This window comes from Barnesiella sp. An22, from assembly GCF_963931395.1.
Taxonomy (GTDB): domain Bacteria; phylum Bacteroidota; class Bacteroidia; order Bacteroidales; family Barnesiellaceae; genus Barnesiella; species Barnesiella merdigallinarum.
Genome location: NZ_OZ007014.1, coordinates 2955001 through 3012671, shown reverse-complemented (window position 1 = coordinate 3012671; position 57671 = coordinate 2955001). Strand labels below are relative to the sequence as shown.

Annotated in this window: 47 protein-coding genes and 1 rRNA gene (2 of these 48 only partly in view); 17 read left to right on the top strand and 31 right to left on the bottom strand. The window is 54.4% G+C overall.

What is annotated here, in order from left to right; all coding sequences use genetic code 11:
* The 3 genes in view from ABGT88_RS12480 to ABGT88_RS12470 are tightly spaced (at most 27 nt apart) and all read right to left on the bottom strand, a layout consistent with a single transcriptional unit that may run on beyond the window.
* Window positions 1-192: the beginning of a FecR domain-containing protein gene (locus ABGT88_RS12480; protein WP_346702434.1), read on the bottom strand. It extends 774 nt beyond the left edge of the window; only the first 192 of its 966 coding nucleotides appear in the window; it begins with the start codon at window positions 190-192; its stop codon lies off the left edge, out of view.
* Window position 193: 1 nt separating this feature from the next.
* Window positions 194-760 (bottom strand): RNA polymerase sigma-70 factor, encoded by a 567-nt coding sequence (locus ABGT88_RS12475; protein ID WP_346702432.1) that lies wholly within the window; start codon window positions 758-760, stop codon window positions 194-196.
* A 27-nt stretch (window positions 761-787) separates the two neighbouring features.
* Complete coding sequence (locus ABGT88_RS12470; RefSeq protein ID WP_346702430.1) at window positions 788-1414, bottom strand: hypothetical protein; 627 nt, start codon at window positions 1412-1414, stop codon at window positions 788-790.
* Window positions 1415-1862: 448 nt separating this feature from the next.
* On the opposite strand from ABGT88_RS12470, the gene ABGT88_RS12465 reads away from it, so the two are divergent.
* Window positions 1863-2819, top strand: a complete 957-nt coding sequence (locus ABGT88_RS12465; RefSeq protein WP_087409590.1) for an HAD family phosphatase — start codon at window positions 1863-1865, stop codon at window positions 2817-2819.
* 35 nt (window positions 2820-2854) lie between these two features.
* Window positions 2855-3625, top strand: a complete 771-nt coding sequence (locus ABGT88_RS12460) for a glycerophosphodiester phosphodiesterase family protein (RefSeq protein WP_298663158.1) — start codon at window positions 2855-2857, stop codon at window positions 3623-3625.
* An 81-nt stretch (window positions 3626-3706) separates the two neighbouring features.
* On the opposite strand, the gene ABGT88_RS12455 is transcribed toward ABGT88_RS12460, so the two are convergent.
* The 3 genes from ABGT88_RS12455 to ABGT88_RS12445 form a co-directional block, all read right to left on the bottom strand.
* Complete coding sequence (locus ABGT88_RS12455) at window positions 3707-4345, bottom strand: recombinase family protein (RefSeq protein ID WP_300131185.1); 639 nt, start codon at window positions 4343-4345, stop codon at window positions 3707-3709.
* A 255-nt stretch (window positions 4346-4600) separates the two neighbouring features.
* Window positions 4601-6184 carry an IS1182 family transposase gene (locus ABGT88_RS12450; protein WP_258328254.1) on the bottom strand — a complete coding sequence of 528 codons (1584 nt, stop codon included), beginning with the start codon at window positions 6182-6184 and terminating at the stop codon, window positions 4601-4603.
* 244 nt (window positions 6185-6428) lie between these two features.
* Complete coding sequence (locus ABGT88_RS12445) at window positions 6429-8564, bottom strand: Ig-like domain-containing protein (RefSeq protein WP_346702427.1); 2136 nt, start codon at window positions 8562-8564, stop codon at window positions 6429-6431.
* Window positions 8565-8815: 251 nt separating this feature from the next.
* Here ABGT88_RS12445 and ABGT88_RS12440 point away from each other — a divergent pair, with 251 nt between their 5' ends.
* Window positions 8816-9307, top strand: coding sequence for a low molecular weight protein-tyrosine-phosphatase (locus ABGT88_RS12440; RefSeq protein ID WP_346702425.1), 492 nt, complete (start codon window positions 8816-8818; stop codon window positions 9305-9307).
* A 66-nt stretch (window positions 9308-9373) separates the two neighbouring features.
* Here the strand turns inward: ABGT88_RS12440 and ABGT88_RS12435 are convergent, their stop codons facing one another.
* The 14 genes from ABGT88_RS12435 to porU (ABGT88_RS12370) form a co-directional block, all read right to left on the bottom strand.
* The gene (locus ABGT88_RS12435; RefSeq protein WP_346702423.1) at window positions 9374-10609 is read right to left on the bottom strand and encodes a glycosyltransferase N-terminal domain-containing protein; all 1236 of its coding nucleotides are present in this window, start codon (window positions 10607-10609) and stop codon (window positions 9374-9376) included.
* A gap of 27 nt (window positions 10610-10636) precedes the next feature.
* Window positions 10637-11716 carry a hypothetical protein gene (locus ABGT88_RS12430; protein WP_346702421.1) on the bottom strand — a complete coding sequence of 360 codons (1080 nt, stop codon included), beginning with the start codon at window positions 11714-11716 and terminating at the stop codon, window positions 10637-10639.
* Window positions 11716-13233 (bottom strand): glutamate--tRNA ligase, encoded by a 1518-nt coding sequence (gltX, locus tag ABGT88_RS12425; protein WP_346702419.1) that lies wholly within the window; start codon window positions 13231-13233, stop codon window positions 11716-11718. The genes ABGT88_RS12430 and gltX overlap by 1 nt, the downstream gene beginning before the upstream one ends.
* Before the next feature lie 107 nt (window positions 13234-13340).
* Entirely contained in the window at window positions 13341-13544 is a 204-nt protein-coding gene (xseB, locus tag ABGT88_RS12420; protein WP_087409573.1) for an exodeoxyribonuclease VII small subunit, read from the bottom strand.
* An 8-nt stretch (window positions 13545-13552) separates the two neighbouring features.
* The gene (xseA, locus tag ABGT88_RS12415) at window positions 13553-14818 is read right to left on the bottom strand and encodes an exodeoxyribonuclease VII large subunit (protein ID WP_346702417.1); all 1266 of its coding nucleotides are present in this window, start codon (window positions 14816-14818) and stop codon (window positions 13553-13555) included.
* Window positions 14815-16413 carry a S8 family serine peptidase gene (locus tag ABGT88_RS12410; RefSeq protein WP_346702415.1) on the bottom strand — a complete coding sequence of 533 codons (1599 nt, stop codon included), beginning with the start codon at window positions 16411-16413 and terminating at the stop codon, window positions 14815-14817. Before ABGT88_RS12410 ends, xseA begins: the two co-directional genes overlap by 4 nt.
* Window positions 16410-17519 (bottom strand): tRNA 2-thiouridine(34) synthase MnmA, encoded by a 1110-nt coding sequence (gene mnmA, locus ABGT88_RS12405; protein WP_346702413.1) that lies wholly within the window; start codon window positions 17517-17519, stop codon window positions 16410-16412. Before mnmA ends, ABGT88_RS12410 begins: the two co-directional genes overlap by 4 nt.
* Before the next feature lie 538 nt (window positions 17520-18057).
* A complete protein-coding gene (gene ispF, locus ABGT88_RS12400; RefSeq protein ID WP_087409569.1) occupies window positions 18058-18534 on the bottom strand; it encodes a 2-C-methyl-D-erythritol 2,4-cyclodiphosphate synthase in 477 nt (158 codons plus the stop codon).
* Entirely contained in the window at window positions 18531-19739 is a 1209-nt protein-coding gene (gene porV, locus ABGT88_RS12395; protein ID WP_346702410.1) for a type IX secretion system outer membrane channel protein PorV, read from the bottom strand. The genes ispF and porV overlap by 4 nt, the downstream gene beginning before the upstream one ends.
* A 52-nt stretch (window positions 19740-19791) precedes the next feature.
* Entirely contained in the window at window positions 19792-23184 is a 3393-nt protein-coding gene (gene porU, locus ABGT88_RS12390; RefSeq protein WP_346702408.1) for a type IX secretion system sortase PorU, read from the bottom strand.
* Window positions 23185-23200: 16 nt separating this feature from the next.
* Entirely contained in the window at window positions 23201-23818 is a 618-nt protein-coding gene (locus ABGT88_RS12385) for a fumarylacetoacetate hydrolase family protein (protein WP_346702406.1), read from the bottom strand.
* Window positions 23819-23824: 6 nt separating this feature from the next.
* Window positions 23825-24472: a redox-sensing transcriptional repressor Rex gene (locus ABGT88_RS12380; protein ID WP_346702404.1), complete on the bottom strand. Its 648-nt coding sequence runs from the start codon at window positions 24470-24472 to the stop codon at window positions 23825-23827.
* A 234-nt stretch (window positions 24473-24706) separates the two neighbouring features.
* Window positions 24707-25324, bottom strand: coding sequence for an NYN domain-containing protein (locus tag ABGT88_RS12375; protein WP_087409564.1), 618 nt, complete (start codon window positions 25322-25324; stop codon window positions 24707-24709).
* A gap of 40 nt (window positions 25325-25364) precedes the next feature.
* Entirely contained in the window at window positions 25365-28793 is a 3429-nt protein-coding gene (porU, locus tag ABGT88_RS12370) for a type IX secretion system sortase PorU (RefSeq protein WP_346702401.1), read from the bottom strand.
* A gap of 328 nt (window positions 28794-29121) precedes the next feature.
* Here porU (ABGT88_RS12370) and ABGT88_RS12365 point away from each other — a divergent pair, with 328 nt between their 5' ends.
* The 4 genes from ABGT88_RS12365 to ABGT88_RS12350 all read left to right on the top strand — a co-directional run bounded on the left by ABGT88_RS12365 (window position 29122) and on the right by ABGT88_RS12350 (window position 36311).
* Complete coding sequence (locus tag ABGT88_RS12365) at window positions 29122-30759, top strand: T9SS type A sorting domain-containing protein (RefSeq protein WP_346702399.1); 1638 nt, start codon at window positions 29122-29124, stop codon at window positions 30757-30759.
* Window positions 30760-31297: 538 nt separating this feature from the next.
* Window positions 31298-31642: a translation initiation factor gene (locus ABGT88_RS12360; RefSeq protein ID WP_258327999.1), complete on the top strand. Its 345-nt coding sequence runs from the start codon at window positions 31298-31300 to the stop codon at window positions 31640-31642.
* Between the two features lie 13 nt (window positions 31643-31655).
* Window positions 31656-34913 (top strand): UvrD-helicase domain-containing protein, encoded by a 3258-nt coding sequence (locus tag ABGT88_RS12355; RefSeq protein WP_346702397.1) that lies wholly within the window; start codon window positions 31656-31658, stop codon window positions 34911-34913.
* A gap of 96 nt (window positions 34914-35009) precedes the next feature.
* Window positions 35010-36311, top strand: a complete 1302-nt coding sequence (locus tag ABGT88_RS12350) for a phosphatase PAP2 family protein (RefSeq protein ID WP_258328001.1) — start codon at window positions 35010-35012, stop codon at window positions 36309-36311.
* Window positions 36312-36397: 86 nt separating this feature from the next.
* On the opposite strand, the gene rpmH is transcribed toward ABGT88_RS12350, so the two are convergent.
* A complete protein-coding gene (gene rpmH / locus ABGT88_RS12345) occupies window positions 36398-36553 on the bottom strand; it encodes a 50S ribosomal protein L34 (RefSeq protein ID WP_008862477.1) in 156 nt (51 codons plus the stop codon).
* A gap of 187 nt (window positions 36554-36740) precedes the next feature.
* Between rpmH and efp the strand changes: the two genes are divergently transcribed.
* The 3 genes from efp to radC all read left to right on the top strand — a co-directional run bounded on the left by efp (window position 36741) and on the right by radC (window position 39237).
* A complete protein-coding gene (gene efp, locus ABGT88_RS12340) occupies window positions 36741-37304 on the top strand; it encodes an elongation factor P (RefSeq protein WP_008862476.1) in 564 nt (187 codons plus the stop codon).
* Window positions 37305-37537: 233 nt separating this feature from the next.
* Window positions 37538-38533: a glycosyltransferase gene (locus ABGT88_RS12335; RefSeq protein WP_298663503.1), complete on the top strand. Its 996-nt coding sequence runs from the start codon at window positions 37538-37540 to the stop codon at window positions 38531-38533.
* Between the two features lie 2 nt (window positions 38534-38535).
* The gene (gene radC, locus ABGT88_RS12330; RefSeq protein WP_346702394.1) at window positions 38536-39237 is read left to right on the top strand and encodes a DNA repair protein RadC; all 702 of its coding nucleotides are present in this window, start codon (window positions 38536-38538) and stop codon (window positions 39235-39237) included.
* A gap of 53 nt (window positions 39238-39290) precedes the next feature.
* Here radC and ABGT88_RS12325 read toward each other — a convergent pair whose 3' ends face one another.
* The 3 genes from ABGT88_RS12325 to ABGT88_RS12315 form a co-directional block, all read right to left on the bottom strand.
* Complete coding sequence (locus tag ABGT88_RS12325) at window positions 39291-40151, bottom strand: SGNH/GDSL hydrolase family protein (protein ID WP_346702392.1); 861 nt, start codon at window positions 40149-40151, stop codon at window positions 39291-39293.
* Between the two features lie 91 nt (window positions 40152-40242).
* A complete protein-coding gene (locus ABGT88_RS12320) occupies window positions 40243-40842 on the bottom strand; it encodes an OmpH family outer membrane protein (RefSeq protein ID WP_346702390.1) in 600 nt (199 codons plus the stop codon).
* A gap of 28 nt (window positions 40843-40870) precedes the next feature.
* The gene (locus tag ABGT88_RS12315) at window positions 40871-41062 is read right to left on the bottom strand and encodes a hypothetical protein (protein ID WP_346702879.1); all 192 of its coding nucleotides are present in this window, start codon (window positions 41060-41062) and stop codon (window positions 40871-40873) included.
* A gap of 317 nt (window positions 41063-41379) precedes the next feature.
* Here ABGT88_RS12315 and ABGT88_RS12310 point away from each other — a divergent pair, with 317 nt between their 5' ends.
* Together ABGT88_RS12310 and ABGT88_RS12305 are read left to right on the top strand one after the other, a co-directional pair.
* A complete protein-coding gene (locus ABGT88_RS12310) occupies window positions 41380-42840 on the top strand; it encodes an aminoacyl-histidine dipeptidase (protein ID WP_087409555.1) in 1461 nt (486 codons plus the stop codon).
* A 286-nt stretch (window positions 42841-43126) separates the two neighbouring features.
* Entirely contained in the window at window positions 43127-44710 is a 1584-nt protein-coding gene (locus ABGT88_RS12305; protein ID WP_258328254.1) for an IS1182 family transposase, read from the top strand.
* Between the two features lie 164 nt (window positions 44711-44874).
* On the opposite strand, the gene ABGT88_RS12300 is transcribed toward ABGT88_RS12305, so the two are convergent.
* The 7 genes from ABGT88_RS12300 to rsfS all read right to left on the bottom strand — a co-directional run bounded on the left by ABGT88_RS12300 (window position 44875) and on the right by rsfS (window position 52564).
* Window positions 44875-45426 (bottom strand): DUF3332 domain-containing protein, encoded by a 552-nt coding sequence (locus tag ABGT88_RS12300; RefSeq protein WP_087409677.1) that lies wholly within the window; start codon window positions 45424-45426, stop codon window positions 44875-44877.
* 292 nt (window positions 45427-45718) lie between these two features.
* Window positions 45719-47113 (bottom strand): transglycosylase SLT domain-containing protein, encoded by a 1395-nt coding sequence (locus ABGT88_RS12295; protein ID WP_346702387.1) that lies wholly within the window; start codon window positions 47111-47113, stop codon window positions 45719-45721.
* A gap of 4 nt (window positions 47114-47117) precedes the next feature.
* Window positions 47118-47729: a uridine kinase gene (gene udk / locus ABGT88_RS12290; RefSeq protein ID WP_087409675.1), complete on the bottom strand. Its 612-nt coding sequence runs from the start codon at window positions 47727-47729 to the stop codon at window positions 47118-47120.
* Between the two features lie 33 nt (window positions 47730-47762).
* Window positions 47763-48932, bottom strand: a complete 1170-nt coding sequence (locus tag ABGT88_RS12285; RefSeq protein ID WP_258328009.1) for an AIR synthase related protein — start codon at window positions 48930-48932, stop codon at window positions 47763-47765.
* 62 nt (window positions 48933-48994) lie between these two features.
* A complete protein-coding gene (locus tag ABGT88_RS12280; RefSeq protein ID WP_258328010.1) occupies window positions 48995-49840 on the bottom strand; it encodes a phosphatidate cytidylyltransferase in 846 nt (281 codons plus the stop codon).
* 236 nt (window positions 49841-50076) lie between these two features.
* Complete coding sequence (ftsH, locus tag ABGT88_RS12275) at window positions 50077-52167, bottom strand: ATP-dependent zinc metalloprotease FtsH (RefSeq protein WP_346702384.1); 2091 nt, start codon at window positions 52165-52167, stop codon at window positions 50077-50079.
* Between the two features lie 40 nt (window positions 52168-52207).
* On the bottom strand, window positions 52208-52564 hold the full coding sequence (rsfS, locus tag ABGT88_RS12270) for a ribosome silencing factor (RefSeq protein WP_087409671.1): 357 nt from the start codon (window positions 52562-52564) through the stop codon (window positions 52208-52210).
* A gap of 819 nt (window positions 52565-53383) precedes the next feature.
* Between rsfS and ABGT88_RS12265 the strand changes: the two genes are divergently transcribed.
* From ABGT88_RS12265 to ABGT88_RS12245, 5 genes are all read left to right on the top strand, one after another.
* The gene (locus ABGT88_RS12265; protein ID WP_258328012.1) at window positions 53384-53767 is read left to right on the top strand and encodes a DUF3127 domain-containing protein; all 384 of its coding nucleotides are present in this window, start codon (window positions 53384-53386) and stop codon (window positions 53765-53767) included.
* Between the two features lie 205 nt (window positions 53768-53972).
* Window positions 53973-54248, top strand: a complete 276-nt coding sequence (locus ABGT88_RS12260; RefSeq protein ID WP_346702381.1) for a putative quinol monooxygenase — start codon at window positions 53973-53975, stop codon at window positions 54246-54248.
* A gap of 32 nt (window positions 54249-54280) precedes the next feature.
* Window positions 54281-55177: a phosphodiester glycosidase family protein gene (locus ABGT88_RS12255; protein WP_346702379.1), complete on the top strand. Its 897-nt coding sequence runs from the start codon at window positions 54281-54283 to the stop codon at window positions 55175-55177.
* Window positions 55178-55329: 152 nt separating this feature from the next.
* Window positions 55330-56430 carry an alanine dehydrogenase gene (gene ald / locus ABGT88_RS12250; RefSeq protein ID WP_346702377.1) on the top strand — a complete coding sequence of 367 codons (1101 nt, stop codon included), beginning with the start codon at window positions 55330-55332 and terminating at the stop codon, window positions 56428-56430.
* A gap of 351 nt (window positions 56431-56781) precedes the next feature.
* A 16S ribosomal RNA gene (locus ABGT88_RS12245) occupies window positions 56782-57671 on the top strand (it continues 642 nt past the right edge of the window).

Sequence of the window (57671 nt, the reverse complement as noted above, 5' to 3'; positions counted from 1 at the left end):
CCAGGCTTTTTCGGTGTCGACCTTGAACGAGGTGTCGCTGAAGATAGGCATCTCGATAAGCCGTTGCAATCGTTGGCTCTCTTCGGGATATGCAGCTTTCCATTGATCCAGTTTGGCCTGCTGGGCGGCGGTGAGCCGTTCGTGAGCGAAGTGTTTGGCCAACAGTTCGTCTATGTCGTCGTGATTTCCCATTTTACATGCAGTTTAAGAAGATTGATAAAACGATTGAGATAAGGGCCATGCGCAAGGCGTTGTTTTCGGCCACATAGGTGCGCAGGAGTCGGATAGCCCGGGTCATCTGATTCTCTATGGTTTTCTCCGAAAGGTTCAGTTTCTCGGCAATCTCGCGGTATTTCATACCTTTGAGTTTGGCCAGTAAAAAGACCTCTTTGCATTTAGGAGGTAACGATGCGAGTGCTACTTGCAGGAGATTGTCGGGCGATTTCGCTTCGTCGGCGTCATCATAGATTTCATCAGGCGTGTCGATGGCGGCAGTGGGATAGTCGTCGATCGAAACGAAGGCGCCCTGTTTCTTGCGCAGGAAAGAGATGCAGTTGTTTCGAATAGCAGTGGTCATGTAGGCGGCAAACTCTTTCTCGGGCAAGGTATCTTTCCCTTTGTCCCAGACATTGATGAAGAGTTCTTGCACAATGTCTTCCGAGTCGTCTCGGTCCAGCACATATCCATAGGCTATATGGCATAGCCGAGGATAGTGTTTCTGGAACAGGGACTTGAAGGTTTCTTTTCTGGTCTCTCGCATGGGTAGCACTCGCAGGTTATGGGGTGATTAGAATCTCAAGCTTACGCCGGCGGTCACAAAGCCTTTGTATCCGAGGCCGGCTTCGAGGAATCCACCGATGCGTTGGTTGCCAACTCGCAGGGCGATGGGGTTTACCTGGTAGGCAAAGGTGGTAGAGAGGTCGCTCTTCTTGGCGTTGCTGGTAGCCGTCTGGTTCAGGCTCTTTTCGGTATGGTTCACCAGATTTACACCGGCGGCAGCACCACCGTAGAGTTCAACGACACCGCGTTTGAAGTATACAAATTCGACCGTGGGCAACAGCATGAAGTTCAGGTCTTTCTCTTTCAGTGAGGGAGCCGTTTCGCCAATCAGGGTCAGCTTGCTGGTCGATTGAACGAATCCCAGGTCGGCACCTACTCTGAATTGGGCAATCGAGTATCTGTAACCCAGACTGTATACCAGGCTCGATTTTTCGTCGCTGCGCTTGCTGCCTGTTACGGCGTCGCTCAAGCCCATGCCAAAGACGTTTGCAAGTCCGAGTGTGAGTCCGTCGCTGGCCGAGAGGCGTATTTCGTGGCGGTTCATAGACTGGGTGTTATGGGTGGTTTCTTGTCCTTTTGCTACGTTGCTGCTTACGGCTGCGCACAAAAGTAATGCAATAAATTTGAGTTTCATAATTTGTTAATTTTTTTCGTTGTGTAAATAGTGAGCCGTTTTTTCTCTCCGCGTTCATGCGTGGTGAGAAGCCGGCTGCTTTGCTTTCCCTTGTGGGTCACTTAGCTATGTGATTTTGACCTTATAACGCCGGAGTTTGAAAATCCCCCTACCTGTGCTGAAAAAAATTTTCATAATTTTTCGTATCTATCTTATTATCAGCAAAATAAAATTTTCGGAATTATCGTTCCGGTTTTATCGCCTTTCGTAATATTCGAGGCGATTGTCCGGGGCATTGGGTTGCTTTGTCTGTTGACAGGGAGATTACAGAGATATTAAATTTTCGTTTCCTTTCGATTTCTGATTTTTTAATTTGCTTTTTGTTTCGAAATTTTTCCCTTTGAAAACCGTGGAGAAGAATAAAATTTGTATATTTGTCGATGTTGTAAACCATACCGATGATAATTATATGAAGAGGATAGATTTTCCCCGATTGAGTCGGCTGCGTGAAACCTGGGTAATACTCGCCGTGAGTGTAGTCTCAGTGTTGTCGGCTCAAACCTATCGGCCCATTTCGACCTGGCCCGCCGAGACGAATGAACGCATAGAGGAGTTTCTGCAAACGACTCTCTCGATTACCGACCGCAAGGTTGCCGTCTTCGATTGCGATGGTACCGTATTCGGGCAAGCCCCCTACTATCTGGCCGACGAGGCTCTCTATGCCTATGCCCAGACGCATTACCGGGAGCGCACCGACCGGTTGGCCCGGCAGAAGATGGCGATTATCGACCGCATGGTGAAGGATGGCAACAACGTGGGCAAACCCTATGTCGAGGATCGGGTCCATTTCTTCGCCGGCATGACTCCCGAGGAGATTGCGACAATCGGTTACGACTGCTACATGCGCTCTTATAAGGGGAAAATGTATCCCGAGATGAAGGCCTTGATTGCCAATCTGAAGGAGTTTGGCTTTGAAGTATGGATTCTTACCGCCTCGCCCGAGTTCCTCTATCAGCGCTTTGTGGCCGACGAGTTGGGTATCCCCGTGACGCATGTACTGGGCGTGAAGGGGGTGGTGAAGAACGGTGTGATGAGCGACGAGATTATCATGCCCATACCTCAGGACGACGGTAAGGCACAGGTGATACCTACCTACATCAAGGCGGTGCCCCTCATTGTGGGGGGGAACAGTCGGGGCGATATGGACATGCTCAACGAATCGCGGGGATTGAAGATTGTCGTCAACCCCGACGATGTAACCGTGCGGGGCGAAGCCGACGGTCCCATGAACGGCCACACCGTGAAGTCGTATTGGGAGAAGGAGGGGGCCCTTATCGTCCGTTGCAACGATGTGCGCGATACGCAGGTCGATTTCAAGACGGCTCTCTTCGAGATAAGGACCAATGCCGAGAATATGAAACCTTGAACAAGTTATAAACCCAATAAAAACGTGAGATAACTATGAAATCGAAACTCTTTATGGCGGCTGCCCTGTTGCTGGCAATATCGCAGAGTGTCTGTGCCCAATACACCACCCATGCCGTAGCGCATCGGGGGTACTGGAAATGCGAAGGCTCGGCCGAAAATTCGCTCACCTCGTTGCAAAAATCTCATGAGGCCGGTTGCTGGGGGTCGGAGCTGGATATTTGGCTCACGGCCGACGGCAGGCTGGTGGTCAATCACGATGCCCATACACTCGACGGGCTGGAGATCGAGAAGAGCAATTTCGACCGGCTCACCCGGTCGAAACTGAAAAACGGCGAGAATCTGCCTTCGCTCGAGGCTTACCTCGATGCCGGCAAGAAACTGGCTCCCATGATTCTGGTGCTGGAGCTGAAAACCCAGTCGACTCCCGAGCGCAATATCGAACTGGCCCGGAAGGTGGTCGATATGGTGAAGGCCAAGAAGATGGAGGCGCAGGTGGAGTATATTGCCTTCAGTAATCTGGTGGGGACCGAACTGATAAAGCTGGCGCCCGAGGCCAAGGTGGCCTATCTCAACGGCGACAAGACCCCGGCCGAACTCAAGGAGTTGGGCTATACCGGCCTCGACTATGCCTATAAGGTTTTGAAAGCCAATCCGCAATGGATCGACGAGGCACACCTCCTGGGCCTCACCGTGAATGTGTGGACGGTCAACAAGGCCGAAGACCTGCAATACTTCATCGACCACAAGGCCGACTATATCACCACCAACGAGCCGGTGCTGCTGTTGGAGATGCTGAAGAAATAAGATACGACTGAACTTTAAATAGGCGATTAGACTATTTCTCACAAGGGGCTGTATCCGTGACATCCGGGTACAGCCCCCGGTTTATTCGGGGGCCGGTAGCCGTTTGTAGCGGAAGGCACACTCTACCCGGGGCGACAGCTTGCGCAACTTGAGAAAGGTGTCGGTCGATACACCGTATCCCCGGCATATCGAGCGAATCGACTCGCCTCGGGCCAGCCGCTCGATAATATCGGGCTCGTGGTCGATGAGGAGACGCAATTTGGTGATGCTCCCCTTGCGGCGGCCCAAGATTACCCCTTCGGCCTTGCGCAGGGCCAGCGCCTCTTTGGTTCGCATAGAGATGAGGTTACGTTCGATTTCGGCCACAAGGCCAAAGGCAAAGCAGAGCACCTTGCTGTTGATGGTGTTGTCGAAGGCATAGCCGTCTTTGGTCGAGTAGATGGTGATTTGCTTCTCGAGGCATCGGCCCATGATGGCCATGATTTCGGTGAGGGTACGGCTCAATCGCGAGATTTCGGTTACGATAAGGGTGTCGCCCGGTTTCAACTGTCTGATTACCCTTCCGAGTTTTCGCTCTCGTTGGTCTTTCTTTCCACTTACAATCTCGGTTACCCACCGGTCGATGTTCATGTCGCGAGAGCGGGCAAAACGTCTGATTTCGTCGGCCTGGTTGTCGAGGTGCTGTCTGCTGGTGCTGATTCTTAAATATGCAATTACCATACTGTATTGTTTTTTGTCGGAGGATAAAGGTATGGTATTTCCGCGAGGGTGAGAAAATGAGACTGCCCCGAAGATGGCGGGCTCGATGAGGTCGGCGGGTGGGTATAAAAAAGAGGCCGACCCAAAAGAGATTTTGGGCGGTCTCTTTGTTTTATTATAGAAAAAGATGACCACATTACTTTTTACCGGAGCAGGAAGTCTCCGGGAAGGGCTGGTTTACTAATACCTCTGATTTTCGTCTTTCATGTTTTTGGGCTATGCCATTCCCAATGACGGAGAGTTGTCAGACACACCCAAGAGTCCGTCGCGGACATGCGCCGCATATTTTCTGAGGTTATGGGCGAGGGCGACAAGGCCGAACTCGACATTGACCTTTCCGGCTGACTTGAGACGGAACCTCTTGAAGCCGTGATTGAACTTGATGTCACCGAATACGGCTTCCGGCTCGATCGGACGTCTGCTCCTGTGCATCAGGCCTCTCTCTCCGGTCAGCAGTTCCCGTGCCTTCCTTTTGAATGCGTTCGCAGTGTGGTTCACTTCAATGGTACGCCTGCCGGACTTCCCCTTGTAGCACATTCCACGCAGCGGACAGCCGGCGCAGTTCTTTGCCCGGTATACTGCCACGGATGACCTGTATCCCAGGTCGGAGACAGTGCTCCATGTCCCGGCCCGCTCCAGACGCTGCCCCATCGGGCACACATAGAAGTCTTTCTCCTCATTGTAGTACATGTTCTGTACCAAGAAGGCGTTGTCCCGGTATTTCCGCTTCATCTCCGCATGGAACATGGTGTATTTCACATACGCGTCAATCCCCTCTCCATCCATGTACGCGTAGTTCTGCTCGTTGCCATAGCCCGAGTCCGCGACTATCTCTTCGCTCTGCCGGCCGTATCTTTCCCTGAACGACTTCAGGAACGGTATCATAGTGCCCCAGTCCGTCGGCCTCCGGTAGATTCCGTAGTTCGTGATGAACTGGTTCTCCGTCGCTATCTGGACATTGTATCCCGGCTTGGTCTGACCGTTGCGCATCGCGTCCTCCTTCATACGCATGAACGTCGCGTCCTTGTCCGTCTTGCTGTAGCTGTTCCTTTCCCCCAAGGTCTCCAGATGATGCTTGTAGGATTCTAGCTTCGGAAGGGACTCGTCCTTCACCTTCTCTACGGACTTCCTCAGCTTTCTGTCGCTGATACCCTGCTCGTCCATCCTGCGCAGTATCCTTTCCGTACGCTCGGCCAGATCCGTCACACCGGACTCCTCCGAAGCACATTCCCTGTTCTCTTCGGAGAGGACCGACTCCGCCGTCTTGAGTACGGCATCCACTTTCGCCTCCAGTTTCTCCTTGTTCTTCTCGACACTCCTTTTCCATACGAAAGTGTACCTGTTCGCCACAGACTCTATCTTCGTCCCGTCGATGTACTGCACTTTCAGCGACACGAGCCCCTCTGCATTCAGAAGCAGGACAACCTGCCTGAACAGCCCGTCAAACCGCCCGTCCGCCAGACGCCCGCTCCTGAACCGGTTGATTGTTCTGAAGTCCGGCCGCGACATCCCTGAAAGCCACATGTAGTTCACGTTCTCCTGCAGAAGACGCTCCATACGGCGGCCGGAATAAACATTGCACAGGTAGGAGTAGACTATCACTTTCAGAAGCATGCGGGGATGGAAACTGCTCGTCCCTCCGCCCTTGTAGGTCGATTCTACAGAAGATATGTCCAGCCTGTCTATCACTGCGTTCACGATCCGCACCGGATGGTTCTTTGGGACGAGTTCTCCCAATGTCGGCGGAAAAAGCAGACTTTCGTTCTGATTGTAATCTTTATACACTATCTTTGCGCTCATGGTAAATGCTTGACTTTATTTTTAATTCTCACTTTAAATATAGCAATTATTTACCATAAAAACAACGGTTATTTCTTTGAAAACAAAGAGATAACCGTTAATTTTTTCTCCCCTCCACACTCACTCTCACGCATTCATTCTCTCATTGTGACCATCTGGCGTAATCCAAACAAAAAAGGATGACCCTTTAAAGTCTTTGACTTTTGGGTCACCCTCGTGTATGATGATCGATTGCTGTATTCGATTAGAATACCACTACTTTCTGGTGACCGATTACGTAGATGCCGGCAGGCAGTTCTACGACGTTGGTACCTTCGACGAGTTCGATTTGACGAACTTGCGCGCCGGTGAGGGCATAGATGGCAACGTGGGCAGCCTCGGCCGTTTCGATGGTTACCTGACCCTTACCGTTGATGATCTTCATGCCGTTGGCTTCTACCGTTTCGATACCCGAAGCTACACCCTCTTTGATGCTGAGGTCGGTGATGGTCCAGCGGGCAGCACCTTCGGCCTCGGAGCAGGTGTATTTGAAAGCGAAGCGGATAGGAGCGGTGAGGTTCTTCAGCTCGATGTCGCCCGAGGGGGTAGTCTCTTGCGACGAAGCCCAAGTGGCCATGTCGGTAATTTCGGTCCAGGTAGCCTCGGCGGGTTGCGTCATGGTGCTGGGGTCGAAATTGCTTGAGTAGAAGAGTTGGGCGGCAGGACCCGTGAAAGACACTTCGCTACCGAAGGAGAGCACGATGCTGGAAGCACTTACGGCCGGAGAAACGAGGTAAGTCTCGCCGTCGCCCTTGTTAAAGCCGTTGGCTTGTGCACCGTAAGAGGTCGAACCCCATTCGGTCGTACCGTAGGTAACATAGGTGAGCCATTCGCCCAGACCCGATTTGAAGTCTGTCGAGTAGGGCAGCGAAACCGATGCAGCCCGTACCGTCAAGGTGTATTGAGCGGCACCCTCTTCGTAGGTGTCATTGCCCTCGGTGGTAGCTTTGATAATCGTGGTACCCGGGCCAACTACCGTTACGATACCTTCGGTGCTGATGGTGGCCACCTCCTGGTTGCTGCTGCTGTAGGTGATGGGGCGCTCGGGAGTAGCCGTGGCGGCACTGTTGTAGGTAAAGCTCTCGGTGAAGAATACCTCTTTGTCGCCGCTAACTTCGTTGAAGGCTACCGTTACGGCTTGTTTGCCGCTGTCGAGTTTGTAGAGGGTGAGGTTTTTCTGGCTGCCGGTGTAGCAGGCAAAACGGGGAGAATTGGTATTGTATTGGAGCAGACGGTTCGTTACGGAACCGTTTGCGCAAGTGAAGAGGCCATCGGCAAACGTGAATGTCCAATCGCAGTTCTCTTCGGTGTATGCTTCGTAGATGTATGCGTTGTTGCCGCTACCTCTGTAACCTACGAAAATATTGTCGCCATTGCTGATCGACATGCTACCGTTGGCTTGTGTGGTGATGTCCCAGATAATCGATTGGTCGTCGGTTACGATTTTACCGTCGGTAAGGTCAACGTCGGTATACATGAAGTAGCTCTTCTCGTTGGTGGTGTTCATGGCTTTTACCGAGGTAGCATCGTCACTATCCTGGTATACGATGATGTACTTGCCATCGGTTACGGCACCGCTGGTCACTTTGGCAAAGGTCTTGATCATAGCCGGGTCAACAACAGTCAAGGTATATTCTACGAAAGAGGCTTCGTAGGTAGCCGTTTCGGCTACTTCGGCCTTGATGGTAGTCGTACCGCCGGCCACCAGTGTAACGAGACCGTTTTGAGCAATCGTGGCCACTTCCTGGTTGCTGCTGCTATACACGATGGTAGCGTCGGAAGCCGTAGTGGCCACACTGCTGTAGCTGCCTTCGGAGAGTTGTTTGGTTACATCGCCCGTGATGCCGGAAAAGGCCAGGTTGGGATTCGATTTACCCGATTCTTCCAGCTTGTAGAGAGTCAAATCGGGCATGGTGTTCTTGTAGCAAGCAAAATATTTGTTCGAGGAATTATATTCCAATGAACGATCGGATCGTTCAACATTGGTTGCCCGGAACAAATCATCAACTATGCTGAAGGTAAATTCGCATTTTCCGGCTGTAAAGCTATCATTTAACGAGGCTGCATTTGAGTTTCCTCCATTTCCGACATAGAGGTCTCCGTTGCTGATGCTCTTCCCGTTTTCGGTTGTCTTTATTTCCCAAACAATCGAGGCATCGGGATTGAGAATGCTGTTGTCGGTAACTGTAATTTCAGTAGCGGCAATACGAGTTCCGGACATGGCATTCTTCATGGCAAATGTTGTACCATAGGCAATCACATACTTGCCATCGGTCAGTTCGTCGAGCGTGGAGATTTGGGTATAGGTGTCGGCCCAACCTGCATTAACTCCACACAACATAGCTATTAACAAGATAGCTGTGCGTAAAAAGTAGTTTTTCTTCATAGATATAATATTTAGAGTTCTTGTATTCTATATGTTTTGTTTTAGAGCTTTTTATTAAGGGCTAAACAAAAATATAAAATTGCTCTCGAAAGAAAAAGGTTTTTTGTGAGAAACTTTCCTTTTTTAATGAAAATGTCATATTGCCCTTCGGGTTCGCCCGCTTTTTATTTATTTTGCAGCATCTATTGACTCCAATACATAGCATAATGAAAAAAGAGACGATAAAGAAACCGGTGAAGATTTTGTTTGTATGTCTGGGGAATATCTGCCGGTCGCCGGCGGCCGAGGGGGTGTTTCTGCACCTGGCGCGCGAGCGTGGGGTGACCGATTGTTTCGAGGTCGATTCGGCCGGGACTTACGGTGGTCATGCGGGCGATTTGCCCGACCCTCGCATGCGGGCACATGCCGCCCGTCGCGGGTATCTGCTGGAGCATCGCAGCCGTCCGGTGCAGCCCGACGATTTCGACCGCTTCGACCTGATTCTGGGCATGGACGACTACAACATCGACACCCTCCGCTCGATGGCCGATACACCCGAGCAGACGGCCAAGGTGCAGCGCATGACCGACTATTGCCGACACTATCCGGTAGACTGTATCCCCGACCCCTATTACGGTGGGGCCGATGGCTTTGAAAATGTGCTGAATATCCTCGAGGATGCCTGCGAGGGGCTTATCGATTCGCTCACCGAGGCGTAACGAGTCGGGCATGGTCTGTGCATCCTCTCCTCTTGGCAGGCGGGGCGATGGCTTTTGCCGGTAGCGTCAGGCTTCGATACCGAAAAGGTCTTTCAGGATGAGACGGGTAGCGCCCGTGTGCGACGAGATGTAGTGGCCGGCGTTGTGGCTGGCTGTGGCCAGGGCTTCGGGGTTGTCGAGCAGACGGTCGGCCGTGGTGTCGAACTCCTCGCTCGAGGCGATGGCGAATCCGCCACCGCAGGCTATCAGTTCGTGAGCCTCCTTGAACCGCTGGTGATTGGGCCCGAAGATGACGGGCAGGTCGTAGACGGCCGCCTCGGCAATGTTGTGGATGCCGGCACCGAACCCGCCGCCCACGTAGGCCAGCGTGCCGTAGCGGTAGATCGACGAGAGCAGCCCGAAGCAGTCGACAATGAGGCAGTCGCACGCGGTCACCTCGGCCTCGGTTGCCCGCGTGTAGCGCAGGGCGGGGCGTTTCAGCAGGCTCTCGATAAAGAGCAGGTGCGACTCGTGAATCTCGTGCGGAGCCAGTATGAGCTTGATGTCGTCGCGACGGTTGAAGTAGTCGATGAGGAACTCCTCGTCCTTGGGCCACGAACTGCCGGCGATGAGTACCTTTTTGCCCTGGGCGAAGCGCTCGATGAGGGGCAGCTCCTTGGCCGAGCGCCGTATGTCGCTCACGCGGTCGAAGCGGGTATCGCCCACGACCGATACGTTGGTGATGCCGATGCCGGCGAGCAGTTGGCGCGACTGTTCATTCTGGATATAGAGGTGGGTAAAGTTGCGCAGGATACGGCGGAAGTAGCCGCCGTAGAAGCGGAAGAATATCTGGTTGGGGCGGAAGATGGCCGAGATGATGTAGGTGGGAATCTCCCGACGTTTGAGTTCGTTGAGGTAGTTGGCCCAAAATTCGTATTTGATGAATATGGCTTCGGTGGGGCGGGTGAGGTCGAGAAAACGCTTCACGTTGCCCGGCAGGTCGAAGGGGAGGTAGCACACCAGGTCGGCCCCCTCGTAGTTCTTGCGCACCTCGTATCCCGAGGGGGAGAAGAAGGTGAGCAGGATGCGGGTCTCGGGGCGCGCCTTGCGGATGGCCTCGATGAGCGGGCGGCCTTGCTCAAACTCGCCCAGCGACGAGGCGTGTATCCACAGGTATCCGCCCTGCGGGTCGGCCTTGCGGGAGAGGTAGTCGAAGATACCCTTCTGCCCCTGCGTCAGTTTGCGGGCCTTGGCGTTGCGCATGCCGGCCAGAGCGACCAGTTGTTTGTAGCAATATATTCCAAAATTATAGATACATTTCATAGCCAACCAAAAATTCTCTTGTCGGGTTTACAAGATGTTTTTCAGATATTCTCGTTTCTTTGTCTGCCCCCGGTCTTTCCAGGCCTGGTCGTCGAGATAGAACCGCACGATGAGCTGTTGTTGCAGGTCGCAGTGCCCCGGTGTGTAGTGTACGTTGATCGAGGCCATGCAGTTGAGGTAGCTCTTGCGGAAGATATAGGTATATACGTCGGTGCGGTTGTAGGTCGGTGACTGGTAGAAGGGGTCGCCCTGGTTGAGCTGTGCGCCCAACTGGGGATAGAACGGCATTTGCGCGCCCCCCTTGTAGAAGGTGTTGCGCAGCCCCAGGAACCGCCACTCGGCCAACAGGTCGATGAGGATGCCTTGCGGGTGGTGCCAGGTGCCCACGTTGCGCAGCCGCTCGAGGCTGACGTGGTAGCCCACCTTGAGGGTGAGCGTGTCGAGCGGGGTGCAGGGGGTGAGGTCCAGACCCACGTAGGGGCTGGCGATGAGGTCGTCGGTCACGGTGTAGCGGTCGTCCGAGTTTCGGGGGCGTGCCAGGTGGTTCATCACCAGATGCCCGCCTGCGAAGAGGTAGGGCAGGGGTTGCCACCGTCCGTTGAAGACCACCATGAAGGCCTCGCGTTTCACCTCGGTCTGTACCTGCCGCCAGTCGGCATAGAGCTCGGCAAAGCCCTTGGGGTGCACATACTGGAACAGGGCACCCGCGATGTTGGGGCGGAAGTAGGTGAGTGAATCGTATTGCAGGATGGCCGGTACGTTCTCGAGCAGTTGGGTGCGGGGAAACATACCCATCGACATGCGGAACCTCGACGACTGGTACCGGTAGTAGGCCGTGGGGTGTATGCGGGCATGGTCGGTAGAGCCGTCGATGGGCTGTACCCACGAGGCGCCGGCCATGATGGAGCTGTTGCCCATACGCAAGCCTATCTCGGGCGAGAGCCGCGTGCCGAAGAAGGTTTGCGACTCGACCTTGGAGTAGCTGTACTCCCGGTTGTCGAAGAAGGCGGTCATGTCGACACTCCACGCCACCTCCTGCGCCCGGGCGGGGAGCAGGGCGGCCACGAGGGCGACGAGCAGTAGCGTATGTGTGCAGCGACGATTCATCAACCCAGGTATTCGATGGCTCTCTCGATGCGTTTGATAGTCTCTTCCTTGCCCATGATTTCGGTGATGTCGAACATGTGGGGGCCTTTGCATTCACCTACTACGGCCAACCGGAAGGCGTTCATCACGTTGCCCAGGTGGTAGCCGTTGCGCTCGATCCAGTCGAGGACCACTTTCTCGGCATGAGCCGACGAGAGGTCGTCGAGGTTGCGCAGTATCTCGATGAGCTCGCGCATGATGGCGGGAGTATCCTCTTTCCAGCGTTTCTTCACCGATTTCTCTTCGTAGCTGGTGGGAGCGACAAAGAAGAAGGCGGCCTGGTCCCACAGCTCCTTGACGAAACTTACACGGCCCTTGACCAGTCCGATGATGCGGGCCACGGTAGCGGGGTCGGCTTCGATGCCTTTCTCTTTGAGGATGGGCATGAAGAGGGTCGTGAGCTCTTCGTTGCTCTTCTCCTGGATGTATTTGTGGTTGAACCATTTGCCTTTTTCGTAGTCGAATTTGGCGCCGCTCTTGCTGCACTTCTCGAGCGAGAAGAGTTGGATGAGCTCGTCCATCGACAGGATTTCCTGGTCGTTGCCGGGGTTCCAGCCCAGCAGGGCGAGGAAGTTTACGACAGCCTCGGGCAGGTATCCGGCCTCGCGGTAGCCCGACGAAACCTCGCCCGTCTTGGGATCGTGCCACTCGAGCGGGAATACGGGGAATCCCAGGCGGTCGCCGTCGCGTTTGCTCAGTTTGCCCTTCCCGTCGGGTTTCAGCAACAGCGGCAGGTGGGCAAAGCGGGGCATGGTATCTTCCCAGCCGAAGGCGCGGTAGAGCAGTACATGCAGCGGGGCCGAGGGCAACCACTCTTCGCCGCGGATGACGTGCGAGACGAGCATCAGGTGGTCGTCGACGATGTTGGCCAGGTGGTAGGTGGGCAGGTTGTCGGCCGACTTGTAGAGCACCTTGTCGTCGAGAATCGACGAGTTGATGGTCACCTTGCCGCGGATGAGGTCATCGACTACCACGTCTTCGCCCGGTTCAATCTTGAACCGCACCACGTACTGGGTGCCTTCGGCAATGAGCCGGTCGACCTCCTCTTTGCTCATCGTGAGCGAGTTGCGCATCTGCATGCGGGTCGAGGCGTCGTATTGGAAGTTGGGTATTTCGTGACGTTTGGCATCGAGCTCGGCCGGAGTGTCGAAAGCGATGTAGGCTTTGCCGGCTTCGAGCAGCTGGTCTACGTATTTGCGATAGATCTCTTTGCGTTCCGATTGGCGATAAGGGCCGTAGTTGCCGCCGTAGCTCACCCCTTCGTCGAAGTGGATGCCCAGCCATTCGAGGGCTTCGATGATGTAGGCCTCGGCTCCCGGTACGAACCGTTGGGAGTCGGTATCTTCGATGCGGAAAATCATGTCGCCGTGGTGTTGCTTGGCAAACAGATAGTTATAGAGAGCGGTACGGACTCCGCCAATGTGCAGGGGGCCCGTGGGACTTGGTGCGAAACGCACCCGTACTTTTCTTTCGGTCATATTCATATCGTTGAAAAACGCGACAAAATTAAACATTTTTTTTGATTTAGCCTATATCCCCGCATATATTCTATGTGGGGCGCTGGGCCGGGCGGCCGACGGGTCGGCTACTCGTTCAGCTCGTTCAGGATTTTCTGCAGGGCCTCGTCGGTCTCGAAGAGTTTCGACTTGCAGAACTTGAGCAGTTCGAGCGACCGGGCGGTGCACTTTTGCAGCTCGTCGATTTCGTATTCGTTGTTTTGCAGTTTGGTGACGATTTTCTCCAGCTCGGCTATCGCCTGGGCATAGGAGAGTTCGGTATTCTGGGCCATATCGGTATCTATTTTGTTTTCGAAGGTTGGATGTTTTCGACCCGGCTGGTGACGGAGCCGTCGGCCAGCAAGGTTTCGAGGGTTGCGCCCGGGGCGACGTCGGCAATGCTCTTGACTACCCGGCCGTGGTGCAGGGTGAGGCTGTAGCCCCGTTGCAGCAGCGATTGGGGCGATACCAGCGTGACGGTGGTCTCCATCGTGTCGAGGCGGTTGCGCTCGGCGTCGAGGCGGGAGCGCAGGGCGTGGCGTATCTGCTCGAGCCACATTGCCGTCTTGTGCCGTTCGCCCGCGATGCGTCGCTCGATGAGCAGGGGCAGCGACGAGGTGGTGCGTTGCAGGGTCTGCTTCTCGCGCAGGATGCGGTTGTGCACTTCGTCGCTCACGGCCAGGGAGAGGCCGGCCACGTGCAGGTCGGCTTCGTGCAGGCGGGCTATAATCCACTCGGCCGCGGCGGTTGGGGTCTTGACCCGTGTATTGGCTACCAGGTCGATGACGGTATCGTCGCGCTCGTGGCCGATGCCGGTGATGACGGGCAGGGGGAACTGGGCGATGTTGGCGGCCAGCGGGTAGCTGTCGAAGCTGTTGAGGTCGGAGGTGGCACCGCCGCCCCGGATGATGACCACCCCGTCGAAGAGCTCTTCGTGGCAGGCAATGCGGTCGAGGGCTTCGATGATGGAGCTCTCGGTCTGCTCGCCCTGCATCGAAGCGGGGAAGAGCGCCGTGTATACTTTATACCCGTAGGGGTTGTTCTGAATCTGGTTCATAAAGTCGCCATACCCGGCGGCCGATGGCGAGGAGATGATGGCAAAGCGCTGCGGCAGTGCCGGCCAGACGAGCTCCTTGTTCATGTCGGCCACCCCCTCGTCGCGCAGTTGCTGCAGGATGGCGGCCCGCCGGCGGGCTGCATCGCCCAGCGTGTAGGCCGGGTCTATGTCGTGGATGGTGAGGCTGTAGCCGTAGAGCTCGTGAAAGATGGGGCTCACCGAGATGAGTATCTTGATGCCCGCCGTGAAGATTTGCCCGGTCGATTGCTCGAACCAGGGGCGCAGCAGGCGGAAGGTCGAGGCCCATATCGTGGCCCGGGCCTTGGCGATGGTTCGTCCCGTGGCCTCCTCTTTCTCGATAAGCTCGAGGTAACAGTGGCCCGAGGGGTGTACGCGGGCTTCGCTCACCTCGGCCCGCACCCAGTAGCGTTCGGGCAACGCCTCTTGCAGGGCGTCGCGCACACGGGCATTCAGCTCGAACAGCGATAACTCTTTTCGTGCTTCGGTCATAACCGTTGTATCTTTTGTGTCCAACTGTGTTGCCGACCGCGGGCCGACAGCAGGTATATTCCCTTCTTCAAATCGTGCAGGTCCAGTTCGGCCCCTTCGGGCAGGCGGTATTCCTGCAGCAACGCCCCCTCCAGATCGTAGATGCCGAGGGCGATTTCGCTCTCGTCGGGCGGCAGCGGGCCAATGGTGACGACGGGGCTGCCTTCCCGGTAGGTGAGTTGCAGCGGAGTCTGGCCGGTGCGGATGGTCTCGGTGCCCGAGCCTTGGCGGTAGGCGGCTTGGAAGTCGGGGATACCGTATCCCAGCAGGCTGTCGGGGGTGAGGTATTGCGAACTGTTTTGCCGGATGAGATCGATAATCTCCCGGGCCGAGAGGTGGGGCAACGCTTGCCGCAGGCAGGCGGTGAGCCCTGCGATGATGGGGGTCGAGAACGAGGTGCCGTCTTTCTGCAGCAGGTTCCCGTCGGGGTCGATGGTAGCGGCTCCGGCACCCAATGCCGCGACGTCGGGCTTGATGCGTCCGTCGGCGGTGGGGCCCACACTCGAGAAGTAGGCGCGTTGCCGCTCCCGGGTGACGGCCCCCACGGTGAGGAGCCCGTCGACATCGCCGGGCACGGTCAGTCTCTTCCAGTCGCCACCCCCTTCGTTTCCGGCACTCACGACGATGAGCAGTCCTTTCCGTACCCCCCGGGCGGCAGCCTGTGAGATGTAGGCGGTGCGGCCGTCAAGTTGCTCCCAAGTGTGGCTGAAGCGCGGGTCGTCGAAACCGGTGTAGCCCAGCGACGAGGTGACGACATCGACGCCCAGGCTGTCGGCATATTCGAGTGCCGTGGCCCAGTAGTCCTCTTCGGTGGGGTATTCGGTGTCGGTGTCTTCCGACCGCAGCAGCCAGTACGAGGCTTGCGGAGCGGTGCCGACGAAGTAGTTGCTGTCGTTGGTGAGCAGGGTCGAGAGTACCGACGAGCCGTGGGCGTTGCCGTTGCGGAAGTCCATTTCGTCGTCGATGAAGTCGTGGTAGCCGACGATGCGGTCGGGGTCGAAGCGCGGGTTTCGGTCGGCATTGAGGAAACCGCCGTCGATGACGGCGATGGTCATCCCCTCGCCCCGGAATCCGTCCCGGTGCAGCCGGTCGCCGCTGTGCAGGGCGATTTGCCAGGCGGCATCGCCGTAGGTGGTGTCGTCCGTCTCTTCTACCTGCTTTTGTCGGGGCCTCACGGTATTGCTGCTCTGCACGGGCGAACCCAGGTAGTCGTACCGGGCGACGAACGGCAGCCGCTCGATGTTGCCGAACAGGGCGGTATCGGTCAGGGCTATGGTGGCGGTGTTGAGCCATTTCGACACGGCCAGGATGCGACCGCCCAGTTGCGACAGCTGTTGCAGCCGGGTGGCCGGTATGGGCAGATCGGTCGAGTCGATGGCGATGCCCCACCTCTCGCGTTGGGCTACAGTCCGGGCCGACAGAAACTCATCGGGCCTGTCGAGCGAGTAGCCCGACTCTCCCTTGTCGCTGAACCACAGACGGTAATGCCACTCCTGAGCCTCGCTGCCGAGGAGCGTGGCCAGCACGACGAGCAGGGTGAGTAGACGTAGTTTCATTCCTTATATTTTTTCAACAATCGTTGGTCGGCAATGATGCCGCCGCCGATGACGGTGTTGTCGCTGTAAATGACGGCCGACTGTCCCGGCGTGACGGCCGAGGCGTCGCTCTCGAAGCAGACGAGCCATTCGCCCGGAGTGTCGCCCTTTTGCAGGGTGGCCGGTATGGCACTGCTGCGGTAGCGTATCTGCACGTCGACGGGGCCGGCCGATTCGAGTATGCCGGGTGTTGCCTCGAGTACATCGGTGATGACCATGCGGCGGGTGAGCAGCTCGTCGCGGTCGCCCAGCCGGATGGTATTCTTGATCGGGTTGATGCGGGTGACGAACATGGGTTTGCCCAGAGCAATCTCGAGCCCTTTGCGCTGCCCGATGGTATAGAAGGGGAAGCCCTTGTGCTGTCCCAGCTTGCGGCCGGTCGAGTCGACAAAGTATCCGCCTCCCACCTGTTGGGCCAGATCGGGCAACTGCTCCCGCAGGAAGTCGCGGTAGTCGCCCGGGATGAAGCAGACCTCCATGCTCTCCTTTTTCTCGACTTTTTCGTGGAATCCTTTGCCCTCGACATAGCGCTTGATCTCCTCTTTGGTGACTCCACCCAGCGGGAAGATGGTGCGCGAGAGCTCCTCCTGCCCCAGCCGCCACAAGAAGTACGACTGGTCTTTCTTCGGGTCTACGCCCCGGGCCAGCACCCGGTAGCCGTCGCGGTCGAGTATGCGGGCGTAGTGGCCGGTCGCCACCCACGAGCAGCCCAGCCGGTCGGCCTCCTGCAACAGGTAGTGCCACTTGAACAGGCGGTTGCACATGACGCACGGGTTGGGGGTGTTGCCCTTGAGGTATTCGTCGATAAAGCCTTTGACGATGGAGCTCTTGAACTCGTCGCGCACATCGAGGATGTGGTGCTCGATGCCGATTTTCTCGGCCAGCTCCCGGGCCTCGAGGGCAAACTGCGGGATGGTCTGTCCTTCGCGGGGAAAGTGGCGGGGCAGGTCCCACATGCGCATCGTGAGCCCTACGACCTCGTAGCCCTGTTCCTGTAAAATCATGCAGGCCGCAGAGCTGTCTATGCCTCCGCTCATGCCTATCAATACTCGTTTGTTCGATTCCATACGTTTCATAAGGGTACAAAAATAGCTAACTTTTATGAGGCGGGGAGCAATTATATTCTAAAAAACATATAAACCTGAAATGTTAAAGTGTGGGGAGCTCTTGGACTATTTAACAGAAAAAGAATATCTTTGACGAAAATATTGAAAATATAAGCGTTTAGAAAATTACCTCTATTCGGAATCAGCAAAATTCTCTTAGGTGGGGTAATTGACAACTAAATGCCTGCGCTTGTTACATAAAGCAAGCGTGGGCCGGTTGTTTTATCCACCTACGGTTTTTGCTGGACCTCGAATAGGATAAACCATCGGGCTCACGCTTTTTATTTTTTATCTGGCTCTGTATTTCATGAGTCGCGACGAGATGGGACTATAACAAAGAAGGGGAATTTTCGGTTTACTTTTTTCTGCAAAAGGCCATAAACGAATACGGTATATGAACTACTTATTGGGTCATAGCTCGTATGCCGGTAAAATTGTTTGGTTAGGCTTTACGCAGAATGTCGAAGAGAGAGCTGTTGGGTGACAGCTTTCTCTTCGTTTATTTTTCGAGGAGTACGACGGCATAGGCCGAGATTCCCTCTTCACGGCCCGTGAAGCCCAGGCGTTCGGTGGTAGTGGCCTTGATCGAGATGTCGTCGGGGTCGACGCCCATGCAGGCGGCCAGTGTCTGTTGCATGGCCGGGATGTGAGGGTTGAGTTTGGGGCGTTCGGCGCAGACAGTGATGTCGGCATTGCCGATGGAATAGCCTTTGCCGTGGATGAGTTCCACGGTTTTTTTCAAGAGTATCTTGCTGTCGATACCGGCATATTCGCCAGCCGTATCGGGGAAGTGATAACCAATGTCGCGCATGTTGGCGGCCCCCAGCAGGGCATCGCACAGCGCGTGGATGAGCACGTCGGCATCGGAGTGGCCCAGCAATCCCAACGAGTGGTCTATGCGGATACCGCCCAACCACAGCTCCCGGCCTTCGACCAGCCGGTGCACATCGAAACCAAAACCTACACGTGTCTTCATCGGCGATGTCCTACCAGTTCTTTAAGTCCGTCCATATCGAACGAGAGGGTGAAACGAAGCGTCTGGTCCAGCGGGCTCGTCTGTGCGGTAGCCACCATGTAGGCGGCATCGATTTTCAGCACGTTGAGCGAGAAGCCGGCACCGAAGGAGAAGTATTTGCGGTTACCCTTGTATTTGTTTTCGTTGAAGTATCCGGCCCGCAGGAAGAACTGCTGGTTGTAGGAGTATTCGGCACCAATCGAAAAGTTGATTTCGCGCAACTCCTCCTTGAATCCGCCGGGGGCATCGCTGAACGACTGGAAGATACCCGAGATGGGCGAGGTGTTTTGCCACTTCTCTTTGGCCTCTTCATACTCGGCATCGGTCTCGTAGTTGGCTACCTGAGGTGTCGAGGGTACCAGCAGTTTGTTGAAGTCGAGGTTGAGCGAGAGCGTGTTGTAGTCAGCCAGCGGGAAGAGGAACGAGGTTCCTATCTTCAGGTTGGTGGGCAGGAAGGCACTTTCGTTACCCCCGTCATACGATACTTTGGTACCGATGTTCGAGATGTTGAAACCCAGTGACCACTGGCACTCGTTGCGGCCGATGATGGGGTAGGTGGTGTAGTAACCCGATATGTCGGCGGCAAAGGCCGAAGCACCCGAGGCGTCGGATACGCTCGACTCGTCGTAGTGGAAACCCAGGTCGGAGTAGATGTAGCGGAATACGACACCCATCGAGAACTTCTCGGAGAGCTTGCGCGAGTAACCTACATCGAAGGCCATTTCGTAGGGGGTGATGCTGTTCTGGGCATTACCCTGGTTGTCGGTGAGTGTGATTTCGCCCAGCGAGAAGTAGCGCAGCGAGGCGCTTATGGCCTGCAGGTCGCTGCTGCCCAGCTTCCAGTAGCCGGCCAGATAGGCCAGGTAGATGTCGTTGACCAACTTGCGCAACCACGGGGTGTACGAGAGCGACACACCGGCCTGGCTGTAGGCAAAGGCATATTTCGAGGGGTTCCAGAATTGCGAGTTGACATCGGGGTCGGTAGCCGCACCCAGGTCGCCCAACGAGGCACCGCGCGAGTCGGGCGTGATGCTCAACGAGGTGACACCGGTGTTGATGGGGTTGAATTCGTTTTTGGTCGTATTACCGCCGGCGGCAAGGGCACCCGTAGGGAAGACGAGCGACACGAGCGTAAGGACTATGATATGCAAAAAGCCTCTTTTCATTGTACAGGGTATTACAAATTACATGTATATAATAAACAGAGATTCCCCCCGATTATTGCGTGATGACCACGATTTTTTTGGACGGCGTGGCGAGGGTTCCGGATTCGGTTTCGAGGTAGGCCCGGCATTCGTATCGGCCGGCCGGTACTCGTTGACCGTTGAGGTCGAGCAGGTTCCAGGTAATCGGGAAGGGGTTGCTGCCGGTTGTCTCGCGATACCACACCTCTTCGCCCAGGCTGTTGACGATGGCGATGCGAGCCTGTTTCACCTCTCCGATTTCACGGCCCTCTGTGTCGAGGCACGACAGGGTAGCCAGTTCGGTGACCGGGTTCTCGTCGAGCGAGAGGATATAGGAAGAGGTTTCGGGGGTAATCTCGAAGGTGGTGTTGACCTCCGACGAGTTGCCTGCGTTGTCGAATACCCGGAGGGTAATCGTGTAGTTACCGCTCTGCAGGGTGGGCAAGGGGAATGCGAGTTCGCCGGTCGAGCCGTCGGTCGAGGGGCGGAAGTAACGCACAGGGTTGTCGTCGAGGGTCGAACCGTTGAGCAACAGCATCATTTGCCGGCCCAGCGTGTTGCCGGTGTAGATACCCGAGGGGTCGGACATCTGGCAATAGAAGGTGGCCGGGGTGGCTACCGAGGCGCCATCGGCATAGGAGCGGGTATTGACTCCGGCATACTGGATGGCAGGGCCTTGACTGTCGAGGGTTGAATTGCCGGCAATGCTGTCGACAAACAGCTCCTCGGTATATCCGTTGGCCTCTTGTCCCGACGTGGGGTCGCAGGCATAGAGGATGAGCAGGGCCGATTTGCCCGAATGGGAGTTCTCGACCGGCAGGGTGATATCGACGTGGAACCGGCCGTTCTCTACCGAGCCTTTTCCCGTGGAAAGGAGGTCGGGCCGATAGTTGTAGGTATAGGTCTTTTTATCCTGATGCGCCAGGGTGGTGAAGCTTTTCTTCTCGTCGTAGAGCGAGTAGTATACCTCGCCGTTGAAGTCGTCGAGGAGTTGGCCTCCGTAGTCGTATACCTCGCCTTCGACCGTGTAGCTTTTGCCGGGTTTCATGTAGACGGCCAACCGTTCGCCCGTGCTGCCGGCTCGGGTGATTTTCAGCTTGTTCTGCGGGTAGAACAGTCGCAAGGCCGGGTCGCCCAGAAGCACGAAATTGAGTTTGTTTTTATCGATTTCGGTATTGAAGTCGCGTTTGGCCAGTTTCAAAACGTCGCCTATGCGCAGGGAGTTGCCGTTCTCGTCGCGCGACAGCAGCCGGTTCATCAATCGCCGGTTTATCTTGTCGTTGCCGTCGGTATAGACCACGCGGGTGGTGGTGATGAGGGCGATGGCTCCGGCCGTGGGGTTGAGCAGCACGTTCTCTCCCGCTGTCTGGTCCTCTTCGTCGAACCGGGTATAGCTGCAGGTGATGGTGATGAAGAGGGGCCAGCGGCTGTTGGTGAGGTTGTCCATCTCGTATCGCGAGAAGAGGCCTTCGCCCGTGAACCCTACTTCGGCATCGTTATGGCCGATGTAGTTGAACACGAGTACCCCTTCGTCGAGATTCTTCATCAACTCCCGGTTGGCATCGGGGCATTTTTTCGAAACGGGGTCCAGGTAGTAAGAGTCGACATACACCTTGTTGACGCGGAACTCCAGCCGGGGGGTATCGGTGTTTTCGAGTAGCAGGGTGTCGCATCCCTGGTCGGCCTGTTTGGTGTGTACGGCTTCGTCACCGTCGTCGGCTGCTATGCAGAAGGTATTCTTCCACGGGCCGAGGTCGGTGTTCTGTGCATACTGGTAGAGTTTGTCTACGGCCAGTCTGGCGGTCTGGAGCGAGGTTACGGGGTAGCGGCCTATGCCCAGACACACGCGGTCGGTCTTGATTTCCGTGCCCGAACCGTCCTCGAGAAATCCGAAATAGTCTTCTACCACGAACGATTCCCGCTCGTCGATGCTGGTCTTCGACTGGTAGGTGAGCAGACTGTTGCATTGCGGGGTATGCAGCGAGGTCATGGCCTGGCGGTTGTTGTAGGAGCCGTCGCCGAAGAGCAGCAGGTAACGGGGGCGTTCGCTCTCGTTGGCAGCCCGGTCGTAAAACATCTTCATCAATCGGCGATAGGCTGTGGCGTCGGGGGTTCCCGACGAAAATTCGTTGAAAATCTGCTCCTGGTCCACGACCAGAGTCGTCAGTCCTTCGGCTTGATGCAGGCGGGCTACTCGCTCGGCTTCGCTTCGCAAGACGGTGGGGGTGATGATGGTGAGGTCGGGTATGGGTGATGCGTGCAGATTCTGGTTCTCGACCTGCTTGACGAAGGTCGGTGAAGGGAACGTGTAGCCGGGGTCGAAGGCGATGAACTCGCGCAGTTGGATGTCGCCCGGGACGAAGCGGGTAGTTTGCCCGTCAAAGGCGGTCGCGACTTGTTGCGGTGCATGAGGCGTGGTGATGTCCCACACCTGCGTCGAGTCGGTGGTGTTGCCTATCTGATAGCAATCGTTGTCCCGGCGGTTGATGAAGCGGAAGGCAACCTGTCCGTCGTAGAGTTGCAGAGCCCTCCGGTAGTTGAGGCGAATGTAGTCGAGGTAGGCATACTCCGATGGACCGCTGTGTTCGTAACGCAGCCCGATGGTCGACTCTTCGGTAGCCTGGCCTACGGTGTGCAGCGGAGTGGCCTGCCGCAGAAATTCGTGTGAGTCGTAGTATTTCGAGATGCGGTTGGCGGTGCCTGCCGGCAGTTCGGTGCCGTTGTATGATATGTGTATATAGCCCTCGCCGCTGCTGATTTTGGCTCCGAAGTTCACCCGTATCTTCAGGGTGGCCGATTGGGCCCCCGTCAGGTGAAAGGTGAAATCCTGCTCGGCGGTCTGCGTGAAGCTCTCGCCGAAGAAGTTCTGCCCGGTTTTCCCTACCGAAACGAGCTCCTGCTCGTGTACCGTGTAGGCGTCGTAAGTCGAGACGGCGCTCTCGTTGCCGGTGGGTATGCCGTTGCGGAGGGGCATCTCAGCAGCCGGTACCTCCCGGTCGGTGAGGAAGTAGTAGGCGTGGGTCGAATAGGGGTGCAGCCGGTGGGCAAACTCGAGGTTGACGTTGTCGAGCGTCCAGCGGGTAGTCCCGGTGGAGTAGAAATAGAGTTTGCCGTTGTGCCGCCAGAGGGGAATCTGAGGCAGGTCGTCGATGTAGTTGTCGTCGTTGGCAAAGAGCTCGTCGATGACGAGACCCCCGTAGCCGAAGAGCTTGACCTTCGACGGGTCGGAGAATCCCCACGCTGCGAGCTGCTCGTCGGTAATCTGGTAGATGCCGGCCTCGTCGGTCGATATTTTCACCCAGCTCCCTTCGGCCAATACCGAGGTTGCCGCATAGTCGCTGCCGGGCCGGCCGAAGGCCTCCGGGGCCAAGAGCAGGCAGAGTGCGGTAAGTATCGGTACGATGATGTTTCGGGCAAAAGGACGCATGGGTGTGACGGACGGGCTATTTGACAAAGAAATCGAGCACTCGGGTATCGCCGATGAACCCCTCGATGTGGTCGCCTATCTTCACCGGGCCTACTCCGGCGGGAGTGCCCGTAAAGATGATGTCGCCGATTTTGAGGGTATAGAACTGGCTCACGTAGGCGATGATGCGGTCGATCGAGAAAATCATGTTGCGGCTGTTGCCCTGTTGCGCCGGGACGCCGTTCAATCGCATGGAAAACTCTATGTTGTCGGCCTTGGGCGGCATCTCGGGCAGCGGCACGAACCGGCCGATGGGAGCCGAGTAGTCGAACCCCTTGGAGATGTCCCACGGGTTGCCCGTGCGCCGGGCCTCGGCCTGTATGTCGCGGGCCGTGAAGTCGATGCCTACGGTCACGGAGTCGTAGTAGCGGTAGGCAAACTTGGGGGCGATGTTTTTCCCCAGGCGGGAGATGTGGAACACCAGTTCGGTTTCGTATTCGATGCGGTTGGAAAACTGGGGCAGGAAGAAGGGTTTCCCGTCTTTGAGCAGCGAGGTCTCGGGCATGGTAAATACGACGGGTGCCTGCGGCAACTCCTGTTGTGCCATTTCGGCATTGTGCGATTGATAGTTCCAGCCAACGGCAATAATTTTCATAGGCAGTTACTTGATGTTGTTCAGCCGGTTGAACATGACGGCCAAATGGGCATAAATCGATGTATTCTGGATGACGATGTGCTTGGGCACGCGTATACGATAGGGGGTGAAGTTCCATATCGCCTTGATGCCTCCGGCAATCATCTCTTCGGTAGCACTTTGGGCTTTGTCGATAGGGACGGTGAGGATGCCGATCTGCACGCCCATCTCCTTTTGCTTCTGGGCAAACTGGGAGAGGTGATAGATGGGTATGTGGTTGACAAAGGTGCCGGCCAGCTCGGGCTTGATGTCGAAGCCGGCTACCACCTCGAGCCCGTATTGCGACAGACCCGAGTCTTGCATGAGGGCGGCGCCCAGGCTGCCCACCCCGAAAATGAAGGCCTTGTGCATGGAGGTGAATCCGAGAAACTCTTCCAGCACGGCGACCAGCGAATTGATTTCGTATCCCACCCGGGTCTTCCCCGAGATGTTGATAAATGAGAGATCCTTGGCTATTTTCGACGAATCTACGCCAATCTCTTTTGCTATCTGTGTGGAGGAGACATACTCCTCGCCTTTGGTTTGCAGCAATTTGATGTAAGCCAAATACCAGGGGAGCCGGCGAAGCGAGGGCTCCGGTAACTTAACGGCAGATTTCGAATCAGAACTGTACATCTTCTTTCATCTGTTTTATCCCTACAACGAAACGACGAACCGCCGGCAGAAACGGGTGCACGCCCGATTATGCCGGAGAGGGTCTGTTTCATTTGATTTACAAAGGTATAATAAAATACCGAATTTTGGGACAAATAAGATTTTTTAGCCATTCTTTTTTGTCGCGGAGCGGGTGCCGCCCGGCTCGTGCGAGGCGGTTCTGCTGTTTGTGGCCCGGTGGGTCGGGCTCCGGGGCTATCCGTTCTGGCAGAGACGTTTGAGCAGATTGCGGTCTTCGGCCAGCAGCTTGCTTATCTCGAGGTGTATGCAGGCCTCGTCCTTGAGCAGGCCCGAGGTGCTCGAGTTCTCCTCGACATCCCAAGTGAGCAGGATGGTCTCTATCTTAAGCGCCTTGAGTTTCTTGATGAGCATCTCGTGGTCGGCATCGCCCGTAATCAGCACCACATAGTCGAACTTGCGGAAGAGGGCCAGCTCGTAGGCCTCGAGGGCAAACCACACGTCGATGCCCTTCTCGATGACGGTTGTCTCGCCCTCTTTGCGAATCTCGCGCAGGTGTTTGTAGTGGAAGATGACGTCGTTTTCGATGAGCGTGTCCTCAAACTTGCGTTCGCTGTACAGCAGCCGTTTGTCGTGGGCGTTGTTCACCCGATAGCGGCCGCGGAAGTAGTGGCTCTCGGTGATGTGGCACGAGGCGGGCGCCACCCCGCTCATCCGGGCTATCTGTTCCCGGATGAGTGTCATCAGGGCGCGCAGGTTTATGTTCAGGTCGAAGTGGTCGCTCAAGGCTTCGTTCACCTTGGCGTAGTAACCTCCGTCGATAAAGAGTCCAATCGATTGATAGGTGTTGTTCATGGTGCGTAATGGTTAAGTTCGAATCTTTTTTCAGACCGTGCTATTGCCCGGTGACGCAGAGCTTCTTCGAGCGGGTGGTCTCGTGCTCGTTGTCGGTCGAGATGACGGCCTTGTAGAGGTAGATACCGCCGGGTACCCGTCGGCCGCTGCTGTCGGTCAAGTCCCAGTTGACGGGGTATGAGCGGTACATGTCGGAGAGTCCCTTGCCGGTGTATCGCCATACCTCCACGCCCATGAGGTTGTAGACCGAGATGGTCACGTTGATGAGGGCGTCGGGGCGGTTGTGCCGCAGGTAGAAGTTGGTCGACGTGCTGGCCGGGTTCTGGTCGGCATAGAGGTCGTAGATGACGGGCTTCAGACCGGCCTGTACGGTAAAGGCGATTTCGATTTCCGACGAGTTGTTCTCGGTATCCCATACCTTCAGCCGCAGGGTGTGGTTGCCCTCGCTCAGGTCGCTCAGCGGGTAGTTGATGTAGCCGCGGCCGAAGTCGCCGATGGCGGGGTCGAAGTACGATGCCACGTCGGTATAGATGGTGTGGTTGTCGAGCGTGACGGTCATCTGGTGGCCTATGCCTGCATCGGAGATGTTGATACCCGAGGGGTCATACACCTCAGCTACCAGCAGGGGCGACTCGTTCACGACATCGCCATTCTGGAAGTCCTGCGAGTTGAGGAAGGCGTAGTAAATCTCGGGCCCGTCGAAGTCTTCGTTCGAGTCGTCGTTGAAGCCGCCCACGACGAAGTTCGATTCGTTGCCGCTCCCCTCCTGGCCGGCGTCGTTGTAGCTGTAGAGGTTTATCAGCCCCTTGTCGTCGGCAAAGTTGATTTCGCGCGGCACCTTGAAGGCGATTTCAAACTCGCCCCCCACAATCGAGTCTTTGCCCACATAGAGGCGGTTGCTGCGCTCCGAGAACTCGAAGGCTTTGCCCTCCTCTCCATACCCGTGGGTCACCACCGATACCTCCGAGTCGTAGACCGTGGGGCAGATGATGCCGTTGTAGTCGGTGGCCTTTTGCCCTTGCGGGGTGTAGATTTCGCCCTTGATGAATACCGAGTCGCGGGCCTGGATGGTGGGCGTCGTCTGGGTGATGTCGTAGCCGTTGATTTCGGTTACCTTGATTTGATAGTCGGGATAGAGCAGCCGCAGGGCCGGGTCGCCCAACAGGGTATAGTTCAGTTTGTTGCTGTCGGTCTGTTGTATGCTGCACTTGGCCTCGCGCAGGATGTCGCCCAGGCGGGGATACTCGTGGTTTTCGTTTCGCGTGAATATCTGGTTGGCCACCCCCGTGTTGAGGTAGTGGTTGTCGCTGATGTATACCACGCGGGTGGTGGTGATGAGGGCGATGCCTCCGCCGCTGGGGTTGAGGCAGAGAATCTCGCCGCCCGAGGTATCCTCGTGGTCGTAGCGGCCGAAGTCGCAGGTGGCGGTGATGAAGAGGGGCAACCGCTTCAGATACATCGACTGTATGTCGGTGATGTTGAGCAGGTCTTCGTGGGTCCAGGCCACGGTGCTGCCGTGGCCGATGTAGTCGACTACGAGCACTCCGTCGTCGAGTACCTGGAAGAGTTTCTTCTTGGCCGAGGGATAGGTGCGGCCGGTCGAGGTGATTTCGGCCGTATAGGCATCGGTGTAGATTTTGTTGATGAAGCAGTGGGCGTCGCTGTTCTCGAAGATGGAGCAGATGTCTTCGGCCTGTTGCATGTGGATGGCGTAGTTCTCGTCGTCGGCTACGACACACACCTGGTTTTTCCATGACCCTTTGTCGGTGTTGGCCACGTAGGCGGTCAGCTTGTTTACCATATCTTGAGCCTCCTGTTCGCTTTTCACGGGCAGACGGCCCACGCTCACACGCAGCTTGTCGGCAGCGATGCGGGTACCCGAGTCGTCGTCGAGAAAGCCGAAGTAGTCGTCGGTCGTGTAGGAGGCCCGCTCGTCGTTACCGCTCCCGTGCTGGTAGGTGAGCAGGGTGGGGTATTTGATGTACTTGCCGGTCTCGCCTATCTTGCGGTTGTCGTAGAGTCCCTTGCCGAACAGCAGCAGGTAGAGCTGTTTGCCGTTGACGCCTCCCTCACGGTCGAAAAACATCTTCATCAGCCGGCGGTAGGCCGTGGCGTCGGGGGTACCCGACGAAAATTCGTTGAACACCTTCTCGTGGTCGATGACGGCCACCTCCATGCCGTCGAGCTGGCTATGCAGCTGGGCGATGCTTTGGGCGTAGGAGAGGTACTCCTTGGGGGTGAGTATCACCATGTCGGGGGTGGCCATGCCGTGCAGGTCCTGGTTGGCAACGGCCTCGACAAACGACACCGAGCCTACGGTGGCCTGGGTATCGAAGGCCACATACTCTTCGTGAGCCTGCAAGGGCACGAACCGGGCATTGCTGCCGCTCACCGCGGGGGTGACGGCGACCGGGCGCTGCGGGTCGGTGATGTCCCAGATTTGCGTGGTCGAGGTGTAGCCCTGCAGGTTGTAGCAGCTGTTTTGCGGCACCTGTTTCAGACGGAACTGGATGCTGCCGTTATAGAGCTGCAGCTTGCGTTTGTAGTTGAAGCGGAAGTAGTTGAGCCGGGCCAGGGAGAGGCTTCCCCCGTTCTGGCGGAACAGAAGCGAGAAGGCCAGCTCTTCGCTGTCGAGGTTAATCTCCTTGAGGGTCGAGGTGGCTTTGAAAAATTCGTAAGAGCTCTCCGAGCCCGAGGCGAGGTTGTCGGTCGAGCTTTCGGGCAGAGTCTGCCCCTGATAGGTGAAGACCAGTTTGCCGGTGCCGCCTATAATTTTGGCGGCAAACGAGGTGCGCAGTTTCACCGCCTCCGAGTTGTCGACACCGGGAAGTTCGAAGGTGAAGTTGCGCGAAGTCGTGTAGCGGAAGTCTTCGCCCAGGAATACACGGCCCGTAGCGCCGGGCGAATAGCTCTCTTGTTCGTAGACGGCATGCTCGTCGAACGAGGTGATGTCGGTCATGCCCGTCGTGGCTCCGCCGTCGCGTTGGCCCAGGGTGGCGGTGGCGCTTTTGCTGTCGGTCAGGAAGTAGTACCCGGCCGTAGAGTAGGTGTTGGTCTCGTGGTCATACTCCTGAGTCTTGGCGTTGTAGCTCCAGGTCACGGGCCCTTGTGCATAGAAAAGAATCTTGGAGCCTGTATTCAGAGAGGGTATCTGTTCGAGGTCGTCGGGGTCGTCGTCCGAGAAGGTTTCGGGCAATATGGCGCCGCCATACCCGTATATGGTCACGGCCGCCGGGTTGGAGAATCCCCATCGGCTCAACTCCCGGTAGGTGATTTGGTGGATACCCGATTCGGAAACGGCAATCTTCACCCACCGTCCGTCGGCCAGCTGCGACCGCGAGGCGTAGCGGCTGGCATTCAGTGCCTGCAACGGGCCGGTTGCCAGTACGATAAGGCTCAGGCACAGCCATAGCTGTAGCCGGGTGAGCAGGTGAGGTATATATAGTGTGTGTCGTATAATTGCTTTCATCGTATCTTATACAACGGAGAAGTCGTGCGATTATTGCAGTCGCGTGAAAATATAGTCGATTGATTTGGAATATTCAGATGTAGTTTAAATATTTGGTTTACAGATTGATATGGTGATTTTTGACAGCGGGCTCGATCGTTGTTGCCCGGGTAGATTGTTGGTTCAATTGATAAAAAATGTTTTTTGAGCGATTATCGGGCTGATAATTTTGTTATAAATTTGAGGAATTACATAAAAAATGTTACATTTGCTTGTCATTAAAAATACACATTTCTAAAAAAATAGACTTATGAAAAAAATTACTTTTGATTATCTTAAAAGATTGGTAATGACAGTTGTAGTCTTTATGGGCTGCGTGTCGTTATCGTATGCACAAGGGGATTGGACTTTGGTAAGTGAAGAAGATTTGACCTCTGAAGTTGAAAAAAAGACGAGCGAATTGCTGTCGTCGCTGCCCGAAAATTATTATGCCAATATCCCGGGAAGCGGTTCTTATGGTGAGTTGAAATACAATGCCAATTATAAGGAAAACGGCGTTTATCCGCTCTATCTTATTAGTAATGGAAGCCGTGGCGACTTTTTCTGCATAAAGAGTACACTCGAGCCGGGTGAGTATCGGTTTACGTTCCGGGCAAAATATCCCAGCTCGAAGAATGTGGGAAACCTGGGCTTCTTCTATTCCAAGGGCGATCCTGCCAGTGCCGAGAAGGTATTTGTGGGTGAGAACGTGGAATTAACAAACAGTTATGCCGATTATACCTATGTGTTTACGGCCGACGAGAGTGCCAACTACAACATGGGGTTTGCCGCCAATGTCCCCGTTTCGGGTTGGGCTTACTATGCTTTCACTTCGTTTAAGTTGGAGAAAAACAATGCGGTTGTAGAACCGGAACCGGTTGTAGAGGCCAGCTACGATGACTTTGGCAAGCCCACAGCCGGTACTACCGGTAACAAGCGGGCCCAAACTAAAGGCGAAGTGCTGAACGGTGTAGGCCTGTTGGCCGATTCTCCGCTGACTTTCACTCCCACCGGAACGAATGCTAATCAGGCTTGGGATAACAGCGACACTCCTATCCTGGCCAATCCCGGTGCCACTTTCGATTTGAAGGTTACTTATTCCGATGCCTGGGGTAGTTTGACGGTATTCCTGTTGAGAAGCGATGTAACACCGAGTGCTGCCGACAAGATTTTCGGTACTTACGAAGGTAGCTGGTACGAAGGTGTTCCGGGTACGGGCGAACTCTATACCAATATAAATAACGACTCGCAATCGGGTGCTACGGCTTCGGCCACCGACAAGACGGCAACCTTCCCCATTACCATCCCGTCCGATCTTTCGGTAGGTGAGATGGTGGTTGTCCGTTTCATTGTCTGCAAAACGGCCGAGGGCGCTACCTATGACGGAGACCCCTGTTCTACGACGGCTACCGAGTTGAACTACTGCGACTATGTAGTCAAGATTGCCGAAGAGGGCGCTGCCACGCAATATGGTGCTGTGACGGTAGATGTTCCGGCCGACAAGGGCTCGGTTGAAATCCAGGCTCTCAACGAGGCCGACAACACGTGGAGCGAAGTAGCCGATCTTACTCAGGTTGCATACGGTACTCAGTTGCGTGCCGTTGTTACGGCTGCCGAAGGTTATGCCGTAAGCACCGTAACGAAAAACGGTGAGGCTCTCACGGCCAACGAAGACGACAGCTATTACTACTTTACGGTCGAAGAGGAGAGCGTAGCGATTGCCGTTACCTTCCAGGTTGTATCGGGTATCGACGAGGTTGAAGCCACGGCTGTTTACTATGCTGCCGGCGTACTCTATGCCGAAGGCGCACACAGCGTGAAGGTTTACGACCTGAGCGGCCGTGTAGTGATGAGCGCTGCCGATGTCGATGCCGTTTCGGTATCGTCTTTGGCTGGTGGTGTTTACATCGCCGTAGTAGACGGAAAGGTTGTTAAATTCGTGAAATAATCGATTTTAGTCACACCATACCGAGGGAGCTCCTGCATACGGGGGCTCCCTCTTTTTGTATTATCACAAACCTTTCGCTATCTTTGTAGAAGATAGGATGCGTCTCGGCATAACCAAATTGAGAACAGGTTCTCATTTGTCTCTGCACTCGACTTTCCGTATCTTTGTAGAAGATAGGATGCGCCTCTGCATAAAGTTCAAGCAAGCTTGACTTTCTGCCATCGGCTTTCGCTATCTTTGTTACACGAAGACAGATAGCGGTTCGGCAAAGTCAAATGTTGAAACTTTTGTTTCCCATTTGTCTCGGCTCTCTCCTTTCGCTATCTTTGTTACACGAAGATAGGATGCGGTTCGGCATAGCCAAACTTGAAAAACAAGTTTTCCCGTTTGTCTCTGCTCTCTCCTTTCGCTATCTTTGTTACACGAAGATAGGATGCGGTTCGGCATAGCCAAACTTGAAAAACAAGTTTTCCCGTTTGTCTCTGCTCTCTCCTTTCGCTATCTTTGTTCAAGAGTATGAATCCAAGAAACAACAGCAATGAAAAAGAATAACGACTGGAAAGATAGATTGAATGTGGTCTATTCGACCAATCCCGATTTTAAGTTCGAAACCGACGAAGAGGTTGAACCCGATACGCTGGAACCGGCCCGGCAGAAGTTGCGCATCTCGCTCGACAAGCGCAACCGCAACGGTAAGTCGGTCACCCTCGTGACGGGTTTCGTGGGTACGGCCGACGACCTGCACACGCTGGCCAAGAAGCTGAAAACCAAGTGCGGCGTGGGCGGCTCGGACAAGGACGGCGAGATTTTGATACAGGGCGATTTCCGCCAGAAGGTACTGGAACTGTTGCTGGCCGATGGGTATCGGGCCCGCATAATCTGAGAGGAGTATCGCTATGCTGCACATCTACAAGGCATCGGCCGGGTCGGGAAAGACCTATACCCTCACGCTCGAATACATAAAACTGCTGTTGGGCTATCGCGACGAAGAGGGGCACTACCGCATCTACCGCAAGAGCGATTCGGCGCATCGGCGCATCCTGGCGGTGACTTTCACCAACAAGGCGACCGAGGAGATGAAGCACCGCATCGTGGCACAGCTCGACCTGCTGGCTCACCACACCGAGCGGTCGCCCTACCTGGGTGAACTGACGCGGCTGTTTGGCTGCGGCCCCGAGCAGGTGCAGGCGACGGCGGCCGATACGCTGTATGTGCTGCTGCACGACTTTTCCTACTTCAACATCAGTACCATCGACCGCTTCTTCCAGCAGGTGTTGCGCAACTTTACCCGCGAGGTGGGGTTGCAGGGGAGTTTCGAGGTGGAGATGGACAACGACTTCGTCACCGCTTCGGCTATCGACCGCATGTATTCCGACCTCTCCGACGACGACCAGAAGGGGCTGCTCAACTGGTTGGTGCACTATGCCGAGGAGCGTATCGAGTCGGGCAACTGGTGGAGCCTGGGCAACCGGGCCGACCGCAAAGACGACCTGCGCGAATTGGCCGGTGAGTTGTCGAAGGAGAATTACAAACTTTTCCGCGAGTCGATTCTCGCCCAGATCAAGGACAAAACGGTGCTCGACCGCTATTTGCGCGAGATGCGCCGGGTGAAGAGCGAGTATGAGTCGCTCTTGCGCGAGTTGGGCGAGACGGGCCGCGAGGTGCTCGACCGGCACGGTGTGGCAGCCGAGAGTTTCAAGGGTAAGAGTAATTCGTGGGCTTTCTATTTCGACAAGTTGGCCGGCGGAAAATTCGACCCGCCTACCGCAACTTTCAGGGGAAATGTCGACAACGGCGACAACTGGTTCGTCAAAAGCAGCCGGCCCGGGTGCTTCGATGCCCTGTATGCCGAGCTCAACGCGGTGATGCAGACGATTGTCGATGCCTTCGGCGAGCCCTATGTGCGCTACAATACGGCGGTACAGAGCTCGAAATATATCTATGCCCTGGGCATTCTGGTCGATATAGACCGCCGCATCGAGGAGTATGAACGGGAGCACAACGTGCTGCTGCTCTCCGATACGGCCGGTATTCTCAACGAGGTAATCAACGAGAACGATGCCCCCTTTATCTACGAAAAGATAGGGACCCGGGTCAACCACTTTATGATTGACGAGTTTCAGGATACCTCGAATCTGCAGTGGGGCAATTTTGCGCCGCTTATCGGCGAGAGTCTCAGCCACGACTATACCGACCTGATTGTGGGCGACGTGAAGCAGAGCATCTACCGGTGGAGAAACTCCGATTGGTCGCTGCTGAACGAGGGGGTTCAATCGCGTTTCCGCCCGTCGCAGTACGAGGAGCGGACGATGGATACCAACTACCGCAGTTGTGCCCGCATAGTCGAGTTCAACAACCGGATATTCGGTCAGGCGGCCGAGCGGTTGCAACAGGGGCTGGAGAGCGAGGTGGCCGAGTCGGCTCTGGTCGATGGCAGTTTCGAGGTGAAGGTGCGCAAGGCCTATGCCGATATAGCGCAACGGGTGTGCGGTTCGAACCTTGCACGGGGCGGACGGGTGTCGGTGACGATGTGGGAGGCCGATACCCGCGACGACTTTTGTGAAGAGGCTCTGGCTCGTATCCCCGAGCTGTTGCGCGAGTTGCAGGACCGGGGCTATTCGCCCGGCGATATAACCTTCCTCACCCGTACGGCCCGCGAGGGTACGCTGCTGGTCGACCTGCTGTTGCGCCTCAACGAAGAGAACAGCGACCCGCGCTACCGGTTCGATGTCATCTCGAGCGAGTCGCTACTCATCAAGAACTCGCCGGTCATCGGGCTGCTGGTGGGTATTCTGCGCTATATCCAGAACCCCTCGGACGAGTTGAACCGGGTGATGGCAGTCTATGAGTACAACCGGCAGCAGGCTGCCGGCAGCGACGAGACGGCCGCGATACTCACCTACTTCGAGCGCCGCGGCGATGTGGGGCAACACCTCGACGACGACTTCATGCGCTTTGTCGAGAGTGTGCGCAAGGAGCCGCTCTACGAGATGTGCGAGCGCATTATCGCCCGCTTTGCCCAGGTCGACGACGAGCGGGGCGAGCGGGTCTATATACAGGCATTCCAGGATTATGTGCTGGAGTATTGCCGCACGCATACGGCCGATTTGGCTTCGTTCCTGGCCTGGTGGGACGACAACGAAGACAAGCTCTCGGTCACGACCCCGCAAGAGCAGGATGCCATGCGGGTGATGACCATACACAAGTCGAAGGGGCTGGAGTTCAAGGTGGTGATTATCCCGTTCTGCAACTGGAAACTCGACCACCGTACCGACAAGACCAATTTCATCTGGTGCCGCACACAGGGCGAGCCCTTCTCGCAGATTCCCGTGTTGCCCCTGCGGTATGGCAGCCGGCTGGCCCAGACCTACTACGCTACCGAATATTTCGACGAGAAGATGCACGCCTATATCGACAACCTCAACGTGGCCTATGTGGCCTTTACCCGCGCCGGTGAAGAGCTGCATATCTTCGCTCCGGCCCAGAAGAACCGGGGCAAACGGGAGAGTGTGGGCAGCATATCGGCGTTGTTGAACGAGATACTTTTCCCCGACGGAGGCGATGGGGGAGACCTGCACTACGAGGAGGGGTGCGACTGGCGGGCCGAGGTGCGGCCGACGGCGGAATCGACGGCCTTGACGCTACTCTCGGGGCCCTATCGCTCGATTGAGCCGGGCAACCGGCTGCACTTGCGGTTGCAGGGCAAGGGTGTCTTTGGCGAGGGTAACGACCGCGCCTACGGTACCCTGATGCACCGCATCTTGAGCGAGGTCGATACCCTCGAACGTCTGGACGAGACGGTCGAGTCCTTTGTACAGACCGGCGAACTCTCGGCAGCCGAGGCAGCCGAAACCCTCGAGAAACTCGAGGCGTGGCTGGGCGACGAGCGGGTAAGGTCGTGGTTCCTGCCCGGGGCCAAGGTGTGGAGCGAGCGGGAAATCTTGCAGGCCGACGGCTCGTTTTATCGGCCCGACCGCGTGGTCGAGACCCCCGACGAGGTGGTGGTAATCGACTATAAGTTCGGTGCGGTAGAGCGTTCGTCCTACAAGAAGCAGGTGCGCACCTACATGCAGCTGATTGGCGAGATGGGGTATGCCCGCGTGTCGGGCTTCATCTGGTATCTTTCGTTGGGAAAGATAGAGGCGGTCGAGTAAATACAAGGCTCTGTTTTTTGGATATACCGCATAATTGCCCTTACCTTTGTGCGGTAATACCGTTATGCTAAAAGCTTTTTAAACAAGATGAAACACATGACAAGATTGTGGATTGCCGTTGTCGTGGTCCTGTCCATGCTACCGGCACGTGCCGAAATCACGCTTCAGTCCGTAGCCCGCGATACGACAATCGATGTACGGCCGCTCAACTCGTGGCAGCGGTTCAACCAGAAGGTCGACCGGTTTACCTCGACCAAGGGCTTCCAGATGACTTACGTAGGGGTGCCCTTGGTGGTTGCCGGTGTGGCTACCATACCGGGGCGCGAGCGTTTCCGCCAGTTGCGTAACGACTATGTACCCAAGTTCAAATACGAGTATGACAATTACCTGCAGTATGCTCCGGCTGTGGTGATGCTGGGGCTGAAAGGCTTCGGCGTAGAGAGCCGCAGTTCGTGGGGTCGCATGCTGGTATCCGATGCCTTTTCGGCCGCCATCATGGCTACGGTTGTCAACACCGTCAAATATACGGCGCATGTGCAGCGCCCCGACGGCAGCAACTACAAGTCGTTCCCCTCGGGCCATACGGCTACGGCCTTTATGACGGCCATGATGCTGCACAAGGAGTATGGCGACCGCAGTCCCTGGTACAGCATCTCGGCTTTTACGGTAGCAGCGGTAACCGGCGTAAGCCGGCAGTTGAACAATCGTCACTGGGTTTCCGATGTACTGGCCGGTGCCGGCATCGGTATCCTGTCGACCGAACTGGGCTATTACCTGGCCGATCTGATATTCAAAGACAAGGGTTTGAATCTCGATCCTACCTACTACCCTTTGCTCGAGAAGCCCTCGTTTGTGGGCCTCTACATGGGTTTCTCGTCGGGGCTGGGACGTATAGGTCTCGGTAACGGCATGAAACTCAATACCGGCATTGGCAGCCGGATAGGTGTGGAGGGAGCCTATTTCTTCAACAAATACATCGGGTGCGGTGGTTTGGCTACGGTGTCGAATATTCCGGTTTCGCTCAATACCCGGCCCGATGCAGCACTGGAACCTATCGACGAGGGGCGGGCCATGGCCGGTGTTTACTTGCAATATCCCTGTTCGAGTCGCTGGTCGTTGGGCGGAAAGGTATTGGCCGGGTACAACTATATCCCGTCGAATGCCCTGAACTGTGAGTCTATCGAATTTGGTCGCAACAGCTTCGTATGGAGTACCGGTGTGTCGATTGGTTACATGATGAAGCGCAACTTCGGGGCCCGTTTCTTTTGTGACTACACCTCGGCCTTGGTCTCGTACAGCCTGTTGCCCTCGCAGGAGTTGGGCGTTTCGGAGGCCCGCTCGGGGAGTAGTGCTATCCGGTCGCTCACGTGGGGAGCTTCGGCCAATATTCTGTTCTGACAGGTATCGGCCGGAGGTGCCGATATAATATGAAACGGGGCTGTATCGTCGGATACAGCCCCGTTTCATATGTCGGATAAATTTTTTTAGAAAGGATGTCTTTCGTCCGAAACCGTCAATTTAGCACGACCTTTTGCACGACGGCTGGCCAGTACGCGACGACCGTTTGCAGTAGACATTCTCAAACGGAATCCGTGTTTGTTAATTCTTTTTCTGTTCGAAGGTTGAAATGTTCTTTTCATTGCCGTTATATTTTTATCGTTATTATTCCTTTTTTCGGACTGCAAAAATAGATACTTTTTTTTAATAAACCAAGAGATTACCCATTTTTGGGGATTTTCTTTTTGAGATTTTATTGATTTAGTTTACTTTTGTACCTCGAAAGTTCAGAAATAAAGAATAATATAAATACAAAACAGTATACAAAGTATGATTAACTCGCAAGACATTAAAAACGGAACCTGTATCCGTTTGGACGGAAAGCTCTATTTCTGTGTAGAATTTTTACATGTAAAACCGGGTAAGGGAAACACGATTATGCGTACCAAACTCAAAGATGTGGTATCGGGTCGTGTGCTTGAACGCCGCTTCAATATCGGTGAAAAACTGGAAGATGTACGGGTAGAACGTCGTCCGTATCAGTTCTCGTACAACGAGGGTGAACACTATCACTTCCTCAATCAGGAGACTTGGGACGACCTGATTATCAACAAAGACCTTATCACGGGTGTAGACTTCCTGAAAGAGGGTATGGTTGTCGAGGTGGTTTCCGATGCTTCGACCGAGACGGTGCTCTTTGCCGAATTGCCGGTAAAGGTACAGCTCGAGGTGACCTACACCGAGCCGGGTCTCAAAGGCGATACCGCTACCAATACCACCAAACCGGCTACGGTCGAGACGGGTGCTACGGTACGTGTACCTCTCTTTATCGAAACGGGCGAGATGATTGTAGTCGATACTCGCGACGGTTCGTATATCGAGCGTGCCAAATAAAGAATCGATTCCGCATTCATGCCATAAAAAACGGGTCTCGTGCAAACGGGGCCCGTTTTTTTGTGCCCGATATGTTTCGGCCCGGCTCTTGGATGGGTGTTTGAGATGAAAGATGTATATCTGTTTCACGGATATAGGAGCCGGTTCGGCATAGTCGAATTTGAAAACTTGTTTTCTCATTTGTTTCTGCACTTACCTTTTTATATATTTGTACGAAACAGAATATTACCGTTATGCCCTATTTCTCGATTATTGTACCGGTATACAACCGGCCCGACGAAGTGAGCGACCTGCTCGCGAGCCTGTCGCAACAAACCTGTAAGGATTTTGAAATCGTCTTGGTCGAAGATGGTTCGACCGTGCGGTGTGCCGATGCCGTGGCGCGTTACGAGTCGTCGGTCGACATACACTACTATTATAAGGAGAACGAGGGGCGTAGCATTGCTCGCAACTACGGTATGGAGCGGGCATCGGGTCGCTATTTTATCTTTTTCGATTCCGATTGCGTGATACCGGCCCGTTACTTCGAGGTGCTGAGTGCGGCCTTGCAACGACACTATACCGACTGTTTCGGAGGTCCCGATGCTGCTCACGACTCGTTCAGCGACGTGCAGAAGGCTATCAACTATTCGATGACCTCGTTTCTCACTACGGGCGGTATCCGGGGCGGGAAGGTCCAGCTCGAGAAGTTTACCCCGCGTACCTTCAACATGGGCTTTTCGCGTGAGGTCTACGAGCGGGTGGGCGGATTCCGCGAGATGTTCAGCGAGGACATCGACATGAGTACCCGCATCCGTCAGGCCGGATTCTCCATTACCCTCATACGCGATGCCTTTGTCTACCACAAGCGCAGGGTGAACCTGCGGCTGTTTTTCAGGCAGGTCTATATATTCGGGATGTCGCGCATTTCGCTCTACCTGCTTTACCCCGATACGCTGAAGCTCGTTCACTGGCTTCCGGCCTGTTTTGTCGTAGGGGCGTTGGTCATGATTATAGGGTCGCTCTTCTGGTGGCCGGCCATCTTGCCGCTGGTTGCCTATCTGCTGGCGGTCTTTATCGTGTCGTGGTGTGTGAACAAGCGTCTCAAAATAGCCGCGTTGTCGGTGGTAGCCAGTCTCATACAATTGTGCGGATATGGTGTGGGTTTCTTGAAAGCCTACTTCTTGAAGGTGGTTCTTGGTCGTGGTCGGGACGAAGCCGAAGAGGTGCGTCTGCGTAAAGGAAAGTAGCCATGGACCGCAAGCGCGACAAGTTGAAGATAACCGAGTGGGCGGCCGAAGACCGTCCGCGCGAAAAGATGATGCTGCACGGTATCCGCTCCTTGAGCAATGCCGAGCTGATAGCCATTCTCATCGGGTCGGGCAATGTGGACGAGACGGCAGTGGAGCTCTCGCAACGCATTCTCAATGCGGCAGGCAACAGCCTGAACCGGCTGGGAAAATATGGTATAGACGATTTCGTGAAACCGTTCAAAGGGATAGGCGAAGCCAAGGCCATTACCATTATGGCGGCGTTGGAAATAGGGCGCCGCAGGCGCGACGAGGAGTTGCCCAGGCGTCCTGCTATTACCCATAGTGCCGATGTGTACAGCCTCATGCGGGGGCAAATGATTGACTTGCCGCACGAGGAGTTCTGGGTGCTCCTGCTCAACCGGGCCAACCGGGTAATCGATACCTTGCGGGTAAGCCAGGGTGGCACTGCGGCGACGGTGGTCGATGTGAAGCTGATTATGCGGTCGGCCTTGCAGCAGTTGGCCTCGGCCCTGATTCTGTGTCACAATCACCCTTCGAACAATCTCATACCCAGTGCGGCCGACGACAAGGTGACGGCCAAGATAAAGGCGGCTGCCGCCCTCTTCGATATGGCGGTGCTCGACCATATCATCGTGGGCGAAGAGGGGTACTTCAGTTATGCCGACGAGGGGAGGCTGTAAAACATTGTCGCTCCTCCCTCAATCTTTTGGGCCACGGGAGTGGCCTGTTTTTCTTATTTCTTTTCTGTCGGATATAGACTTTCGAGGTGGCGAATGACGGTTGCTCCCATCAGGCGGCTGCCCTCGGCGTTGGGGTGCAGTCCGTCGTAGAGATACTTGTGGCCTTGGGTCTCTACCTCGGTGGTGATGCCCGATTCGTTGTACATGTCTATGGTGGGGCATCCCAGCTTCTCGCCGGCCCGTTGTATGGCTTCGACAAACAGCGGCAATCGAGGGGGCAGGGGAGCTCGTTGTATGGGGGTGAGCAGCATAATCTGGGTATCGGGGCAATATTTTCGTATTGCCGATACGGCCCAGTTGATGGCTCCGTAGAGGGTCTCACGGTTGGCTTCGTTGTAGGGCTTCTCCAGCTCGGAGATGTCGCCGATGACTCCGTTGCCCGAGTCGTTTGTACCGCACGAGATAATCACGAGGAAGGGGTCGAAATCAGAGCCGGCCTGCTTGTGCCCAACGAGCGGCGCAGGGGTGTCGCTGTGAAATGGTTCGCCCTCGGTTTCGGGAATGACCGTTCCCTCGGGGACGACCATTTGCAGGAGGCGGAATACCTGGTTGGAGATGACGTTGTTGGTGTTGTTGCCGTCGTATACAGGTTGGGGGTTGGTGTCGACTGCTGTCCCGGGGTAGTCAATCCAACAGGCACTCGACACGGCCAGGTTGGTCAGTGACATGTCGAAGTGTTGGGCCGTGACCCAGGCCCACGAGTCGCTGGGTGCCGTGATGCTGTTGCCCAGGGCAACCAGTTGTTTCCCGACGAGTGATGCGGGGGCTTCGGGTTGAACCTGCTCTTGCTGCTGGCAACCGGTCAGCAGCATCAGTCCGATGCCGATGGAGAGAATGGAGCGAATTGCTGTCATGCCGTGTGATTGTTGTTGTAATGAAGAAGGGCTGCGTCTGAAATTGTTTCGACACAGCCCCTTGTCTTATGAATAATGTTTTGTAATCTTATTATTTTTTGGCGGCGGCGTAGCGCTTGTTCAGCAACTCGACCACCTCGTTGGTGATGTCGTAGGCGGGGTTGATGTAGAGAGTGCTGGCGTTGTTGAAGATAGCCTCGTATTTTTTGTCTTGGTTATACTCTTTGATGAAGGTGTTGATCGAGTCGTTCATCTGCATGAGCATCTTTTGTTGCTCGAGCATGTTCTCGTTGTCGAGACGTTGGGCATACTCTTGCAAGTCGGCCGCTTTCTTTTCGAGACGTTGGTATTCCTGTTGAGCTCTTTCGGGCGAGAGGAAAGCGTTGTTTTGGTATTTGCGTTGGAAATCGTCTTGTTCTTTCTTTAATTGTCTTGCTTTTTCGTTGATAGCGGCGCGGGCGTTCTCTTGCTTGTTGATCATTTTCTCGTTGAGATCCTTGGCATAGTTGTATTTTGAAAGCAAAGAATCGACATTGATGTAAGCAATGGGTAATTTCCCCTCGAAGGAGGCCGATGTGGCGGAGTTGCCGGAGGTTTGGTTCGAGGCGTTTTGTTTATTGCCGCATTGTACCATCAAGAAAGAGATGGCAATCACAGTAAGAGTCCGGATTGCAAGGGTAAAAGTTTTCATGTTAGTTATCAGTCTAAAATTTATATCGTTATACTGTTTTCTTTTCTCGCTCTCGGGCGTCGGTAGAGACGGCGCAGGTGATGCCTTTTTTACGCAGGTACTTGTTGTCGCTGATGTGCGGACTGGGGAAATGTCCTCCTTTTACGAAGAAAACCCGTATGCCCAAGAGTATGACAGCCAGTGCAAGAAACCCTATGGTAAAAAGTAAAATAATCCACATTCCTTCTTTCATTAAAAATACAGAGATCGGTTCGGCTCTGTCCATTTGAAAACTCGTCTTTTCATTTGTCTTTGCACTTCCCTTTCACTATATTTGTATAGTAAAACAAAGACCCCCGAGCGGGCAGAAACAAACGTGTTGGTTGTGTATGCCTTACGGCCGTCTTTGCTGTGCAAATATAGGAAAGGAAAATGTGAATTTGGTCGAAGAATGGAAATATTTTGACGATAGAATCGGTAAAAACGGGAAATTTAACATAAATTTCTTCGAGTACAGAAAGTTTAGCAATGAACAAATTGTAACTAAAATAGAAAAAAATGGAGATTAAAGAACTGAAACCCTCATCAATTTGGCACTATTTCGATGCCATTACTCAGGTTCCCCGTCCTTCGAAAAAGGAGGAGCGCATTCGTGAGTTCCTGTTGGCTTTTGCCCGGGAACAAAATCTGGCAGCCCAGGTCGACAAGACGGGCAACGTAGTGATTACCAAAGAGGCTACCCCGGGTTGCGAAGGGGCTGCTACCGTTATCTTGCAAGCTCATATGGATATGGTGTGCGAGAAGAACGGCGATGTGAAACACGACTTCGAGAATGACCCCATCGAGACGTATGTCGATGGCGAGTGGGTGAAGGCTCGGGGCACGACGTTGGGTGCCGACAATGGTATCGGTATTGCTGCCGCTCTGGCGGTGCTGGCCGACAAGGAGTTGAAGCATGGTCGCATACAGGCGCTGTTTACCGTCGATGAAGAGACGGGATTGACGGGTGCTTTCGGTCTCGAAGCCGGTATGATCGACGGCAAATATCTGTTGAACCTCGATTCGGAAGACGAGGCCGAAATCTTTATCGGTTGCGCCGGTGGTATCGACACCACGTCGACCTTTACCTACAAGCAGGAGCCTCTACCGGCCGGTAAGTTCTACTTGCGGGTCGAGGTGAAGAACCTGCTGGGCGGCCACTCGGGTGGCGATATTCACCTGGGCCGCGGCAATGCCAACAAACTGCTGGCCCGCTTCCTGTGGCTGTGCATGCAACGTCACGAGATTCACCTGTGTGCCATCGACGGCGGTAACCTGCGCAACGCCATACCGCGCGAGGCCATGGCGGTGATTGCCGTGAATCCCGAGGATAAGGAGGCTATCCGGGCCGAGGTCAACCACTTTGCTGCCGATGTGGCTGCCGAGTTGAGTGGCGTGGACCCGAATGTGACGGTAGATGTTGCTACGGCCGATGCACCCGAGTTCATGATTGAAGATGGAGTGGCCCGTTCGCTCGTCAGTGCCCTCTATGCGGCACCTCACGGGGTGATAGCCATGAGCCACGATATTGAGGGGTTGGTAGAGACCTCGACCAACCTGGCCTCGGTGAAGATGACCGAGCCGGGTAAGATTGTGGTGGCTACGAGCCAGCGCAGTTCGGTCGAGTCGGAGAAGTACGACATCGCCTATCAGGTAGAGTGTCTTTTCCGGATGGCCGGTGCCGAGCCTACGCATGGCGACGGTTACCCCGGATGGAAACCCAACATGCACTCGCACATCAAGGATATTGCCGTGGCTGCCTATGAGGAGCTTTACCAGCAGACCCCGGCCATCAAGGCTATCCACGCCGGTCTCGAGTGCGGCCTGTTCCTGACGAAGTATCCGCAACTCGACATGATTTCGTTCGGTCCCACGTTGCGGGGCGTACACTCTCCCGACGAGATGATGCACATCCCGGCCGTAGAGAAGTTCTGGAACCACCTGGTTCTCATCCTGGAGAAGGTGGCTGCCGAGCATTGATACATTCCGCTCGGGGAGGGGATTCCCTCCCCGGCATAGTCTCGCCGTTGGCGGGGATAGATACAAAAAAGAGGGTGACCCAAAAGTCAAAGACTTTAAAGGGTCATCCTTTTTTGTTTGGATTACGCCAGATGGTCACAATGAGAGAATGAATGCGTGAGAGTGAGTGTGGAGGGGAGAAAAAATTAACGGTTATCTCTTTGTTTTCAAAGAAATAACCGTTGTTTTTATGGTAAATAATTGCTATATTTAAAGTGAGAATTAAAAATAAAGTCAAGCATTTACCATGAGCGCAAAGATAGTGTATAAAGATTACAATCAGAACGAAAGTCTGCTTTTTCCGCCGACATTGGGAGAACTCGTCCCAAAGAACCATCCGGTGCGGATCGTGAACGCAGTGATAGACAGGCTGGACATATCTTCTGTAGAATCGACCTACAAGGGCGGAGGGACGAGCAGTTTCCATCCCCGCATGCTTCTGAAAGTGATAGTCTACTCCTACCTGTGCAATGTTTATTCCGGCCGCCGTATGGAGCGTCTTCTGCAGGAGAACGTGAACTACATGTGGCTTTCAGGGATGTCGCGGCCGGACTTCAGAACAATCAACCGGTTCAGGAGCGGGCGTCTGGCGGACGGGCGGTTTGACGGGCTGTTCAGGCAGGTTGTCCTGCTTCTGAATGCAGAGGGGCTCGTGTCGCTGAAAGTGCAGTACATCGACGGGACGAAGATAGAGTCTGTGGCGAACAGGTACACTTTCGTATGGAAAAGGAGTGTCGAGAAGAACAAGGAGAAACTGGAGGCGAAAGTGGATGCCGTACTCAAGACGGCGGAGTCGGTCCTCTCCGAAGAGAACAGGGAATGTGCTTCGGAGGAGTCCGGTGTGACGGATCTGGCCGAGCGTACGGAAAGGATACTGCGCAGGATGGACGAGCAGGGTATCAGCGACAGAAAGCTGAGGAAGTCCGTAGAGAAGGTGAAGGACGAGTCCCTTCCGAAGCTAGAATCCTACAAGCATCATCTGGAGACCTTGGGGGAAAGGAACAGCTACAGCAAGACGGACAAGGACGCGACGTTCATGCGTATGAAGGAGGACGCGATGCGCAACGGTCAGACCAAGCCGGGATACAATGTCCAGATAGCGACGGAGAACCAGTTCATCACGAACTACGGAATCTACCGGAGGCCGACGGACTGGGGCACTATGATACCGTTCCTGAAGTCGTTCAGGGAAAGATACGGCCGGCAGAGCGAAGAGATAGTCGCGGACTCGGGCTATGGCAACGAGCAGAACTACGCGTACATGGATGGAGAGGGGATTGACGCGTATGTGAAATACACCATGTTCCATGCGGAGATGAAGCGGAAATACCGGGACAACGCCTTCTTGGTACAGAACATGTACTACAATGAGGAGAAAGACTTCTATGTGTGCCCGATGGGGCAGCGTCTGGAGCGGGCCGGGACATGGAGCACTGTCTCCGACCTGGGATACAGGTCATCCGTGGCAGTATACCGGGCAAAGAACTGCGCCGGCTGTCCGCTGCGTGGAATGTGCTACAAGGGGAAGTCCGGCAGGCGTACCATTGAAGTGAACCACACTGCGAACGCATTCAAAAGGAAGGCACGGGAACTGCTGACCGGAGAGAGAGGCCTGATGCACAGGAGCAGACGTCCGATCGAGCCGGAAGCCGTATTCGGTGACATCAAGTTCAATCACGGCTTCAAGAGGTTCCGTCTCAAGTCAGCCGGAAAGGTCAATGTCGAGTTCGGCCTTGTCGCCCTCGCCCATAACCTCAGAAAATATGCGGCGCATGTCCGCGACGGACTCTTGGGTGTGTCTGACAACTCTCCGTCATTGGGAATGGCATAGCCCAAAAACATGAAAGACGAAAATCAGAGGTATTAGTAAACCAGCCCTTCCCGGAGACTTCCTGCTCCGGTAAAAAGTAATGTGGTCATCTTTTTCTATAATAAAACAAAGAGACCGCCCAAAATCTCTTTTGGGTCGGCCTCTTTTTGTATGTGATACGGTGCTTATTTCATAGCCAGATTGAGCTGTTGTGCAGCTTGTTGGTAGGCCAGTACACCGGCTTGCGAAAGCTCTACGGTCATGTTGTTGCCGTCGGCACCTACCATTTGTACGTGGTTGTCATCGACGAAGGTCATGAATTTGGTCGTTTCGCCGTTAGCCGAGAGAGACCAGGAGTTGTCGTTGCTGTCGAATACGAAACCGATGGTCGAGTTGTCGGCCGTGTTGGTAATGGTGTAGCCGTCTTTATCGGTCTTTACCAGATAGATGTCACCGTTTTCGCCTTTCACTTCCTTGGTCGATTCCTGAGCGATGGGGCTGCTGCCGGTCCAGAATTCAATAGAGTTGAGCACAATGAGGTCAACAAATACGGTTGCCTCGTATACCGGGATAATATGGAAGGCGATAAATACGAGTTCGTTTACAAATTTGTTGCCTACACCGCCGTTCCAGCTAAGTACCTTGTTGGTGAGGCTGAACGATCCGATACAAGACGAGAAGCAGAGAGTCGCTGCTAAGGTAAGGGCAATAGCCACATTCAGTTTGTTCTTTTTCATCGTTTTAAATTTTTAGTTAGAAATATGTAATACGCAAAATTTAGTAAGTTGAAAAAGAGGGCGGCATGGTGGCAAAAGATGGCGCGAAACATGCTGCACGGCAATTCATTTGATGGCGATAGGGCCAATTTCAGGTTCATCGAGCAGGAGACTCACACACGGCATTTCCCGTCTCTTGTCGGGGAGAGGGAGGACTGACGAGTACAGAGACCGGTGAAAATCGACGTTCTTCTACCAGACCGATTGACTTCTATCTTTTACAAAGATAAAAAACTTTTGGAGAAAAAGGTTTTTATAAGGGGATTTTTTCTTGATATATTTTGTAATATCGCAGAACCTCATGAACATAGGCTACGGTTTGGCGCCCTCTGAAATAGCCGAATTTGCACACTTCGTCGTTGAAATACTCGGGGTTGCTCTTGAGCAGGATGAAGTCGCTCACGTTGTCGTCCCATACATAGGGGTTCTTGCCGTACTTCTCGGCCAGCTCCATGGCGTCGAGCACGTGGCCGAGCCCGGCATTGTAGGCGGCGAGGATAAACTTGAGCCGCTCGTTTTTGTCCTGGATGGCCGAGAGGCTTTTGTTGAGCGATTGTATGCTTTTGACGGCCGCCTTCAGATTCTTCTCGGGGTTGGTAATCTCCTGGGCCGATACCCCGAAGGCCTGTGCCGTGCGAGGCATCAGTTGCATCAGTCCCCGGGCTCCGGCCCACGATACGGCCAGGGTGTCGAAGTGCGACTCGTTGTAGGCCTGTGCGGCGAGTATGCGCCAGTCCCAGTCGAGTTCGCGGGCATACTTTTTAAATAGGTGGTCGTAGATGGATATTTGTCCTTTCGAGACCGACAGCACGGCCGAGTTGGGGAACGACTTGCTCAGTTCGAAATACCGGCGCGAGATGCTGCGGTAGGAGTCGGATTTCTGGTTCTCCTTCACCCACTGGTTGATGGCGTGTGCCAGGGCGGGCGAGGTCTTGCTCACGGCCCACGAGGCCCGTTGGGGGAAGCTCACCTGCAGGTGGATGTCGATGTTGTTGTAATAGGTGCGGTTCAACTGCGCCAGGTTGTTGTCGGCCAGGGTGTAGGGTATCTCGCCGGTCGAGACCATCTCGATGAGCTCTTCGGTCACCACCGTATCCTTGTCGATGTGGTGGATGTGTATGCCGCCGCCCAATTCGTTGTTGAGGTTGTTGATGCGCTCTTCGTATTTCGAGCCGGCTTCGACGTAGACATCTTTCCCGATGAGGTCGACCACGTCGTTTATCATTTCGTCCTTGGGCTTGCGGGGCTGGATGAGCACTTGGTGGGTGATGTTTTCGGCACCGCAGTAGAGCCACTCGTTTTTGGCGTCGCCGATGATGGGCATCTCGTAGGCGATGACGTCGCCCTTGCCCTGTTGCAGCATCTCGGTGAGGTGCTTGATGTTGTCGGCTACGATGACGGTGGTCTTGAGGTTGTAGTGGTCGGCAAACTGTTTGATGCGTTCGTATTCATAACCCATCTCTTCGCCTCGGTAGAGGAAGTAGGAGGTGGAGCTGTAGAGCGTGAGAACTCGCAGTTCGCCCCGCTCGCAGATGGAGTCGAAGTCGTTCGGCACCTCTTCGGCGGTGTGCTGCTTGTTCCCTCCGCAGGCCGTGAGCAGACAGAGGGCGAGGAGCACATATATCCAGCGGGATATGTTCCTCGGCATAGGCTTACCCTTTGAGCTTGTGAGAGATAAAGTTGGTCATAATCTCGATGGCGACCGTGTTGTGACCGCCCTGCGGGATGATGATGTCGGCGTAGCGTTTGGTAGGTTCGATGTGTTGCAGGTGCATGGGTTTGAGTACCCGTTGGTAGCGGTCGATTACCATCTCGACCGTGCGTCCCCGCTCGATGATGTCGCGGTTGATGACCCGGATGAGGCGGTCATCGGCATCGGCATCGACAAATACTTTCATGTCCATCATGTTGCGCAACTCTTCGTTGCAGAGAATCAGGATACCCTCGACGATGATGATGTCGCGAGGCTCGACGGTAATCGTCTCCTTTGACCGGGTGCAGGTGAGGAACGAGTAGATGGGCTGCTCGATGGGGCGGCCCGCCTTCAGCTCTTTGAGGTGCTTGACCAGCAGGTCGAAGTCGATGGCTGCCGGCTCGTCGAAGTTGATGTTCTGACGTTCGTCTTCCGGCACATCGCTGCTGTCCCAATAATAGGAGTCCTGGGGAATAACGGCTGTTTGTCCGGGAGGAAGGCTCTCAATGATTTTTCGCACGACGGTGGTTTTGCCCGACCCGGTTCCACCGGCTATTCCTATGATTAACATGACGCTTCTTGTTTTAGGGGTGTGACTTGATCGTTATTTGTACTCAAACCGGCCTTTGTCCGATTCGATGATTAGCTCGTTGTGGTCGGCTGCCTGTGTGTAGCCGATGATGCGGGCATCGATGTCGAACGAGCGGCTGATGTCGATCACGCGTTGGGCATCCTCGGCGTCGACATAGACCTCCATGCGGTGACCCATGTTGAAGACCTTGTACATCTCGTGCCAGTCGGTACCCGATTGCTCCTGGATGATGCTGAACAGCGGGGGTACGGGGAAGAGGTTGTTCTTGATGACCCGCATGTTTTCCACGAAGTGCATCACTTTGGTCTGGGCTCCGCCCGAGCAGTGTACCATACCGTGCACGCGCGGACGCATCTCGTCGAGCAGTTTCTTGATGACGGGGGCATAGGTACGGGTGGGCGAGAGCACCAGTTTGCCGGCGTCGATACCCAGTTCGGCAATCTGGTCGGTCAGTTTCAGCTTGCCCGAGTATACCAACTCTTCGGGTACGGCGTTGTCGTAGCTCTCGGGGTATTTGGCTGCGAGGTATTTGGCAAATACATCGTGGCGGGCCGAGGTGAGTCCGTTGCTGCCCATGCCGCCGTTGTACTCTTTTTCGTACGAGGCTTTGCCGTAGGACGAGAGTCCCACGATGACGTCGCCCGGGCGTATGTGCTCGTTCGATACCACATCCTTGCGCTTCATGCGGCAAGTCACGGTGCTGTCGACGATAATCGTGCGCACCAGGTCGCCCACGTCGGCCGTCTCGCCGCCCGTGCTGTAAGCGTTCACGCCCAGTGCGCGCAGTTCGGCAAGCAGCTCTTCGGTGCCGTTGATGATGGCCGAAATCACTTCGCCGGGGACCAGCAGCTTGTTTCGGCCGATGGTCGACGAAACCAGTATGTTGTCGGTGGCTCCTACGCAGAGCAGGTCGTCGATGTTCATGATGAGGGCATCCTGTGCAATGCCTCGCCACACGCTCAGATCGCCGGTTTCGCGCCAATACATGTAGGCCAGCGACGACTTGGTGCCGGCACCGTCGGCGTGCATGATGTTGCAATACTCGGGGTCGCCGCCCAGAATATCGGGAATGATCTTACAGAAGGCTTTGGGAAAGATACCCTTGTCTATATTCTTGATAGCGTTGTGTACATCTTCTTTCGAAGCCGATACGCCGCGCAGGTTGTAACGTTGGTCGCTCATAGGTATGTGTAATTGATGCTTACAAAATTAGTGCAAAAATGGCATCGGTGCAAGCATCTGGTTTATAAAACGAGTGTCAGGTAGATGAATATCACGGGCGATGCCAGAAGTTCGCTGTCGAACCGGTCGAGAATGCCGCCGTGCCCGGGGAGCAGTTTGCCCGAATCTTTGGCTCCGGCCGTACGCTTGAGCAGCGATTCGCACAGGTCGCCCCAGGTCGAGAATACCGAGGTGAGTATCCCCATGATTACCCATTGCACGGTGGTGAGCATGCCGGGTATGATGTAGTTCAGGCACAGGGCGAGTATGATGCAGAAGAGCAGGCCGCCGAAAAATCCCTCCCACGACTTCTTGGGCGAGATGCGCTCGAAGAGCCGGTGGCGCCCCAGCGTGCTGCCTACGACGTAGGCGCCGGTATCGTTTATCCAGATGAAGGCGAAGAGGGCCATCAGTATGTATTCGGGGTGACCGTACAGCAGTTGATATTCGGTACTGTATCCCCATACACCGAGCAGCGCAAGGGGCAGAACGATATAGATTTGTCCCAATATGCTGTATGCCCAACCCATGACGGGCAACTTGTCGGGCGACAGGTAGAGCTGGATGATGGGGCGTGCTACCAGATAGATGAGGTAGGTGAGTATCGAGGCTTTATGAAGCGACTCGCCTAATTGGCCCGAATAGGAAAAGGCCGTGAGAAACAGGGCGCAGGCTCCTGCCATATCGATGACAAAAGTGAGTTGATCGAATGGCCTACCGAATCGGGTAAGCATGAGAAATTCGACATAGCCAAGCAGGGCGACGATACCAAAAATGCCCAGAAAGGTATAGGCTCCCGACAAGACAGCCGTAGTAATGATAACGATAAACAGTATACCGGTAAAAGTTCGGGTCAGTAGATTTTTCACGGTTCCTTATTTTTGATGTTGGGTGAATTATAAGGCATATAGCGACAGTTGCGGGCAGCGGGTACTCGGCATAGGCTGTGCTTTACGCTTTCATATAGTTTACAAATATAGGTATAATCCCATAAAGCGGCCCTTCTGGGTAGTTTTTTTTTTGTGATAAAGCGATAAAAAAAGAGATACAGTCGATTGTCGGCTGTATCTCTTGTATCATGTAGATTCTCTCGCTTGTCGGGCGGTTAGGCCTTCGAGTCGGAGGTATCTTTTTCATTTCCTTTTGTTTCGCCGTTTTCAACCTTGGGTTGGTCGGCCGTGCCTTCGGCTGTCGGTTGAGGTTTTTCGTCAGATGGTGTCGGGTTGCCTTCGGCCTCCGGTTTTTTGTGTTCGGCCTCTTCCTCCTTCTTGGCTGCCTCTTCGTCTTGCAGTATCTCTTCGGTACGCGAAATCCACGGACGCTTGCCGAATATCTGCTCCACGTCTTCGGCAAAGATAACCTCGCGGGTAATCAGTACCTCGGCCAGTTTGGCATGCTTCTCGGCATTCTCGCGCAGAATCGACTTGGCGCGCTCGTACTGTTCGTTTACGATTCGGCTCACCTCTTTGTCGATGAGTTTGGCCGTCTCTTCGCTGTACGGTTTGGTGAATCCATACTCCTGACCCGTAGAGTCGTAGTAGGAGAGGTTGGGCAACTGCTCGCTCATACCGAAGTAGACCACCATGGCGTAGGCCTGCTTGGTGACCCGCTCCAAGTCGTTCGAGGCGCCGGTCGAGATGCGTCCGAGGAATACCTCTTCGGCGGCCCGGCCTCCCAGCGTGGCACACATCTCGTCGAGCATCTGCTCGCGGGTGGTGATTTGCCGCTCTTCGGGCAGATACCAGGCAGCGCCCAGCGCGCGACCGCGTGGTACGATGGTCACCTTGATAAGCGGGTTAGCATATTGCAGCAGCCAGCTGATCGAGGCATGCCCGGCTTCGTGTATGGCGATGGAGCGTTTCTCCTCTTGAGTCGTGATTTTCGACCGCTTCTCCAGACCGCCTACGATACGGTCGACGGCATCCATAAAGTCCTGACGCTGTACGCTCTTCTTGTTCTTGCGGGCGGCAATCAGGGCGGCTTCGTTGCAGACGTTGGCAATGTCGGCCCCCGAGAATCCCGGGGTCTGGCGGGCCAACAGGTCTACATCGACCGAGTCGTCGATCTTCACGTTGCGCAGGTGTACCTTGAAGATAGCCTTTCGGTCGTTCAATTCGGGCAACTCTACGTAGATTTGACGGTCGAAACGTCCGGCACGCAGCAGGGCCTTGTCCAGAATGTCGGCCCGGTTGGTGGCAGCCAGAATGATGACGCCGCTGTTCGACCCGAAACCATCCATTTCGGTAAGCAACTGGTTCAGGGTGTTCTCCCGCTCGTCGTTGGAACCCATGTTGGGGTTCTTGCCACGGGCACGACCCACGGCATCGATCTCGTCGATGAAGACGATACAGGGGGCTTTCTCCTTGGCCTGGCGGAAGAGGTCGCGCACACGCGACGCACCCACACCTACGAACATCTCGACGAAGTCGGAACCCGACAGCGAGAAGAACGGTACGTTGGCCTCGCCGGCTACGGCTTTGGCCAGCAGGGTTTTACCGGTCCCCGGAGGGCCTACCAGCAAAGCGCCTTTGGGTATTTTGCCACCCAGGTCGGTATATCGACTGGGATTCTTCAAAAACTCTACAATCTCTTCGACCTCCTGTTTGGCTTCCGAGAGTCCGGCTACATCGTCGAAGGTTACCTTCACGGCTCCGTCCTTGTCGAAAAGCTGAGCTTTGGCCTTGCCCACATTGAACACGCCGCCGCCACCGCCACCACCCTGGTTGGTCATTCGGCGGGCCAGATAAATCCAGAAGATAATAAAGAATACGATGGGGCCGAAGGTCCACAGGATATTGGTCAGATCGCTGCTGTTCTCGTAGTTGACATCGGCTTTGAAACCGTAGTCTTTTTTCCACGCCTCGAGGGTAGTGGCAAAACTGTCGCCCGAGGGTATGTTGGTGTATACGATGGGCTTGCCGGTAATCTTGTCGGTTTTGAAAATAGCTTTGGCCGTGCTGTCGTTGAGTTGAGCCTCGACGTAGTCTTTCTTGGCATGAACCGTTACGTTGGTCATGCCGCCCTCCTTGGCTATCTTTTCAAATTCCGACCAGTTCACCTCCTTGCTCATCGAAGGATCGTTGGCATAGTAGAGGCCAAACAGAAGCAGTGCGATAATCGCATACATCCAGTACAGGTTGAACCGGATGCGCTTCTTCTTATTAGGCCCTAATGGAGACATGTTGTTGTTTCCCATATTTTATATATAGTATAAGATGCAAATGGTGTATCAAAAATTATTCCACGTCAGGAATCTCTGTCAATTTGGCATCGTTCCACAATTGTTCGAGTTTGTAGTAGTTGCGGTATTCGGGCAGGAAAACATGTACCAGAATGCTGCCGTAGTCGATAATTATCCATTGGCTGTTTTGGTATCCGTCGTATCCGAAAGGTTTGGTGCCGGTGTGTTGCTGCACATACTCTCTCACGCTGTCGGCAATCGCTGCCACTTGGGTAGTCGACTGTCCCTCGCAGATGACGAAGTATGAAGCTGCAGCCGATTCTATGTCCGAGAGATCTACGGTGGTGATTTTTTTCCCTTTTTTTTCTTGAATGCCTTCTATAATGGTTTGGATTAGTTGTTTTTCTTTCATTTACTTATTGTATGGCTTATATGTATATATTCTCATTTTGCAAAGATAATGCGATTTTTCCAATTACAAGAAAATAGCTTTGTTATAAAATTAAGGCTTTCGTTAAAAACTCCTTTTGCTAACTGTGGGTATAATAGGATTTTGCAGAATAACGAATGAAAAACAGAAAAGTTCGGCTGCGAGGTTTGGTTGCTTTGCCTATATTCCGATAATATAGAATACGGTTTGGAATAAAGAAATATCTGAAATCGGGGTCCGATATTTTATTTTCCGCTTGACTTTCGTCGTACTCTCGGGGTATAGGAGTCGGTTCGGCATAGTCAAACTTAAAAACTTCGTTTTTGTTTGCCCCTGCTCTCACCTTTCACTATATTTTCAGAATATAGGAGTCGGTTCGGCATAGTCAAACTTAAAAACTTCGTTTTTGTTTGCCTCTGCTCTCACCTTTCACTATATTTTCAGAATATAGGAGTCGGTTCGGCATAGTCAAACTTAAAAACTTCGTTTTTGTTTGCCCCTGCTCTCACCTTTCACTATATTTTCAGAATATAGGAGTCGGTTCGGCATAGTCAAACTTAAAAACTTCGTTTTTGTTTGCCTCTGCTCTCACCTTTCACTATATTTTCAGAATATAGGAGTCGGTTCGGCATAGTCAAACTTAAAAACTTCGTTCTTTTGTTTGCCTCTGCTCTCACCTTTCACTATATTTTCAGAATATAGGAGTCGGTTCGGCATAGTCAAACTTAAAAACTTCGTTTTTGTTTGCCTCTGCTCTCACCTTTCACTATATTTGTTGCCGAATAATTTGTAACACTCAATATGGAAATCAAAGGAAAAATCATTCACGTGCTGCCGTTGCAGGAGGGTGTATCGAGAGCCGGCAACCCGTGGAAGAAACAAGAGTATGTATTGGAAACCGAGGAGCAATATCCTCGCAAGGTATGTTTCAATCTTTTTGGCGATAAGGTAGATCAATATCCGGCAGCAATCGGCGACGACGTGACGGTCAGCTTCGACCTCGAGAGCCGCGAGTTTAACGGCCGTTGGTACACCGACGTGAGAGCCTGGAAAATAGAGAAGTCGGCTCCCGCAGCTCAGGGCGTACCCGATATGCCGCCCATGCCCAACGATATACCTCCGTTCCCGCCGGCCCCGGCTGCTTCCGACATGCCGGCCTCGTCGACCGACGATCTGCCGTTCTGATGGACCGGAGAATGTCCCCGCTGCGGCGTGGATTGGGAAACGAAGCATAATGAAATTGTACCGGGAGGTCGCAGGGGTATTGATACCCTTGCGACCTCTTTGCTTTATCTACTTTTGTATTTATTGTGCTATTTTCTCTTTTTATTGTGAACGGAAAACTCTATTTTTACTCCCTCGAAAAGAAACCCTATAAACCGTAAAAACGATGATTAGATTAAATGTTTTTGTGAGAGTCGATGAGGCTCGTCGCGCCGAATTTTTGGAGATTGCTAAAAAGTTGACCGAATGCTCACTCAAAGAGGTGGGCTGTGTGGCTTACGATATTTTCGAGAGTGCTACGCGTCACGATGTGTTGATGATTTGTGAAACCTGGAAAGACGATGAGGCTCTGCGTGCCCATGAGCAGACTACTCACTTTGTCACTTATGTGGGGCAGATGCACTCCTTGGGCGAGATGAAGCAAGAGCGATTCAACTTCTGATTCGGTATTCCCGAGTATAATATCGAACAGGAATGAAGTGGAGTAAGTTGTTTCTGGTTGCGGTTGCCTTGATGGCAGTCGTACCTTTCACGTCGTGTGGCGATGATGACAATCACGCCTCGATACCTACCCGCCCCTCGGGCGAAAACGAGGCCGACTCGATAGCTATCGCTCAGATTTCGTGGCAGGAGCGGGAGATTCGGGATGGTGTCGTGAGCAAGACGGCTCAGGTGCAAAAGCTCTTTGACTATCCGCAAACGATAAGCATGTTGGAAATCGACCTGAACAAGGCCAATGTTTCGTTTGTCGTTTCGTATGAGGTCTCGTTGAGCAAGACTACCAGCGACCGGGCCATCGCGGCCAATGCGTTGGCGGCGATAAACGGAACCTTTTTCAATACCTCGACCGGTGTAAGCCGTCACTTCTTGAAGTGCAATGGCACTGTGGTGGCTACCACCGAGACCAACGAGTTTTCGACTCGTGCCACCGGGGCCTTCTGTGCCACGGGCGACCGGGTGGAGATAAAGACGTGGAGCTCGAACGACGAGGCTTCGCTCGGGGGCGACTATCAGCAGGTAGTCGTGTCGGGGCCGCTGATGATGGACAACGGGCACGATGTGGCCATGTGGGCCAATTCGTTTACAACCGATACACACCCGCGTACCTGCGTGGCAACGACCGACGACAATCGGGTGCTCTTCATCGTCTTCGATGGCCGTCTCGATGGAGCCAAGGGGGTGAACCTCTACGATCTGCGCACCTTTGCTCGGCAGATGGGGGCGACCGATGCTCTCAACCTCGACGGTGGGGGCTCTTCGACCCTCTATATCCAGTCCTATGGCGTGATCAATCACCCTTGCGACAATGGCAAGTACGACCACGAAGGCGAGCGTGCAGTCCCCTCGGTATTGATGGTGAAGACAAACTGAATCCCGTAAATACAGGCATCTCGGCGGGGCGATGGGGGTTAAACCCGAATCGTCCCGCTTTTTTGTGTAAAAAACGGGCTCGGCATGATGGAAAAAAAGAATAAAATTCTTATCTTTCAACCGAAATAATTTAATCTTATAAATCTTAATCTATGATAGTAGGAATCCCCAAAGAAATCAAGAACAACGAGAATCGAGTGGGTATGACTCCCGCCGGAGTGAACGAACTGGTACGGAGAGGTCATACGGTGTATGTGCAGAAAGGCGCAGGCGAAAATAGCGGGTTCCCCGACGAGCAGTACGAGCGTGTGGGTGCCAAGATATTGCCCACCATTGCCGATGTATATGCCGTGGCCGAGATGATAGTCAAGGTCAAGGAGCCCATCGAGCCCGAGTATCCCCTCATTTGCAAAGGGCAGTTGTTGTTTACCTATTTCCATTTTGCATCGGACCGCAAGCTCACCGAGGCTATGATGGCCAGTGGGGCTACCTGTTTGGCCTATGAAACGGTCGAGCTGAAAGACCACAGTCTGCCGCTGCTTATCCCCATGTCCGAGGTGGCCGGCCGTATGGCTACCCAAGAGGGGGCCCGCTTCCTGGAGCGCCCGCAGGGCGGCAAAGGTAAACTGATGGGCGGTGTGCCGGGTGTGAAACCGGCCAAGGTGCTGGTAATCGGTGGTGGTGTGGTAGGTTATGCTGCTGCCTGTGTGGCCGCCGGTATGGGTGCCGATGTTACCATTGCCGACTTGTCGCTGGCCCGGTTGCGCTACATCGATGAGGTTCGCCCCGCCAACATCAAGACCCTCTACTCGTCCGAATTCAATATACGAGCCGAGCTTCCCACGACCGATTTGGTAATCGGGGCTGTGCTTATCCCCGGAGCCAAGGCGCCGCATCTCATCACCCGTGATATGCTGGGATTGATGGAGAAGGGGTCGGTGCTGGTCGATGTCGCAATCGATCAGGGTGGCTGCTTCGAGACTTCGCATCCGACTACACACTCCGAGCCCGTCTACGAAGTCGATGGTATCGTGCACTATTGCGTGGCCAATATTCCGGGAGCCGTTTCGGCCACCTCGACCTTGGCCTTGACCAACGCAACTTTGCCCTATGCCCTCAAGCTGGCCGATAAAGGTTGGGAAAAAGCCTGTGCCGAAGACGAAGCTCTCTGCAAAGGTCTGAATGTAGTCGACGGTAAAATCGTTTATCCTGCCGTAGCCGAAGCTTTCGGGTTGCCGTGTGAGAAGATATAAGCCGATAATTTCACTCGAATACCCTTTGTTCGTTCCTGTTGCTCCGTAGAGTGGCAGGAACGAATTTTTTGCGAAAAAAAAGTTTGTTTATAACGGAGTGAAAATGGGGAAGTTGAGAGAAAAGTATGTTTTATAGCATAAAAAAGTCCTCAAAAAATTTGGAGGGAATATATAAAAACGCCTACCTTTGCATCGCTTTTCGAAAGAACACCGGGTCAACCGGAGCGAAAACGGAGGGCACAGTTCATTGACAAGACTGAAAAGAAGCAAGTGTAGTACAAGAGAAAAGAGAGAACGAAGTCAATTCGGCCAGGAGTCCTTCGAAGGTATAAAATAAGAAAAACAAGATATACAACGAAGAGTTTGATCCTGGCTCAGGATGAACGCTAGCGACAGGCCTAACACATGCAAGTCGAGGGGCAGCGCGGAGGTAGCAATACTTCTGGCGGCGACCGGCGCACGGGTGAGTAACACGTATGCAATCTGCCTGTAACAGGGGGATAACCCGGAGAAATCCGGCCTAATACCCCATAACGACGAGATCTCGCATGGGGATTCGTCTAAAGAGAGCAATCTTGGTTACAGATGAGCATGCGGTCCATTAGCCAGTTGGCGGGGTAACGGCCCACCAAAGCGACGATGGATAGGGGTTCTGAGAGGAAGGTCCCCCACATTGGAACTGAGACACGGTCCAAACTCCTACGGGAGGCAGCAGTGAGGAATATTGGTCAATGGTCGGCAGACTGAACCAGCCAAGTCGCGTGAAGGAAGACGGCCCTAAGGGTTGTAAACTTCTTTTGTCGGAGAGTAAAGGTCTTCACGAGTGGAGATTTGCAAGTATCCGAAGAAAAAGCATCGGCTAACTCCGTGCCAGCAGCCGCGGTAATACGGAGGATGCGAGCGTTATCCGGATTTATTGGGTTTAAAGGGTGCGTAGGCGGCATGACAAGTCAGCGGTGAAATGCCCGGGCTTAACCCGGGAGCTGCCGTTGAAACTGTCGAGCTAGCGTGCACAAGAGGTAGGCGGAATGCGTGGTGTAGCGGTGAAATGCATAGATATCACGCAGAACCCCGATTGCGAAGGCAGCCTACTAGGGTGCAACGGACGCTGAAGCACGAAAGCGTGGGTATCGAACAGGATTAGATACCCTGGTAGTCCACGCAGTAAACGATGAATACTAACTGTTTGCGATATAATGTAAGTGGTACAGCGAAAGCGTTAAGTATTCCACCTGGGGAGT

Bases quoted from the DNA above. Each gene is read 5' to 3' on its own strand.
- ABGT88_RS12475 (WP_346702432.1), bottom strand. From the start codon at position 760: ATGCGAGAGACCAGAAAAGAAACCTTCAAGTCCCTGTTCCAGAAACAC.
- ABGT88_RS12470 (WP_346702430.1), bottom strand. From the start codon at position 1,414: ATGAAACTCAAATTTATTGCATTACTTTTGTGCGCAGCCGTAAGCAGC.
- ABGT88_RS12465 (WP_087409590.1), top strand. From the start codon at position 1,863: ATGAAGAGGATAGATTTTCCCCGATTGAGTCGGCTGCGTGAAACCTGG.
- ABGT88_RS12460 (WP_298663158.1), top strand. From the start codon at position 2,855: ATGAAATCGAAACTCTTTATGGCGGCTGCCCTGTTGCTGGCAATATCG.
- ABGT88_RS12455 (WP_300131185.1), bottom strand. From the start codon at position 4,345: ATGGTAATTGCATATTTAAGAATCAGCACCAGCAGACAGCACCTCGAC.
- ABGT88_RS12450 (WP_258328254.1), bottom strand. From the start codon at position 6,184: ATGAGCGCAAAGATAGTGTATAAAGATTACAATCAGAACGAAAGTCTG.
- ABGT88_RS12445 (WP_346702427.1), bottom strand. From the start codon at position 8,564: ATGTTGTGTGGAGTTAATGCAGGTTGGGCCGACACCTATACCCAAATC.
- ABGT88_RS12440 (WP_346702425.1), top strand. From the start codon at position 8,816: ATGAAAAAAGAGACGATAAAGAAACCGGTGAAGATTTTGTTTGTATGT.
- ABGT88_RS12435 (WP_346702423.1), bottom strand. From the start codon at position 10,609: ATGAAATGTATCTATAATTTTGGAATATATTGCTACAAACAACTGGTC.
- ABGT88_RS12430 (WP_346702421.1), bottom strand. From the start codon at position 11,716: ATGAATCGTCGCTGCACACATACGCTACTGCTCGTCGCCCTCGTGGCC.
- gltX (WP_346702419.1), bottom strand. From the start codon at position 13,233: ATGACCGAAAGAAAAGTACGGGTGCGTTTCGCACCAAGTCCCACGGGC.
- xseB (WP_087409573.1), bottom strand. From the start codon at position 13,544: ATGGCCCAGAATACCGAACTCTCCTATGCCCAGGCGATAGCCGAGCTG.
- xseA (WP_346702417.1), bottom strand. From the start codon at position 14,818: ATGACCGAAGCACGAAAAGAGTTATCGCTGTTCGAGCTGAATGCCCGT.
- ABGT88_RS12410 (WP_346702415.1), bottom strand. From the start codon at position 16,413: ATGAAACTACGTCTACTCACCCTGCTCGTCGTGCTGGCCACGCTCCTC.
- mnmA (WP_346702413.1), bottom strand. From the start codon at position 17,519: ATGGAATCGAACAAACGAGTATTGATAGGCATGAGCGGAGGCATAGAC.
- ispF (WP_087409569.1), bottom strand. From the start codon at position 18,534: ATGAAGACACGTGTAGGTTTTGGTTTCGATGTGCACCGGCTGGTCGAA.
- porV (WP_346702410.1), bottom strand. From the start codon at position 19,739: ATGAAAAGAGGCTTTTTGCATATCATAGTCCTTACGCTCGTGTCGCTC.
- porU (WP_346702408.1), bottom strand. From the start codon at position 23,184: ATGCGTCCTTTTGCCCGAAACATCATCGTACCGATACTTACCGCACTC.
- ABGT88_RS12385 (WP_346702406.1), bottom strand. From the start codon at position 23,818: ATGAAAATTATTGCCGTTGGCTGGAACTATCAATCGCACAATGCCGAA.
- ABGT88_RS12380 (WP_346702404.1), bottom strand. From the start codon at position 24,472: ATGTACAGTTCTGATTCGAAATCTGCCGTTAAGTTACCGGAGCCCTCG.
- ABGT88_RS12375 (WP_087409564.1), bottom strand. From the start codon at position 25,324: ATGAACAACACCTATCAATCGATTGGACTCTTTATCGACGGAGGTTAC.
- porU (WP_346702401.1), bottom strand. From the start codon at position 28,793: ATGAAAGCAATTATACGACACACACTATATATACCTCACCTGCTCACC.
- ABGT88_RS12365 (WP_346702399.1), top strand. From the start codon at position 29,122: ATGACAGTTGTAGTCTTTATGGGCTGCGTGTCGTTATCGTATGCACAA.
- ABGT88_RS12360 (WP_258327999.1), top strand. From the start codon at position 31,298: ATGAAAAAGAATAACGACTGGAAAGATAGATTGAATGTGGTCTATTCG.
- ABGT88_RS12355 (WP_346702397.1), top strand. From the start codon at position 31,656: ATGCTGCACATCTACAAGGCATCGGCCGGGTCGGGAAAGACCTATACC.
- ABGT88_RS12350 (WP_258328001.1), top strand. From the start codon at position 35,010: ATGACAAGATTGTGGATTGCCGTTGTCGTGGTCCTGTCCATGCTACCG.
- rpmH (WP_008862477.1), bottom strand. From the start codon at position 36,553: ATGAAAAGAACATTTCAACCTTCGAACAGAAAAAGAATTAACAAACAC.
- efp (WP_008862476.1), top strand. From the start codon at position 36,741: ATGATTAACTCGCAAGACATTAAAAACGGAACCTGTATCCGTTTGGAC.
- ABGT88_RS12335 (WP_298663503.1), top strand. From the start codon at position 37,538: ATGCCCTATTTCTCGATTATTGTACCGGTATACAACCGGCCCGACGAA.
- radC (WP_346702394.1), top strand. From the start codon at position 38,536: ATGGACCGCAAGCGCGACAAGTTGAAGATAACCGAGTGGGCGGCCGAA.
- ABGT88_RS12325 (WP_346702392.1), bottom strand. From the start codon at position 40,151: ATGACAGCAATTCGCTCCATTCTCTCCATCGGCATCGGACTGATGCTG.
- ABGT88_RS12320 (WP_346702390.1), bottom strand. From the start codon at position 40,842: ATGAAAACTTTTACCCTTGCAATCCGGACTCTTACTGTGATTGCCATC.
- ABGT88_RS12315 (WP_346702879.1), bottom strand. From the start codon at position 41,062: ATGTGGATTATTTTACTTTTTACCATAGGGTTTCTTGCACTGGCTGTC.
- ABGT88_RS12310 (WP_087409555.1), top strand. From the start codon at position 41,380: ATGGAGATTAAAGAACTGAAACCCTCATCAATTTGGCACTATTTCGAT.
- ABGT88_RS12305 (WP_258328254.1), top strand. From the start codon at position 43,127: ATGAGCGCAAAGATAGTGTATAAAGATTACAATCAGAACGAAAGTCTG.
- ABGT88_RS12300 (WP_087409677.1), bottom strand. From the start codon at position 45,426: ATGAAAAAGAACAAACTGAATGTGGCTATTGCCCTTACCTTAGCAGCG.
- ABGT88_RS12295 (WP_346702387.1), bottom strand. From the start codon at position 47,113: ATGCCGAGGAACATATCCCGCTGGATATATGTGCTCCTCGCCCTCTGT.
- udk (WP_087409675.1), bottom strand. From the start codon at position 47,729: ATGTTAATCATAGGAATAGCCGGTGGAACCGGGTCGGGCAAAACCACC.
- ABGT88_RS12285 (WP_258328009.1), bottom strand. From the start codon at position 48,932: ATGAGCGACCAACGTTACAACCTGCGCGGCGTATCGGCTTCGAAAGAA.
- ftsH (WP_346702384.1), bottom strand. From the start codon at position 52,167: ATGGGAAACAACAACATGTCTCCATTAGGGCCTAATAAGAAGAAGCGC.
- rsfS (WP_087409671.1), bottom strand. From the start codon at position 52,564: ATGAAAGAAAAACAACTAATCCAAACCATTATAGAAGGCATTCAAGAA.
- ABGT88_RS12265 (WP_258328012.1), top strand. From the start codon at position 53,384: ATGGAAATCAAAGGAAAAATCATTCACGTGCTGCCGTTGCAGGAGGGT.
- ABGT88_RS12260 (WP_346702381.1), top strand. From the start codon at position 53,973: ATGATTAGATTAAATGTTTTTGTGAGAGTCGATGAGGCTCGTCGCGCC.
- ABGT88_RS12255 (WP_346702379.1), top strand. From the start codon at position 54,281: ATGAAGTGGAGTAAGTTGTTTCTGGTTGCGGTTGCCTTGATGGCAGTC.
- ald (WP_346702377.1), top strand. From the start codon at position 55,330: ATGATAGTAGGAATCCCCAAAGAAATCAAGAACAACGAGAATCGAGTG.